Source organism: Photobacterium sp. Ph5 (assembly GCF_022129445.1).
Taxonomy (GTDB): Bacteria; Pseudomonadota; Gammaproteobacteria; order Enterobacterales; family Vibrionaceae; genus Photobacterium.
Map to the genome: position 1 here is coordinate 102,662 of NZ_JADQAQ010000001.1, position 57,671 is coordinate 160,332.

The following is a 57,671-nucleotide window of genomic DNA, read 5'->3' on the forward strand; positions in this document are numbered from 1 at the left end:
GGCATGAAAGTAAAGCTTGGCTCTTGTTTAGTTTGAACAACCGTCTCAGTAACTTCAGACTTAGCGACTTCTTCCTCAGCAATAGGTGTTGTGACTTCAATTTGTTCAGGCTCTTCTGCAGGTACAAGTTGTACTTGAGGCTCAATAACAGGTTTTGAAATCGGTTGTTCAATAATTTCAGGCTCAGCGACAACAGGAGTTTCAACGATAACTGGTTGTGCTTGCTGAATAACAGGCTCTGCCACTACGGGTTGTTGAACTGTTTCTTGAACTGGAGTATACGCTGTCTGCTGTGGTTGCTGAATGATTTCAGGCTGTACTGGCGTTTGCGTTTCTACAACAGGCGCTACAGTCGCTGAGTTAATAGTTGCCGCAACCTGAGGCTGTATAACAGGTTCAACAGGAGCGCTATTCGGTTGAGCAGCCGATTGTTGAGCATTTACAGGTTGTACTGGTTGCTCAGATGTTTGTGCTGATACTTGCTGAGGTTGCTTAACCGTTGCTGCTTGTGATTGAGCCTGTGTTACTTTAGCTGGTGCATCATCACTGTCTGTTGCTGACATTTTAGGAAGATCATCACTGTCATCAACAGTGACATCACCTAATAATGGATCTTGCTGTGGACGTTCACCAAAACTAAAACCAGGCTCTTTACGCTTTGTCGGTTTCGTTTTTTCAACCACGTCCTGTGGCTTACTTACAACACGCGCTTCGCTCACGCTTTCTTCTACGTCATCTTGAATATCAAGTGGCGTTTCATCGATTTTACCTACTGGCTTTTCACCAAACTTGGCCGGTTTTTCTTTTCGACTTGTCCATAGACCATGAAAAAGAAGCGCTGTAATCGCAAGCGCACCAACAATAATAAGAACTAGACGCAATTCCTGCATACGAATACTCTGAAATTAACTCGTTATCCCTAGACGGGGTTAATAATAGTAAAAAATCTACTAGGCAGACAAAATCTCTAGCTAGAATTTCTTGCCGATGACTTACTGTACCAAAACTCAAATGATAATGAGAAGTTGAATATCGCTATTCAGTCAAGATAGTCTTTACAACGTGAGTTTTGTACACTTTTACACCATTTTTCATTATGAATGATGTGGTTTAATGGTTTGTCAAAACTGTGACAACCATATTTTCATTTGATTCCATCCTATGTAGCCCGTTAACATACTATTTGTATAGCCTCTCTATCCCTCATCAAAATAAACTTGAGAGATCCGATTAAGGAAACAGAATGTCGCAACAACATGCCATAAAATCAACAACCAGCGGAGCTGGCTACTTTTTTAAAGGATTACAGTTGGTCACCCAACCAGGAACGCGTCGTTTTGTAATCATCCCACTGCTCATCAATATCTTATTATTAGGTGGCGCATTTGCAACCTTACTTACTCAGTTGAATGGCTGGATTGATGGTTGGTTAAGTTACCTGCCTAGCTGGCTTGAGTGGCTATCTTATGTCTTGTGGCCATTACTTGCCATTGCTGCATTAGTTACCTTTTCTTATTTCTTCAGTACCATTGCTAACTGGATTGCAGCACCATTTAATGGACTATTAGCTGAATATTTAGAAGCTAAACTTACCGGTAAAAATCCACCTGACGATAGTTTTAAAGCGTTAATTAAAGATCTACCTCGAACGATGGGTCGAGAGTGGACTAAATTAAAATACTACTTACCTAAAGCTATCGGCTTATTGATCCTAATGTGGATTCCGGCTATCGGGCAAACACTTGGGCCTATTCTATGGTTCTTATTTAGCGCTTGGATGATGACGATTCAATATGTTGATTATCCATTTGATAACCACAAAGTGCCATTTATTAATATGCGAGATGCACTGAAAGAACATCGTGGCCAAGCGTTAAGTTTTGGTGCTGTCGTCATGTTTTTCACTATGACGCCAATTCTTAACTTACTCGTCATGCCGGTTGCCGTTTGTGGCGCGACAGCAATGTGGGTTGATCATTACCGCGAACAATTTAAACGTTATTAAGATCGATAATAATATTTAACGAAAGAGCGCTTATCTAGCGCTCTTTTCTTTTCCTTTACACTTCCTGTAAACACCATTGTTTACTGTTATTTGAGTAAAACATATTTGTAAATTAGTCACTTGACGCCTTTCATCCCACTATATATCTTTAGTTCAATATAATTCACACATTGATAACAATAAGATATAACCATTAATTACTTTTCAAATCACTTATCCAGTATATTCTTAATTTATATTACTTTTAACGTGTCACGAAGGAACGAAGCATGAGCAAGATTTATGAAGATAACTCACTAACAATTGGTAATACTCCGCTAGTACGCCTTAACCGTGTCAGTAACGGTAAAGTGTTAGCAAAAGTAGAAGCTCGTAACCCTAGCTTTAGTGTTAAATGTCGTATTGGCGCTAACATGATTTGGGATGCTGAGAAAAAAGGCCTTTTAAAAGAAGGTGTTGAACTTGTAGAGCCAACTAGTGGTAATACAGGTGTTGCACTTGCTTTTGTTGCTGCTGCACGTGGTTACAAACTAACATTAACCATGCCTGAGAGCATGAGCCTTGAGCGCCGTAAACTATTAAAAGCGTTAGGTGCAAATCTTGTACTAACTGAAGCACCTAAGGGCATGAAGGGCGCGATTGATAAAGCTGAAGAAATTGTAAATTCAGATCCAAGTAAATACCTACTGCTACAGCAATTTAATAACCCAGCAAATCCAGAGATCCACGAAAAAACCACAGGCCCTGAAATTTGGGATGCAACAGATGGTGAAATCGATGTGTTTATCTCAGGCGTAGGTACTGGCGGTACACTTACAGGTGTTAGCCGCTTTATTAAACAGCAAAAAGGCAAAGCAATTACTACCATTGCAGTTGAGCCACTAGAGTCTCCAGTGATTACCCAAACATTAAACGGTGACACGGTTCAACCAGCTCCACACAAAATCCAAGGTATTGGTGCTGGCTTTATTCCTGGTAACTTAGATTTATCATTGATCGATGAAGTTGAAAAAGTAAGCTCAGATGACGCAATCGAAATGGCGCGTCGCCTAATGGAAGAAGAAGGTATTCTTGCTGGTATTTCTTCAGGTGCAGCGGTTGTTGCAGCAAATAACATTGCAGCACGTCCTGAGTTTGCCGACAAAAATATTGTTGTTGTATTACCAAGTTCAGGTGAACGTTACCTATCAACAGCACTATTTGCAGGCATTTTCACAGAAAAAGAAACACAACAGTGATCACACTTTATAATCTTTAATAGGTATATCACTATGAAAAAAGCCCCTTTGTGGGCTTTTTTGTTGCATTTTGAACTGAGCTTTAATATAAAACTCGCACGCTTTATTTTTAGCTCCGAAATAAAGGAGCGAAAATACACTTTAGTCACTAACAAGTAAGTTTCTGATAAAACTTTGACTTGGATTAAAGCTAAGACATTATGCTATTAGGTAGTTTATACTGCAGCAGCACAAGCAAGATAACTATATTATGCTTGTCATAAATAAAGTAATTATTAAATAAAATACTATATCTATCGGGGTGAATTATGTATCAGAAGCAAGTTGAAATTACAGCACCAAATGGTCTACACACTCGTCCAGCGGCTCAGTTCGTTAAAGAAGCAAAATCATTTGATGCAGACGTAACTGTAACTGCTAATGGCAAAAGCGCTAGCGCAAAAAGCCTATTCAAGCTTCAAACTCTTGGCCTGATCAAAGGTGCACAAATCACTATCGCAGGTGAAGGCGCTCAAGCTCAAGAAGCTGTTGATGCTCTAATTCAACTGAAAGAAGATCACGACGGTTCACCAGTTGCAATGTTCCGCGAGATCTAAGCTACGTTTATATACAAACGGGTTTTCAGTTTTTAGTTAATTTAAGGTAAGGCTATGATTTCAGGTATCTTGGCATCTCCAGGTATTGCTTTTGCTAAAGCACTACTGCTGCAAGAAGAAGAGGTTGTTCTAAACAAAGCACCAATCTCTGCAGACCAAATCGATCACGAAATTCAACGTTTCTTCGACGCACGAAAGAAATCGTCTGAGCAGCTAGAAGTAATCAAAGAAAAAGCACGTGTCACCTTTGGTGAAGAGAAAGAAGCGATCTTTGAAGGTCACATCATGTTGCTTGAAGATGAGGAGCTTGAAGAAGAAATCATAGCCCTTATTAAAGATAAAATGTCTGCTGACTTTGCAATTTACTCTGTTATCGAAGAGCAAGCACAAACACTTGAGTCTTTAGATGATGAGTACTTAAAAGAACGTGCAAGTGATATCCGCGATATCGGTAGCCGTTTTGTGAAGAATGCATTAGGCATTAACGTAATCAATCTAAGTGCTATTAACGAAGAAGTTATCCTTGTTGCTAACGATCTTACACCGTCTGAAACAGCACAGATTAATCTTGATTATGTTCGTGGTTTTATCACTGATATCGGTGGTCGCACATCACACACTTCAATCATGGCACGCTCGCTTGAGATTCCAGCGATTGTAGGTACAAACGATATCACATCAAAAGTTAAGTCTGGCGATATGCTAGTGCTTGATGCAATCAATAATCAGATTGTTATCAATCCAACGGATGATGAGTTAAATAAATTTAAAGCTATCAGCGACGCGCATAAAGCAGAACAAGAAGAACTAGCTAAACTGAAAGATCTTCCTGCAATCACGCTTGATGGTAAGCAAGTAGAAGTTTGCGGTAACATCGGTACAGTGAAAGACTGTGACGGCGTAAACCGTAATGGTGGTGAAGGCGTAGGTCTATACCGTACTGAATTCTTGTTCATGGATCGCGATTCTCTACCGACAGAAGAAGAGCAATACCAAGCGTACAAAGAAGTTGCAGAAGCGATGCACGGTGAACCAGTGATTATCCGTACTATGGATATCGGTGGTGACAAAGATCTACCATACTTAGATCTACCAAAAGAAATGAACCCGTTCTTGGGTTGGCGTGCAATCCGTATCAGCCTTGACCGTCGTGAAATTTTACGTGATCAGTTCCGTGCTATTCTTCGTGCATCTGCACACGGTAAGATCCGTATCATGTTCCCAATGATTATTTCGGTTGAAGAAGTACGTACACTTAAAGATGCAATTGAAGAGTTTAAAGTTGAATTAACAGCTGAAGGTTTAGCTTTTGACGCTAACATCGAGATCGGTGTTATGGTTGAAACACCAGCGGCTGCCGCAATTGCACACCACCTAGCGAAAGAAGTTTCTTTCTTTAGTATTGGTACCAACGACTTAACCCAGTATACTCTAGCAGTTGACCGTGGTAATGAGCTAATCTCTCATCTTTACAACCCACTATCGCCTGCTGTACTTACTGTGATCAAGCAAGTTATTGATGCTTCTCACGTTGAAGGTAAGTGGACAGGTATGTGTGGTGAGCTTGCCGGCGACGAACGTGCTACTCTACTTCTTTTAGGTATGGGTCTTGACGAATTCAGCATGAGTGCGATTTCTATCCCTCGCATCAAGAAAGTTATCCGTAACGCTAACTTTGCTGATGTTAAAGCAATGGCAGAGTATGCATTAACTCTACCGACAGCTGCTGAAATCGAAGAGCACGTAGAAAAATTCATCGCAGAAAAGACCATCTGCTAATATAGCTGCAGATAATATAACAACGCTTAGGAGCATCGATATGGGTCTGTTTGACAAATTGAAGAAACTGGTTTCTGACGACAGCAGTGAAGCTGGTGCAATTGAAATCATCGCACCACTTTCTGGCGAAATCGTTAACATCGAAGATGTGCCAGATGTAGTATTTGCTGAGAAAATTGTTGGTGATGGTATTGCTATCAAACCAGCGGGCAACAAAATGGTTGCACCAGTAAACGGTACTATTGGTAAGATCTTTGAAACTAACCACGCTTTCTCTATTGAGTCTGACGATGGCATCGAACTTTTCGTTCACTTCGGTATTGATACTGTTGAACTTAAAGGCGAAGGTTTTACTCGCATCGCTGAAGAAGGCCAAACTGTTAAAGTTGGCGATACTATCATCGAATTCGATCTTGCACTATTAGAAGAGAAAGCGAAGTCAACTCTGACTCCAGTTGTTATCTCTAACATGGATGAGATCAAAGAGCTAACTAAGCTTTCTGGCGCTGTAAACGTTGGTGAAACACCAGTATTACGCGTTAAAAAATAAGCTAAGTTCTATAGCTGATAAAAAAGCGCTACTTCGGTAGCGCTTTTTGTTTATCTGAACCTATAAAAAAACATGCTACAAACAAGTCCATAGCATGCTTATATAAAATAGCGCTATCGAATTACAGGCTATTTAACATCGTCATTGATGGCGCAAAGAAATACGCACCAGTAACAGGTTTTGAGAAACGTAACATTTGATCTGTTTTACCATCCGTTTCACCAAACATGCTTTCAAGCTGCGCATCAAAGTGATGCTGACGCTGACAGTAAGCAATGAATAATAAACCGTGATCAGCAGTTACAGAGCCGTATGGCAAGCTGTGACGTAAAATCTTTAAGCCTTTACCATTTTCTTTAATATCAACACGACCTACGTGTGATGCTGCTGGAACATCTTCTAGCTCTACAGAGTCTGCTTTCGTGCGACCAATTACTTTCTCTTGAGCTTGAACATTTAAACGATGCCATGCTGGTAGGTTATGAACATAACGCTGTACCATTACGTAACTTCCCCCCGCAAACTCACCTTCAGCAATCACACCCACGTTAGCGCGATCTTCCGCTGTTTGTGGGTTCTCTGTTCCGTCAATGAAATCTGTCATGTCACGGTGATCTAAGTATTGAAAACCGTATGTTTCATCTAATACTTCTACATCTTGTGCCATTTTTTCGAAAAATACTCGGAATGCATAGAAGTTAAGATCATGGCGGTTAGAGTGGATATGTAGTAAGACATCGCCCCCTGTTGCAGGAGCAATAGTCTCACCTTCACCTAACTGACGAAACTCTGTTAATTCAGCAGGGCTTTGCTGACCTAAAGACTCCCAAAATGCTTTACCGAAAGCAACGCTGGCGTGTAGTTTGGCGTCTTGCTGCTCTGCATTCAAATCAGCAAGTAATTGATGAATAGACTGGCATTGAGCAATAACATTTTGCTTATTACCAACAACATTCATTACAACATAAAGGGCAAAGGCGCCACGATCTGGAACGATTGCTGGTTGGGCAATACTCATAGGTGTCTTCTCCTAACAGGATTTCTAATCAATAATGAAAAGTAATTATAACTATATAATTACGTAAATCATTTGATCCTGATGCATCACTTCCAGTTTTTACGCATTTTTACCATATTATCAGTCAATAGATACAACAACGCCCTCTTATTAAAGAAGGCGTTATTAAAGGAGACACAGAGCACCGATCGATATTAATGTATTATGCTGTCATTATTTCAATTTGTAATTTGACACGCTCTTCTAAGTCACTATTTTCACTTTCAAATAATATCGGCATATTAAGCCCAGTAGATAAGGTTTTAGCTAAAATAGTACGCCAACCACCATCATCTAAACGCTCTTGGATCTGAAATGCAATTTTTACTTCATCTGGTGACACATCAAGTAATTGAGCGCGACCAACCACTTCACGACACAAATTATGTTGGCTTTGACTTAGGCCATTAAAGAACACCGTCTCTTCACCTGGCAGTAATGATAGTGAGATATTCACAGTCTGTTTCGAATAACAGTAACTACTCAATTCAAAACTAACATCAAGCAACCAATCAGCCATCGCTAATGGGCTTAGTAACGTGCTTAATAGCAATTGTCCTCGACTAAAATCATTCATTACAGTTCCCCTTCACAGGCTAATCTGCAAATATATCTTTCACTCGCGAGCTCCTTAAAAGGTACAACCCAAGCCATGCCGTTAACAGTAATGTAGTCGCTCGTATCCAGCTAAACTCACCATGACTGATCACTAAATGATATATTTGCATTATAAAATCAAAACTATATACAGCAAGTAACACTCTCTTCCCTTGCCGCCACAGAAAATGTATTAATTTGTTATTTTTATTTCGTTGACCTGATAGCCACATTAAAAAAATTGCGGGGCTACCTATTGCCATACCTATGTATAAAACATCTCTTATTGGATAAATAAGCTCAAGTAATTCACCGCCTTGAGTACGGCTAACCCCAGCCATAATAAACACTAACCAGGCTTTGGCGTTAAACAGTAAAACAAACCACAACATGGTATTAATTTTTAATTGTCCATGCTGATCATAAGCATCTATCGGATATAACAAGCCATTTTCCTCAAACAGGTATCCAATGAAATTTAGATCAGAGCTTAATAAACATCTCTGTGGTTCACAAACGACTCTAATCTATTCATTTATATTTTGAACAATAAGGACAAGGTTTTGTGCAGGACCGCACTTTTCAGTTTTTTATATTGCCGTTACCGTCACATTTTTTGATCTAAAAAAAACAAATACACTGTTTTTTAAACATAGATCACAGACAGTAAAAGGTATAGGTAAATACTTAAAAAACATAAAGTTACACATTAAAAACACGTTTAACAAACCTTTTACCTATTTCTGAAATTTTCCTACATAATCAGTAAGATATACCGTAGCCTTTACTTTCTCTTTTATTGCTATCACCTCAACCTTTTTACTTATACGATATAATCAACGCTTAATTGTTATTTTCAGGGAGCTATACCATGTCAAGTAGAAAACAATCCGCCCCTTCACCAGAAACACAAGCAGAAGCAATACGCATAGCAAAAGCTACACAAAAAGTAGGACAAACCAAAGAGCAGACAAGACTGGTTGCACAAGGGATTCAAAAAGGCATAGAGCAATATAAAAAACAACAAAAAGCTAAAGCTCGTGAGCAAGACAAATTGAAAAAGAAAGTGTCACGTAGTAAAGCCTCTAATGAGGCAGACACTCCCTCAGAAACCATAACTACTGAAACGGTAATATATAAACACAATAAACTCGCTTGGGGCCTTTTAATTGCATCATGGGTAGGTTTTGCCGTGTATTTATTATTGCCACCGATACAATAAAAAGAGGAGAGTCTGAATGCTAACTACTAGATTATTATTGCTTGTACTCTTCCCTCTTGTTGGCTGTAGCGATTCTAATCCAGCAGCCTGGCAACAACGAATTAATCAACCTTGTGGCAAAAAGCCAAATTGTGTTTCTACCCAAGATCAGCGAGACGATTTTACTGTGTCACCGTTTACCTTAACGGCGAAAGGTATGAAAGACTGGCAAGGGATTAAACAAGCAGCTTTATCTCTTCCTGGGACAAAAATAACGGATGAGAGTCATCATTACCTTCATGTTGAAGCCACCAGCAAAATTTTTCGTTTTACCGATGATCTTGAAATAAAACAAGTCGATGATCATCTTAATGTTCGTTCAGCCTCGCGGGTTGGATATTCTGATTTTGGTGTGAATAGAAAAAGAGTAGAAGCATTCCGTAACCAATTAATAAAGCACGAACTGATTAAGCAATAAAAAATAATTTGATAATAATTCTCATTTGCATGTATATTCTAATATCATTCGAAATAGGATTAACTATCATGGATAAGAAAACGTTTAAGCTCTTCACGCTATTAGGACTGAGCGTTATTCTTGGGTTGCATTTTTTTGAAATCAACACAAATGAAAGTCAGTCATTCTCTATCACTTATTTTATGTTTGAATGGCTGCCGCTCTACCTTACTTGGCGGATGTTGTTTGCGATTGGGTACCGCTAATGGAAGCGAAATCCCCTGCGAAAAAACAACAAAAGCCGCCCTTCTATAACGCACTAACGTATTAAAAGGACAGCTTATTCTTTACTGATTCAAAGAGTGATCTTCTATTCGTTGATTTTCTTATCTTTACCCAATGACAGTAACCATATACTTACAGCCGCAACCGCAACAAACCCGGATAAAATAATCACAGGCATCGCTGCATAGCCTAGTATGTGCCAGATCACCGATTCTAATGTGCTCATTTTCTCTCCTTTGGTTTATTGCCAACCTTCAATATTTTTCATATCAGGTAATTTATGTGCAATACCTTTATGGCAATCAACACAGGTTTTATCCCCTGAGGCTAACGCTGTTGAGTGTAATTTAGCACTACGAGGCGCTTGCTCTGAAAAATCCATATAATTGAATTCATGACAATTACGGCACTCTTGCGAGTTATTGTCTTTCATTCGTTTCCATTCTCGTTCAGCTAAGTGGCCACGACGCTCAGCAAATTTTTCAGGCGTATCAATCGTTCCCATCAAGTGAGCCACAATTTCTTTAGAGGCTTGCACCTTACGCACAATCTTATCTGTCCAATTGTGTGGCACATGGCAATCAGAGCAAATTGCACGCACGCCGGAGCGGTTAGAAAAGTGAATAGTTTCTTTGATCTCTTTTACAATTGGCGCATGACAACCAGCACAGAACTCTTCAGTATTGGTTTTTTCCATTACGGTATTAAAACCGCCCCAGAACAATAAACCACCGATAAATCCCATGAAGAGTACTAAACCTACCGCAACCTTGCTGGGTGTTTTTAAGCGCAACCAAAACGTTTTTAATAACTTCATATATCATCCCTTACCTATGGTTATTGCAAAGCACTAACACGTTTGAAGTCATTTTCAACTAATGGCTTAGCATCGGCTTGTGGCACATGACATTGCTGACAGAAATAACGACTCGGTGATACGTCAGACAATACTTGTCCTTCTTGTGGCGAAATATAGTGTGTAACGCTGATCTTAGTTGCGCCCATTTCTTTAGCATTTTTCCAACTGTGACATGCTAAACACTTATTCGCGTTAAGTGACACTTCATAATTACGGATCGTATGTGGGATCAATGGTGGCTGATACACATAATCACTGTCAATGACGCCTTGATCTTTAGGATAATGCTTCATCGGATCCGCTGGACGCGTAGTTTCTAGTTCAGCAGAGCCACGTAATGATTCAAGACCACCGATACCACCCGGATTAAAGATTTCTGTTTTTGCTACTGCTTCTGATACAGGTTTAGCTGGTGTTGTTGATTCTTCACTTTGTACAACTCCCGCCATTAATGCACTCACCGCTAATACAGCCAATAAGATTCTTTTCATGATGTTCTCCGCCAACAGGCTAATTCTGAAATGAGGCGAGTGTGCTATTCACTCGCCATAGGCAGGGTTAAACCTTGCTAATTTTCACAGGGCACTTTTTAAAGTCAGTCTGTTTTGATAACGGATCAGTCGCATCAAGGATCAGCTTATTCACTAAAATTCGTGCATCAAAGAATGGGATAAAGATCAAACCTTCTGGCGGACGATTACGACCACGAGTTTCAATACGACAGCGAACTTCACCACGACGAGAAGCGACATTCACTTCATCACCTCGGCGCAAACCACGCTTTTTCGCATCATCTGGATGTAAGTAACACAGTGCATCAGGCACCGCTTTATACAGTTCAGGTACACGACGTGTCATGGTACCTGTATGCCAATGCTCAAGTACACGCCCCGTACATAGCCACATGTCGTATTCACTATCTGGCACTTCTGGTGGTGCTTCGTAAGGTGCTGAAATAATCCATGCTTTACCATCTGGTTTACCATAGAAATCCCAGTCAGTGCCTTTTTTAGCATAAGGATCAGAGCCTTCTTTAAAACGCCACAAGGTTTCTTTGCCATCAACGACCGGCCATCGCAAACCACGTACTTGGTGGTAAGTATCATACGGTGCTAAATCATGCCCATGACCACGACCAAATTCTGCATATTCTTCAAACAAGCCTTTTTGGACATAGAAACCTTGCGCTTGTGCGTCATCATTAAGCTCTTGCGCTTCACTTAATGGAAATTTATCAGTCTGTCCATTACGGAATAAAATGTCATACATGGTTTTGCCACGATACTGAGGCATTTTATTGATCAGCTCTTCTCCCCACACTTCTTCTACTTTGAAGCGTTTAGAGAACTCCATGATTTGCCATAAATCTGATTTTGCTTCACCTGGTGCTTTAACTTGTTGATACCAAGCTTGTGTACGACGCTCGGCATTGCCGTAAGCCCCTTCTTTTTCTACCCACATTGCGGTTGGTAAAATCAGATCGGCAGCTTGAGCTGTCACTGTTGGGTATGGATCAGAACAAACAATGAAGTTTTCAGGGTTACGGTAACCCGGTAAACGCTCTTCATTAATATTTGGTCCCGCTTGCATATTGTTATTACACATTACCCAATACGCATTTAACTTGCCGTCTTTTAACATGCGATCTTGTAAGACTGCGTGATAACCAGGTTTTGGCGGAATCGTACCTGCTGGCAGTTTCCAAATTTTCTCTGCTATTTCACGGTGTTTAGGATTTGCCACAACCATATCTGCTGGTAAACGGTGTGCAAAAGTCCCCACTTCACGTGCGGTACCACATGCCGATGGCTGACCGGTTAATGAGAATGGGCTATTCCCTGGCGTTGCAATTTTACCTGTCAGTAAGTGCAAGTTATAAACGAGGCTTTGCATCCACACGCCACGGGTATGTTGGTTCATTCCCATAGTCCAAAGTGACATCACTTTTAACTTTGGATCGGCATAATATTTTGCAAGTTCAATCAATTTCTCAGGCTCAACACCTGACATTTCTGACGCTTTCTCTACCGTATAATCAGCAACAGAAGCTTTGTATTCCTCAAAATTCATTGGGAAAATATCACCGGAATTCGGGTTAGCAGCTTGCTGTTGTAGTGGATTATCGTCACGTAGACCATAACCAATGTCGGTTTGTGCACGTTTAAAGTGGGTATGCTTATTCACAAAATCCCAATTCACCGCATCATTTTGGATAATGTAGTTGGCAATAAAGTTGGCAATAGCTAAGTCGGTTTGCGGTTCAAAGATCATGCCGTTATCTGCAAGTTCAAAAGAACGGTGTTGATACGTTGATAGCACATTCACTTTAACATGAGGGTGGCTTAAGCGACGATCTGTCATACGCGTCCATAGTACAGGGTGCATTTCAGCCATGTTCGAGCCCCATAGAACAAAGACATCCGCATGTTCTAAATCATCATAACAACCCATTGGTTCATCGATACCAAAGGTACGCATGAAGCCAACCACCGCCGATGCCATACAGTGACGTGCATTAGGATCGATATTGTTAGAACGGAAACCGGCTTTCATCATTTTTGATGCCGCATAACCTTCCATGACAGTCCATTGGCCGGAGCCGAACATACCTACACCTGACGGACCTTGTTTTTTCAGTGCTGCCTTCCATTTTTCAGCCATGACATCAAACGCGGTATCCCACGATACAGACGTGAATTCACCTTCTTTATCGTACTGACCATTCTTCATTCGAAGCATTGGTGTTTGTAGGCGATCTTTGCCGTACATAATTTTTGAGAGGAAGTAACCTTTTATACAGTTAAGTCCTTTATTTACTGGCGCTTTAGGATCGCCTTGAGTGGCAACAACTCGACCGTTTTGGGTACCCACCAAAACAGAACAGCCTGTACCACAAAAACGACACGGCGCTTTATCCCATTTAATTTTTGTTTCATCAGAACTTACAATTAAGTTAGTTGCTGACGCGGGTAAGGTAATACCTGCAACAGCCGCAGCTGAAGCGGCAGCATTTGCTTTAACAAATGCGCGTCTTGTCATTTTCATGAGTTGCCCTCTGGTTGCGTCTCAAAGTGCTCTATTTGGTGGTACACCAAAAAAGTAATTAACACATTTTCTAAATTATTGATTTTATCTATGGTATCGGTCACGTAGCCTTGGTTCTCTGTCTCAAGTACTACAATGATTTTCCCTTCTTCACTGTCGCCCGGTATTTCAGTATTCGGCATTGCTAAAATCTGTTGCTTTATTTCTTGTAAATGCTCGGGTTTCACATGCACCACGAGGCTTGATATATGCACTTCTTGTAAAGACATACAGACTCTCTTTGATGTGTACTACTGTGTGTCGTGAGCCACACGAGTAATTGTTATTGCAGATGTAGGGCACCCCGATAAACAGGCTCCACATCCAGTACAGTCTTTATCTGTAATGGTTGGCATAGCGACGTTTCCAACCTGCAATTGAAATTTTATCGCTTGGGGATCGCACATATCACCGCAGCTTCTACATTCAATATTTTTAGATGCCATGCAACTTTCATTAATCGCTGCAATGATGTTCCATGGCAATTCTGATTGCGGAAGAAATAACGGTTCAGGACAAGCATCGGCACACTGATAACAAAAAGTGCATTCTCCTTCACCTTGGCTGAAATCCACTTGAGGAAAACCGCCATCACCTTTCACTATGATGTTTGTCTCACAATTTTCGATACAGCGTTCACAACGAGAACAAAGATCAGTAAAAGTATCTGCATGACTCAGCCAAGGTAAGCGTGGAATGTTTGATGGTGTTTTGCGTGTAAATAATGAACGTCTTAAACGATCAACCATCATTACCTCTATCGTTGTACTGTTTATATTACATAGCTGACAAAACATTCAGTAAATAACTCAAACAGCATCTATTAATAAACCATTAATGTTTTTATATATTAATTTTAAATAATGAAATAATTGCTTAAATACCCCCTAAGGGGTAATTGATAGGGTTGTTTGTTCTAGATCAATAAATCGAGCCGATAAAGCTCACATTATTCGTTAGAACATCTATATCAAAAATTGAGCAATTAATAATTTCAGGGTAAGTAACAAGAAGGACTAATGTGAATAGGAAAAAAACGACACATTCTGTAACAGCGACGATAGCGCGCTCTTTAGTACTAATTTTAATTATTTCAATAATAACGACTGTACTTGCATTAATGACATTGGTTTCAAGTCAAAATGATGCTGAAGCTATTAATATTGCAGGCTCTTTACGTATGCAAAGCTATCGATTAGCTTTTGATGTTGAAACCGAATCACCTCTTTTATCTGATCATATTGAACAATTTGAACATTCACTTTATTCAACACCAATGAAAGAACTCTCCTATTGGTTTGTATCAACAGATATTCAACAAGACTACAATCAATTAATCCTACGTTGGGAAGAACTGCATCCGATCCTTAAAACCGACAACAACACTGTATTTATTCAACATGTCGCACCATTTGTCCATCGTATTAATAGCTTTGTTGCTGAACTGCAAAAATCATCTGAGCTTAAACTCCAACGCCTCGCTTTTATTGGTGCTATAGGGCTTAGTCTTATTTTTCTTATCGTCTTCTACACCATTCGTTATACACGCCAACAAATAGTTGCACCTTTAAATGATCTTGTTGATGCCTGTAAGCAAGTCAAGCGTAAAAATTTTCGATTAAACTTATTAAACAATAACAACAATGAACTGGGTATTTTAGCTCATACATTTAGTAAAATGTCATCAGAGCTAGAGCTGCTTTATCAAGGATTAGAACGCAGTGTCAATGAAAAAACCCACCGTTTACGTCATGCAAACGAATCACTTCAGGTGCTTTATAATTGCTCACAACAACTTTCAGTGAGTCGTCTAACCCGTGAGCAATTCATAAATATGCTTGAAACTATGATTACGATTAATGGTTTAATTGGCGTAAAACTGATCATTGTAGAGCCCAATGGCAGCACATCAGAAATTCAAGTCGGTCAACAAGCAGGTAAACATTGGCAATACAATGAACTGTATATTGATGGTGAGTTAATGGGGCAACTTTGGTGGCAGTACACGTTACCTTGCCCTGATAAGGCATTAATTAATAATATCTCTCAGATCCTTGCTCGTGCTATCTATTACAACCGCGCCCAAAAACAAGCGGAATATTTATTATTAATGGAAGAGCGCGCGACCATTGCCCGTGAACTGCATGATTCATTAGCACAATCTCTCTCTTATTTAAAAATTCAATTAGCCTTATTGAAAAGAGAACTCAACCAAAACGCTCAGAATGAAAATACCCATCAGACAGTTCATGATATCGAAGAAGGGTTAGGTAATGCTTATACCCAACTACGCGAATTACTCAGTACATTTCGTTTGACGATTAAAGATGCCAATTTTGGTGAAGCCTTAAATCAAATGTTAGAACCATTAGAAGAGCAAACCGATGCACTCTTAATTATAGATAATCAAATTTCATCCATGGCGTTAGATGCCCATAACCAAGTTCACCTGTTACAAATTATTCGAGAAGCAGTATTAAATGCGATTAAACATGCAGACGCCGATGAAATTACCGTAAACTGTCAACAAACCGATCAGCATATTCATGTCACGATCATCGATGACGGTAAAGGATTCGACCTTAACGAAAGTAAACGTGATCATTACGGTTTAAGTATTATGCAAGAGCGCGCATCACGGCTACAGGGTGAATTAAACATACAATCGGGAATCGATCAAGGTAGCTCTATCTGCCTATTATTCCCATTACAGAAAGGATAAAACTATGACATGCTGGAAAGTCATGATTGTTGATGATCACCCTCTCATGCGTCGAGGGATAGGCCAACTATTAAGCCTTGAATCAGACTTCCAATTAGTAGGTGAAGCCAGTAATGGTAATGATGCTATCGCACTCGCCCATGAAAAATCACCAGATTTGATCTTACTTGATTTAAACATGAAGGGGTTGTCCGGTCTCGATACCCTAATAGCGATGCGTAATGAAGGTATCCTTGCTTGTATTGTCGTGTTAACCGTCTCTGATAGTCGAAGCGATATTAAAACAGTACTCAATGCTGGGGCTGATGGTTATTTGCTCAAAGATACCGAACCGGATGAGTTAATCGAACAGCTAAAATCTGCATTATGTGGCGGGAAAGCCTACAGTGATATCGTAAAAGAGTGTCTTGAATCACCCAGTACCCCGACGAATATCTTGTCACAATTAACAGACCGTGAGACGCAAATATTGCAAGAAGTGGCAAAAGGACAACGTAATCGCCAAATCGCCGAGCAGCTCTTTATCTCAGAGGCAACGGTTAAAGTTCATATGAAAAGTTTACTCAAAAAGCTACAAGTAAAATCTCGTACCGCAGCAACGATTTTATATCTTGAAGCCCAAGATCAATAAATACCATACTAAAAAAACGCATAACACCTGACGTCTTATGCGTTTTAATTCTTTAGGATAATGCCGCTAATAAATAGGGTTCTTTCTCTTTAATCCATTCCAAATCAAAGGGTCCCCAATCATTCAATGTATAGTAACCATCATTATGACGGCGACCATCTTGAATAAAAGCCAGCTCAATACCAATGCTAGGTAGCGCTTTTAATACATCTTGAATAGTTCGACGCGGCCAGCCTGTTTGCTCAACCAACCGAGGGACATTAGGTCTCTCTGTATGTTCTACTAACAATGCTAAATAAAGTCGACGGGCAAAAACCGGATTCAGTTCCATTGAGGCCTCCATAAAATACTCCACATATTATTAAGCAGTGGAAAATATTTATGTTGAGTTTGATCAAGCCAGCTTTATCTTTACTTCGATTAAATAGAAAAAGAAAAAAAGTATTATTGTTTTTATTAACAGTGCCGTTTTCAATCCATTACAATCCTCTCACAAACAACAACACTTGCGGTCATTGTGTAATCTCGTTATAAAAGACTATTCATTAAAATATAATCAAGTCAGATCCTTTATGAGTACTACAGCCTACGGCATCAAAAACTGCGACACTATCAAGAAAATGAAAAAGTGGTTAGAAGCAGAAAATATTGAATACACTTTCCATGATTACCGTGTTGATGGCTTAGATCGCGCTCAACTCGAAACGTTTGAAGCAGCATTGGGCTGGGAAGCCATGCTTAATAAACGTGGAACGACTTACCGTCAACTGACTGATGAGCAAAAAAATAGCTTAAATCGCGACAATGCCTTAGCCCTGATGTTAGAGCAACCTGCAATGATCAAGCGTCCGCTATTAGTGCACAATGATGCGTACTACTTAGGTTTTAAACCTGCTCAATACCAAGAAATTTTCCATCAACAATAACAAGGATACAAGGATGTCTGATAGCCCAGTTATTGCGCTTGCTAAAGATTTAATGAGTCGCCCATCAGTTACCCCTGAAGATGCAGGCTGCCAAGATGTAATGATTGCTCGTCTTGAGCAATTAGGTTTTACTATCGAAACCATGGTATTTGAAGATACCACCAACCTTTGGGCTCGCCGTGGTACTCAAGCACCACTGTTTGTTTTTGCCGGTCACACAGATGTGGTGCCTTCAGGCCCTGTAGAACAATGGCATACGCCACCGTTTGAACCAACGATTATCGATGGCTATCTTCACGGCCGTGGTGCCGCAGATATGAAGGGCTCTCTAGCATGTATGATTGTTGCTATTGAGCGTTTCATCGCAGAAAACCCTGATCACAAAGGCTCTATTGCCCTGCTCATCACCTCGGATGAAGAAGGGCCATTTATCAATGGTACAACCCGCGTAGTTGATACCCTTGAAGCCCGTAACGAAAAAATCGATATGTGTATTGTCGGTGAGCCTTCAAGTACTCACCACGTTGGAGACGTTGTAAAAAACGGACGTCGTGGATCAATTACCGGTGATTTAACCGTAAAAGGTATTCAAGGACACGTTGCCTATCCACATCTAGCGAATAATCCCATTCACAAAGCATTACCAGCCCTCGCTGAGCTTGCTGCCACCACATGGGATAACGGCAATGCATACTTTCCACCAACCAGTTTCCAGATCCCAAATGTTGCCGCAGGCACTGGCGCATCAAATGTGATCCCTGGAGAGTTTGAAGTGCAATTTAACTTCCGCTTTAGTACAGAATTAACGGATGTAGAAATAAAGCGCCGTGTACATTCAGTATTAGATGCCCATGGTTTAGATTACGACTTAAAATGGACATTAAGCGGTCATCCATTCCTTACCGATAAAGGCACGTTAGTAGAAGCGGTTGTTGGCGCGATTGAAGAAGTGAACCACCAGCAACCTGAACTTCTTACTACCGGTGGTACATCGGATGGTCGATTTATCGCTCGTACGGGTGCGCAAGTGGTTGAGTTAGGTCCTGTAAATGCCACCATTCACAAAGTGAATGAGTGTGTAAAAGTTGCTGATCTTGAAAAGCTAACCGACATGTACCAAAAAGTATTAGAAAAAGCACTGTAATCACAAACGCATTCAATACTCAAAGCAGCTAACATATTTTTACTTAAACAGTGAAATATGTGGCTGCTTTTTTATTGTCATTAATGGCTAATATACAAGCTAAGTATTCGATAAAAGTGCTATCCTGAAAATACTCTTTATCACTAAATCAGTGAGGCTAATATGGAATGGCTTTTTAACCCTTGGGTGATCTCCTTTATTATTGTTGCCGTCATAGCTAGCAACATTGCAGCGCTAAAATATACCGCTTATATGAAGATTGGGATGCAGAAAAAGAACAAGCTGTTTGACGACAAACACCCTCTCAGTAAACAAGAAGATCCTGTATATCAATATAAAGAAGACAATAAAGAATAAGACAAAGCAAAAATTACAGACACAAAAAAAGCTGCCAATTAGTTATTACTAGCAGGCAGCTTTTTACATTTTATTTAACGATTAAGCGCGGCTTAAGTAATCAGCTACACCAACCCACTTATAACTCGTTAGCTCTTCTAAGCCCATTGGGCCACGAGCATGCAGTTTCTGAGTAGATACAGCAACTTCTGCACCTAAACCAAATTGTGCGCCGTCAGTAAAACGTGTAGACGCATTTACATATACAGCCGCAGATCCAGCCGCATTAACAAAGCGTTCAGCCGACTGTAGGTTATTGGTTAAGATCGAATCTGAATGGCTCGCATTGTGTTTACGCATATGGAAAATGGCTTCATCCACATCGTTTACCACTTTAATACCCAATGTGTAACTTAACCACTCGGTATCAAAATCACCTTCAGTGATTTTACGTAATGAAGAAGCTTTACCTTTAAGTAGATTATAGGCTGCTTCATCAGCAACCAACTCGACCTTAGCTTTATTCATACGCTCAACTAAACGCGATAAGAAAGCTTCCGCTACTTTCTCATTTACCAATAAGGTATCTAACGCATTACAGGCTGATGGACGCTGTACTTTGGCATTTTCAACCACATCTAAAGAACGAGTAAGATCGGCACTTTCATCAACATAGATATGGCTAATACCAAAACCGCCGATGATCACAGGAATAGTGCTGTTTTCTTTACACATTTTATGTAAACCTGCACCACCACGAGGAATGATCATATCAACGTATTGATCAAGCTTGAGCAGTTGTGAAACAAGTTCGCGATCGGGTTGCTCTATGTACTGTACAGAAGCGGCGGGTAGTCCTGCTTTTTCCAATGCCACTTGAATCACTTTTACCAGTGCCATATTAGAATGGAATGTCTCGCGCCCACCGCGAAGAATGCTAGCGTTACCTGTTTTTAAGCATAAAGCCGCAATATCAATAGTTACATTCGGACGTGCTTCATAAATCACACCAACAACACCTAATGGAACACGACGACGACTTAAACGCATACCATTTTCAAGTACGCGGCTATCAAGCTCTGCACCAACAGGATCGTTTAGGTTAATTACGTTACGAACATCATTCGCGATACCCGCTAAACGTGATTCATTCAGTAATAGACGATCAACTAAGGCATCTGACATACCTGATTCAAGTGCGGCGTCAATATCTTGTTTGTTCGCTGCTAAGATAACGTCTTTATTACTTTCTAATTCATCAGCAATAATCGCTAAAGCATTATTTTTTACTGCAGTCGGCGTTGTTGCTAACTCGAAAGCCGCTTGTTGCGCCGCTTGTCCCATTAATTCAAGATTCACAATAATTCCTCTATTAATCCCTGTCGTGATGCCAATACTTATCTGTATTTATACATACATGTCGTTTTTAAATAACTACCATATCATCACGGTGAATAGCCACGTGACCATGTTCGTAACCCAAAACAAGGTGAATTTCTTGGCTATGCTTTCCTGCAATCTTTGCCATATCTACACTCGAGTAGCGGCAAATACCACGTGCTAATAGGTTATTTTGTTTATCAAAGATACGCACAACTTCACCGCGTTCAAAATCACCTTTTACCATGGTGATCCCTTTTGCGAGTAAACTACTCCCACGTTGTTGCACAGCAATGACAGCACCATCATCAATAACAATGTCACCCGCAGGAGGAGGCCCTGCTAAAATCCAACGCTTACGGCTTTCTAATGGTGATTCCAATGGTAAGAAACGCGTACCAACAGATTTACCTTCCGCTAAATCAATAATCACATCAGGACGACGACCGGCAGCAATAATTACTTCGATACCAGCTCGACGAGCCACATCGGCTGCCTGTAGTTTTGTTGCCATACCACCAGTACCTAAACCACCAACAGTACCACCCGCTAATTTACGTAATGTTTCATCAATAGTATGTACTTCACGGATAAGCTCTGCGTCAGGGTTATTACGTGGATCGGCAGTGAATAAACCTGGCTGATCGGTCATCAATAATAATTTATCTGCACCGCCTAAAATACCAACAAGCGCGGATAAGTTATCGTTATCACCCACTTTAATTTCGGTTGTTGCTACCGCATCATTTTCATTCACAACAGGAACAATGCCGTTATCCAGTAAAGCGACTAACATATCACGCGCATTTAAATAACGTTCACGATCATTTAAATCTGCACGCGTTAGTAACATTTGACCGATATTAATCCCATAAATACCAAATAAGGTTTCCCATTCTTGAATTAAGCGACCTTGCCCAACCGCTGCCAGTAATTGCTTACTCGCCATTGTTTTGGGCAGTTCGGGGTAACCTAAATGCTCACGTCCTGCCGCAATTGCACCAGATGTGACAATAATAATTTTATGTCCTTGACGACGAAGCATCGCACACTGACGGACAAGCTCAACCATGTGGGCGCGATCTAACTTCAGCGTACCGCCAGTTAGAACACTGGTGCCCAGCTTAACAACAATTGTTTGTGATGCAGCAGATGCTGCAAGGTCTTGCTCTCGAGCATTAGTATTTTTGGTATCTGCCATAGGGATCAAACAAAATATAAAGAAATAAAAAGTACTTTGTTTTATCAATACCGCTAACAAAGCACAAGAGAAAAACAGTGACTAAATAAATATAAATACGCAAATATTTAGTTAACAAGCTGAAACGCTTACAAATCAAACAAATTTATCATTAAGCCGCTAAATTCAGTTGTCTCAGACAACAATATGTAAAAAAAAGATACAAAAAAACCCATCACTTCTTCGGATGGGTTTTATAAATTCAGGACGAATTATTTATGACAACTCAGTAAGCGGTATTTGCGTAAGTTCTGAAGATGAAGACAAAGTTAATTGGCATTCATCAACAATAAATGGCGTCAACTTACCATGGAAATCTGATAACGTTTTCATTACCGCATCTTTATGCTTTGCTGGTAACTTTCCGTTATTCCACTCACCATTTAAATCAAAACGACCAAAATCATAGCAGTATTCATAACCATTATCGCTAGCTGTTAAGATTAACCACCAGCCCCAAAACTCACGTTGTTCAGGCTCTTTATCGGCATTAACACAACTGGCTAAACAATCAAAAAAGAACAGACCTTCTTTTGATTTCTTCTCACGTAAGTAAGGACCAAGCGCAGTTAATTTTGTCATTAAACGCCCATGAGGCGGAAAAAGAGTTGTCGAAGTCATTGCAAATCCATCCATAGTCAACTGCAGTTATGAGTATGCTAATACTCAAAATCATATACTTCTAATAACGTTTTTTTAATCATGTTGTTTATGTGCAACAAGATAGTTATCAGTATTTATATATTATGGTTGAACATAGATAAAATGCCAATGACGATGATGATATTTTGTTAACAATATCATAGCGGTATAAAACAAGAAGCGATATCGTTACTATACGCTGTCAAGGTTTTGGCTGTATTTAGTTAATACAGCCAAATAGTTGTCGACTTGATTACCCTAACTGATCATTTAGCCATTCGACCACTGTCGTTAATGAGCGGTGATAGCCATCATGAATCGGCTTTTCTGGTAACGTTATCGCTTTGCCACCATAACTGGATAACGCAATTAACTGATTATCACTTTCTGGGCATACCGGATCATTTTTTAGACTTATCCCCAGCATTGGCATATCAATACGACGGCGACCTAAAATCCCTTGGTGCTTTAACGACCATGCCGGAAGATGAGAAATGATGCTGGTTTCTGATTGACCATTTTTTCCCATTCGAGAAGCTAAAACATCAAGATACATCCGAGGGATCTGCTCAATCAGCTTAGGTTGAGTCAACACACTATGAATTGCGCCACCCAAGCTAATACAAGTCTTTAAACGTGTTGGCTCCATAAAACCTAAACGAATGGCTGCATTACCGCCCATTCGTAATCCTAGCATTGCAACTTTATGGTGATCGACCCAAGGTACATCACGTATCTGCTGCAATAGCGCTTGATGAAGTCGGCTGGTATCTTCTGTTAAATTCCAACGATCACAATGACCGACAGATGGCATATCCAGTGTGACCATCGCATAACCTGCCGGCCCTAAATAATCTTCATATAAGCGCCACAAATCACACTGCAATGTATCTAACCCACCACTGACTATCACTGTCGGTAACAGTTTATCGGTACGCGGTAAATGAATAAAAGCCTCAAAGGTTTTACCTTCATACTTCACATTAATTGTTCGCATATCATGTGGACGTAATTCTATCGCTTCACGATAACTTTGATTAGCTTGCAACTCTGCTTGATCAGCCAATTGATCGCCTTTGATATATGGATACGCGGCAATACTGTAATGCGTGCTGGCTTTTAATAACAACTCAGAAGCTTTAAGTTTCTCACCATCATTTAATAGAAGACGTGCTTGCTTTTGATAGTTTGCGCCCAACTGCGACCATTCGTATGTCCAGTTACCAGGCTTATAGCCAATCACCGTATCAAGTAAATGTTCACTCGTACGTGGAGCTTTCGCACTCGCGATACGAGCAAGTACCGCTTCAAGCTCTATCGGATCGACGCCCTGCCAAATCCATTGTGGACGGCGTAAAACGCGGTACCAACCAGTTTCACTTTCGCCATCAAGTGCATTATTCACTTTTCCACTTCGCACATGGGCAATTTTCACTAAATTCGAGGTTTCTTTTGACGTCGGTCTCGGGGCAAATAGCTTTTCTGATAAATTCTCAGGGGATGGCTCTGACACAGCACTCTCCAACGTAGGCGTGATAATTGTTAAGATGATATACCCAAAAAGGGTTGAATATGTCGATTTAACGCAAAAAAAAGACGCCTTTATGGCGTCTTTAAAAACAATCTTAGTTTACAGTAGCGAGTAGCACGACTCTATACTGTGAGAGATTAAGCGACTTATTTTTTAGCAATTGGATCGACAAAAGTAACCGCCATGTCCCATGGTTGTTCAATCCACGTATCTTGTGGAATATCAACAACATAATCATCAACCAAATGTTGACCAGCAGGCTTTGCACATACTGTTACAAATTTACCACGTGGGTACATTTCACGAATTTTTTCAGCTGTACCGCCAGTGTCGACTAAATCATCAACAATAATAAAGCCTTCACCATCACCTTCTGCTTTCTTGATCACACGCATATCACGCTGGTGATCATGATCGTAGCTTGAGATACATACGGTATCTACATGACGGATACCCAGTTCACGCGCCAAAATAGCAGCAGGAACAAGACCGCCACGGCTAACAGCAATAATACCTGTCCACTGCTCAGCAGGTAGTAACTTTTCAGCTAGCTGACGAGTGTAAGTTTGCATGTTATCCCAAGTGATGATGAATTTATTACTCATAGATAAAGAACCTCTGGATCAACGATGTTAAATCGCCATAAATAAATAAAGCTTTATGAAATCTAAAACTTAAAGAAAAATTATTTTCGCAAGGAACAATGCTGAAATAACCCAAACACTGATATTTACATCACGTCCCTTACCACTCATAGCTTTAACCGCAGCATAAGTGATAAAACCAAGGCCGATACCTTCAGCGATAGAATAAGTTAAAGGCATCAACAAACAAACCACAACAACAGGTGCAGCTTCTGTTAGATCACGCCAATCAATTGCCACTAACCCCGACATCATCAAAATCGCGACGTAGAATAATGCGCCAGCCGTTGCGTAGGCAGGTACCATGCCTGCTAATGGAGCAAAAAATAGAGCAAGTAAGAATAATACACCAACCGTTACCGCAGTAAGACCTGTACGACCTCCGACTGCGACACCGGACACACTCTCGACAAAAGAAGTAGTATTCGATGTACCCAATAAGGCACCAACAGAGGTTGCAGTACTATCGGCAAGTAACGCACGATTTAAGCGTGGCAACTTACCATCTTCACCGATTAAGTTTGCTTTTGTAGCAACACCGACAAGCGTCCCTGCGGTATCAAATAAATCGACAAACAAGAAAGCAAACACAATTGAAATCAGGCCAACTTCCATTGCACCCGCAAAATCTAATTGCATAAAGGTTGGCGCAATGCTTGGTGGCATTGACATAATGCCGCCATAAGTCACTTCACCAAATGCAATACTCAAGCCTGTAACAATTAAGATTGCAATCAATACTGCAGCTTTAAAGCCACGGTGAACAAGTGCTATTGTTAGAAAGAAGCCGAGTGCCGCCATCACAACAGGAAAACTGGTTAGATCGCCTACTTGTACTAACGTTGCAGGATTATCTACGACAATGCCTGAACTCTGTAATGCGATGAAAGCAAGAAATAAACCTATACCCGCAGAGATACCGGTTCGCAGCGCTAACGGTATGGAGTTTATGATCCATTCCCGTACTTTTAATAAACTTAACGCAATAAAACACAAGCCTGATAAGAAAACAGCGGCTAACGCGACTTGCCATGTATACCCCATGCCTAGCACTACGGTATAAGTAAAGAAGGCATTTAAGCCCATGCCAGGTGCTTGTGCTACAGGATAGTTAGCAAAAAATCCCATCACAAAACAACCGATCATCGCAGCTAAACAGGTCGCAACAAATACTGCACCTTTATCCATTCCCGTATTGGCTAGCATAGTGGGGTTTACAAAAATGATGTAAGCCATGGTAAGGAATGTTGTTAAGCCAGCAAGCAACTCCGTTCGCACATTCGTGCCGTGTTCCTTTAGTTTAAATAACTTCTCAAGCATGTTTCTCAGTTCCTTGGAGATTGACACGTTAGTATTAGCAAAAAGAAAACGTTTGCGTTCTCAATTCGAGCGCGATTATAAACATCAGATCTATCAATTTCCAGAAAATATCGAGTAAATGCACAAAACTAAGACTAATAAATTTAATTTTGTTTTTTTGACTTTTAAGAACAGATAATTAGCAATATAAAATCAATGCATTAGCTAAAATATGCCAAATTAATATATTTCATCTATTTTATATTTATGAGATCTACAGCAATAAAACGTTTCTAAGGATCACATCGGCTGTGTGACTAACTTGTTATGACGATTTAAAGGTAAAAAAAACGCCGCTTCAAAACGAAGCGGCGGCGAATGTGGCAAATAATCGATCACGATTATTTAGTATTCTCAAGTTAGGGGGTGAACAAACTGTTCAGTTAACTAGTCAACGACTAGATAACAAAAATCTTAGTAACCGAAGTAATTAGGATAAGTAAAATTACCTGTGTATACAGATCGGTTATTCCAAAAATGTGTAATTGAATCAAAAATTTTCATTTTAAATCACCTTATAAATAAGTAATCCAAATTAACTACATAACTATTATGTATTTAATCCTTGGAGGGTAAAGACCATCGTGGTCGCACTTATCTCGGTTCCATGGAGGCGATATCTCGGGTTCATCCTGAACGTGTACAGTGTTTTCTCATAACCTTTATGAGATTGTTGAAATCATAACCATTTCGTAATTAACTTTCAAGAGTTTTTTTAACTTCGTCACACTTTTTACAAAAAAACATTGTTAAATAACCCTTAGTGTAATTTTTTTTCAGTATTTGAACGGTAAATCATTTTTTAATGTTCATAATAAAACAAATGAATATCAGAAATAATGACAAACTAAATCGTTTAACATATTAACTCCAAGCATAGTTAATACTTATTCATTATCGTATTCGTGGTTTAAGATTTTACTTTTTTCTCTACCTCCACCGAAGTCTGAATGATATGCTAAAAAAAATGCGATAGTGTAAATCGCTACTTATATATGTCATTTGGCGGCTAATAGCCTGACAAGTGCCACTGGACCAATATTATATAAAGGTAGGCTTCCGTGTCTGAAATCAGTCAACTATCTCCTCAAGCTGTATGGCAATTTTTCGATCAAATTTGTTCCATTCCTCACCCTTCAAAATATGAAGAGCAATTAGCACAATTCATTGTTGAATTTGCTAAAAAAGAAGGATTAGACGTTCGCCGTGATGAAACAGGTAACGTTATTATTAAAAAGCCAGCAACAGCAGGCATGGAAAACCGTAAAGGTGTAGTACTTCAAGCACACATCGATATGGTTCCACAGAAAAATGAAGAAACCGTTCACGACTTCACAACAGATCCTATCCAACCTTTCATTGACGGTGAATGGGTAACAGCAAAAGGTACAACGTTAGGTGCTGATAACGGTATGGGTATGGCAAGCTGTCTTGCGGTACTAGCTGCTAAAGATATCGAACATGGCCCATTAGAAGTACTACTTACTATTGATGAAGAAGCGGGCATGACAGGTGCTTTTGGTCTTAAGGAAGGTTGGTTAGAAGGCGACATCCTACTAAACACTGACTCAGAGCAAGAAGGCGAAGTCTACATGGGTTGTGCTGGCGGTGTAGATGGCGCAATCACACTTGATATTAAACGTGAAGCAGTACCAGCTACTCACCAAGCAATTAAACTGGTACTAAAGGGCTTAAAAGGCGGTCACTCTGGTTGTGATATTCATACAGGTCGTGGTAACGCAAACAAATTAATGACTCGCTTTTTAGTCGGTCATGCAGACGAGCTAGGCTTACGTATTAACAACTTCACAGGCGGTAGCCTACGTAACGCAATTCCTCGTGAAGCGTCTGCGATTGTTACTCTGCCAGCGGAAAATGTTGATCAATTAAATACATTGTTCGCCCATTACCAAACACTACTAAATGCTGAGCTTGGTCATGTTGAAACAGATATCAACCTATTTACTGAATCAGCTGAATTACCAACAGATGTGATGGTAATGGCAGATCAAACACGTCTAATCAATGTATTAAACGTCTGCCCTAACGGTGTTATCCGTATGAGCGATGACATTGAGGGCGTTGTTGAAACATCTCTAAATATGGGTGTTATCACGACAGAAAACGATAAAGTTATCGTACTTTGCTTAGTCCGTTCTTTAACTGACTCTGGTCGTAGCTATGTAGAAAGCATGTTGCAATCATTAGCAACATTAGCAGGCGCACAATGTGAGTTTTCAGGTACATACCCAGGTTGGAAGCCAAACGCCGATTCTGAAATCATGCACGTATTCCGTGACATGTACCAAGAGATGTACGGTAACAAACCCAACATCATGGTGATCCACGCAGGTCTTGAGTGCGGCTTATTTAAAGAACCGTACCCTAAGATGGACATGTTATCATTTGGTCCTACCATCAAGTTCCCACACTCACCTGATGAGAAAGTGAAAATTGATACGGTTCAAATGTTCTGGGATCAAATGATTGCAGTACTTAAAAATATTCCTGTTAAAAAATAAACTGACGGAATAACAAAAATGGGCTTAACGTAATTTCACGTTAAGCCCGTTTTTATATGCACTGCAATGAAATCGTTAACAGAATAGGTTCTGTGTTTATTTAATCAAAACCAAAAGAAAGCTGTTGCGCTTTTAAACCGACCTCTAACCCAACACTTAAGCCTATTAAACGTATCTCACGATCATTTTGTCGGGTCATCGCTTCTTTTAATAGATCCACAAACTGCGTTTTATCTAATTTAGGGTAAATATGCTCAACCGTGGTTTGTTGAAAATCTGCAAATTTTAACTTCACCCCTTGCTTTGCAATATCAAGCTCAGGACGAACTTTACGTAATCGCTGCTCTAGCTCAGGATATAACTGCTCTACCACTTGCCAACATTGCTCAAAGCTGGAAATATTTTGACTAAAGGTACGTTCAACACCGACTGATTTTCGTTGTCGTTCAACAATCACTTCTCTCTCATCAATACCATGTGCTCGAGACCATAATGATTGTCCAAATTTACCAAATTGCTGTAGCAATAAATGGCGATCATAATTTTGTACATCACGACCTACATACAGGCCTTTCTCATGAAGTTTTTGGATAGTTACCTTTCCTACCCCAGGTATTTTTTCTAGTTTTAGTTCCGCAACAAAGCTATCTACATCTTCAGGTGTTACCACATATTGGCCATTAGGCTTATTCAGATCTGAAGCAACTTTGGCAATAAACTTCACCGGAGCCACACCCGCAGAAGCGGTGAGCTGTAATTCACTTTCAATTGCACGACGAATATCTTGAGCAATCAGCGTGGCTGAACCATAAAAGATTTCGCAATCTGAGACATCTAAATACGCTTCATCTAATGATAACGGTTCAATTTTATCGGTATAGCGTTCAAAGATAGCGCGTATTTGCTGGGAAACCTGACGATATACCTGCATTCGTCCCGGTACTAAGGTTAAATGTGGACATAATTTTAAAGCATGAGCAGTTGGCATGGCTGAATGAATACCATATTTACGCGCAAGGTAATTACAAGTACTCACCACCCCACGGGCAGAGCGACCACTGATCGCTATAGGGACATCGCGCAAAGCTGGATCGTCTCTCATCTCGACGGCAGCATAGAAGCAATCCATATCGACGTGGATGATCTTTCGCTGTACAGCTTTTTGCTCTGCTACTTCTGCCACATTCACGCCCACACTCACTGTTTATACATACAGCTATTATAACGATGAATTACGATAGTTGGAAAATTAAAAATTTTCATCTAATAAGAAACACAAATTAAGTTTGATATTTCACCAACAAGATCACAAAAATGCAACCAAACTAAATATTTGATAATCAACCCATTACATCTAATGTTATATATATCAATATACAACCAAATGTATTATGCGTATTGCTAAAAGGAGTTGACTTTGCAACATCAGGTACTTGTTGTCGAAGATAGCCGCGCATTTCGTCACTATCTTGATGACCAACTGAAACAGGCTGGCTTCAAGGCTATTTTTGCCGAAAACTTATCACAAGCTAAAAAGTTATTAGCTGAACCACAACGTTATCTTTGTGCAGTACTCGATTATTGCCTTCCGGATGGTCAAGATGGTGAAATCATCGATTTAGTATTAAGCCACAAAATCAAATCGATTGTTTTAACCGCCCAATTTAATGACACAATCCGTGAAAAAGTCTTAGCAAAAGGAGTATTAGATTATTTGCTCAAAGATAGTGCCGCTTCTGTTGCCTATCTTGTACCACTATTACTTCGCTTAGAATCCAATTTAGAACATAAAGCACTCGTTGTTGATGACTCTGATATGGTACGAAATCATGTGAGTCATTTATTAGAAAAACAGAATCTCACTGTATATGAAGCCTCTGACGGTAATGAAGCGCTACAAATCATTGACGATAACCCAGATATAAGCTTAGTTATTACCGATAACGATATGCCAGAGAAAGACGGCATTACCATGACCCGTGAAATTAGACGTGAGCACAGTCGAAATAAAATGGCAGTATTGGGTTTATCTGGCAGTAATGACAGCACGATGACGGCACAGTTTCTAAAAGCCGGTGCCAACGATTTTCTCTATAAACCCTTTAACCAAGAAGAGTTTAACTGCCGTATTCATCATATTCTAAATATGAAAGATACCTCAGATAAACTGTATCGTATGGCCAACCAAGATGCATTAACAGGGCTTTGGAATCGTCGTTACTTCTTCACTCATAGCTGTTGTCAAACTGAAGATGAGCAACTAAATATCGCGATGATTGATATCGACTTTTTTAAAAAAGTAAACGATACGTATGGTCATGATGGTGGCGATGCTGTGCTCATTAGCATCAGTAAAATCATTGATGCTCACTTTCCAGAATCGATTGTTGCCCGATTTGGCGGAGAGGAGTTCTGTATTCAGCATTGTGGTCACTTCCACAGCTTTTTATCAACCTTAGAACTTGTTCGACAACGTATTGAATCAATTACTATTCCCTACCTTGATCAGCAGATAAAAATCACTATTAGTATTGGTGCTGCAACAAATTTAAAAACACTGGATAGCCTAATTAAACAAGCTGACGATAATCTTTACACCGCCAAGAAAAACGGTAGAAATCAATTAATTAGTAATTAAACAGTACAAAAAAGCCTGAGATAACTCAGGCTTTTCTTTCTTCATTAATCAAAATACCGTTAGATAATTTGATTCTTTTTCCATTCAGCTTGACGAGCGGCACGGGCTTCACGCTTTTTACGTGCATCACACGGCTCAGGGCAATCACATTCTTTTGCAATACCAATACCGTCTAAACCACCACAACTGCCACTCACGGTTTTACGTTGGAAGATGTAGCCAACTGCCATTGCGACAATCACTAATAAGAAAACAGAAAATGTGACTAAGTAAATAACCATGACTACCTCATTTATTTTTTAACAACGTATTGCTCAAACGTATCTGACTTATATTCAACGAAGCCATCTTGGGTTTTTACAATCAACATTACAGGTAACTTTTCTTTATTGGCTAATGCAATTGACTCTTCCTCTCCCATAACAGAAAAAGTGGTCGCATATGCATCTGCCGTCATGCAAGACGGCGCAATAACCGTAACCGACACAACATGGTTAGCAATTGGTTTACCGGTTTGAGGATTAATTAAATGAGAATAACGCACCCCATTTTCTTCAAAGTAATTACGATAATCGCCCGATGTTGCTATTGCCATATCGCCAGCTTGAATAATATCTTGTACCGCACGCTCACTTGCAACAGGTTTTTCAATCGCAATACGCCATGGTACATCAGAACGGTTCTTACCTTGTAGGCGAACTTCCCCCCCAACATCGACCATGAAATCTTTAACATGCAGATCATCTTTTAAATAATCCGCAACGACATCAACGCCATAGCCTTTTGCGATAGATGAAAGATCCACATACAGATCAGGCAGATCTTTCACTAACTTATTATCATCAATAACGCTGAGATGTTGATAACCGATCTCGGCTTTTCGAGTCGTAATCTCTTTATCTGTAGGGGTAGATTCTGGGCGCGCTTCAGGACCAAAACTCCACAAGTTTACTAATGGGCCAACCGTAACATCATAAGCCCCATTGCTTAGCTTAGAAATTCGTAGCGCTTCACTGATCACTTTTGCTGTGGCCGCAGAAACCTCAAAAGGTTGTGTAGATTGTTGTTGGTTAAATAGGCTTAATTCAGAGTCAGGGCGATAAGTCGACATTTGATCATTCACAAGCTCTAAACGCTTATCAATTTCTTTTTGGATAACTTCAGCGCTTGGTAATCCTTCTTGCTTAATGAGTTTAACTGAATAGTAAGTCCCCATTGTTTGCCCATTAATATCAATCTGTTGACGACTATCACCACAGCCCGTCAGCAGCATTAACGTTGATAACACCAACGTACTACACAGCAGGAAACGCTTCACTTCATACTCCATCGTTCATGTTGTTTTTTAGTCTGATCACTTAGTCACCATTGATAAATAACCACAATAAAAAACAGGTTTATTAAAGATTAATAAGAAAAAAGGCTGACCATTAACTGGTCAGCCAATTTAATTGTGATAGAAGAGCTATTGATTAGCCACCGAAATCATCAAGTAGGATGTTTTCATCTTCTACACCAAGATCTTTAAGCATGCTGATAACAGCGGCGTTCATCATTGGTGGACCACACATGTAGTATTCACAGTCTTCAGGTGCTTCGTGATCACGTAAGTAGTTTTCATAAAGCACGTTATGAATGAAGCCAGTGTAACCATCCCAGTTATCTTCTGGTTGTGGATCAGACAGTGCACAGTGCCATACGAAGTTATCGTTTTCAGCAGCAAGCATATCGAAATCTTCAACGTAGAACATTTCACGCTTAGAACGCGCACCGTACCAGTAAGACATCTTACGCTTAGAGTGCAGACGCTTAAGTTGGTCAAAGATGTGAGAACGCATTGGCGCCATACCAGCACCACCGCCCACAAAAACCATCTCATTGTCTGTATCTTTTGCGAAGAACTCGCCAAATGGACCTGAAATCGTACACTTGTCACCTTCTTTAAGTGACCAAATGAATGATGACATCTGACCTGGAGCAACATCTGGATTATTAGGCGGCGGCGTAGCAATACGCACGTTTAGCATAATAATACCGAACTCTTCAGGGTAGTTCGCCATTGAGTAAGCACGGATGATATCTTCATCAACCTTAGACTCGTAACGGAATAGGTTAAACTTATCCCAGTCTTCACGGTACTCTTCTGGAACATCAAAGTCAGAGTACTTAATGTGGTGAGCAGGTGCTTCAATCTGGATGTAACCACCAGCACGGAAAGGTACTGATTCGCCATCAGGGATCTGAAGCTTAAGCTCTTTGATGAAGGTCGCTTTGTTATCGTTAGAGATAACAGAACATTCCCACTTCTTCACACCAAAAATTTCTTCAGGTAATTCGATGTCCATATCAGACTTAACGTTAACCTGACACGCAAGACGCTCGCCTTCACGTGCTTCACCTTTGGTGATGTGATCTAATTCTGTTGGCAGAATATCACCGCCGCCAGATTTAACTTTTACACGACACTGACCACAAGAGCCACCGCCACCACATGCTGATGATACGAAGATACCGTTACCCGCTAGAGCACTTAGTAGCTTGCCACCTGCACCTGTGGTGATCGCTTTCTCTGGATCGCCGTTTACTGAAATAGTGATGTCACCTGTTGGTACTAGCTTAGATTTAGCAAATAGAATTACTAAAACTAGAGCCAGGATAATCAAGGTGAACATGACTACGCCAAGAAGAATAATATCCATTGATATTCCTTACTTATCCTGATTACAGCTGTACGCCAGAGAAAGACATGAAGCCTAACGCCATCAAACCTACTGTGATAAAGGTAATACCTAAACCACGAAGACCTGCCGGTACATCTGAATATTTCATCTTTTCACGGATACCCGCAAGTGCAACGATCGCTAACATCCAACCTGTACCAGAGCCGAAGCCGTATACGATTGATTCAACAAAGTTGTAGTCACGCTGTACCATGAACGATACACCACCGAAGATTGCACAGTTCACTGTGATCAACGGAAGGAAAATACCTAGTGCGTTATATAGCGGCGGGAAGAAGCGATCTAGAATCATTTCTAGGATCTGTACTAACGCTGCGATAACACCGATGAAAGTAATAAAGTTCAGGAAGCTAAGGTCAACACCTTGAACTAATGCACCATCTTTCAATAAGTAAGTGTAAACAAGGTTGTTTACAGGTACTGCAATCGTAAGTACTACGATTACTGCAACACCAAGACCAAACGAGGTCTTAACTTTCTTAGATACCGCAAGGAATGTACACATACCTAAGAAGAAAGATAATGCCATGTTCTCGATAAAAATCGAACGAACTAATAGGCTAAGATAATGTTCCATGTTCCCCTTACTCCTTCGCTTCTACTTGTTCTGGACGGAAAGTACGAATCACCCAGATCATGAAACCAATTAGGAAGAAAGCAGACGGAGCTAACAGCATTAGACCGTTAGGCTGGTACCAACCACCATCAGACGTTAGTGGTAATACTTGCATACCGAATAGCTTGCCAGAACCTAGTAGTTCACGGAAGAAAGCAACTGTAATCAGAACAAAACCATAGCCTAAACCGTTACCAATACCATCTAAGAAAGATGGAAGTGGTGCTGATTTCATTGCGTATGCTTCTGCACGACCCATTACGATACAGTTAGTAATGATAAGACCAACGAATACAGATAGCTGCTTAGAGATATCGTATAGGTACGCTTTTAATACCTGATCTACCACGATTACTAGTGATGCGATAATTGCCATCTGAGCAATGATACGCACGCTGTTCGGGATTTGATTACGTACAAGTGAAACAAATAAGTTAGAGAATGCAGTTACTACTGTTACTGCGATTGTCATAACAAATGCTGTTTCTAGCTTAGTTGTTACCGCTAGCGCCGAACATACACCAAGGATCTGAAGGGCGATTGGGTTATTACTAATAAAAGGTCCAAATAGGATCTTTTTCATTTCTTTAGCATCAGCCATTATTCAGATCTCCTGCACGTAGCTTAGCAAGGTAAGGACCGAAGCCTTGAGCACCAAACCAGAAGTCGAAGGTGTGCTGTACACCATTACTTGTTAATGTTGCACCAGAAAGACCATCAACACCGTGTTCGCTACCCGCTGGCGCGCCACCTTTAACAATCTTAATTGCAGGCTTGAAGTTCATGTCGTACAACTTCTTACCAACAAATTGGTCACGCCAAGTTGGGTTTTCAACTTCACCACCCAGTCCCGGAGTTTCAGCTTGATCGTAGTAAGTGATACCGTCAACAGTGTTACCGTCCATACCAACAGCAACAAATGCGTACATCATTGACCATAGACCGTTACCGTGGATAGGTAAGATCACTTTGGTTGTTTGACCTGCAGCATCTTTTACAAGATATACAGTCGCAACGTTAGCACGACGAATGATCTTCGCTAAATCTTCGTTCGCTGGAAGCTTAGTAGATTCAGTCGGATCTTTCGCAGCCGCACGCTGGTCGTATTGTGCCGCAGTTTGACCATCAACTTCAGAAACATAAGTACCGGTTTTAATGTTAACAAGCTTAGGCTCGATGAACTTACCGTATGTTTCTTTAACGTTTGTTGTTGGTGTTAGCAAACCTGCAACAGAAAGAATATTACGCTGTACATCAAGTACCGCATTTTCTTCTTGCTTAGGGCGTAATGAAACAGCTGCTACTGATACGATGATTGAACACACTAGGCTCAATACAACAACAAAAAGCAGCGTTCTTTTCATGCTATCTTTATTACTTGCCATGGCGAGCCAGTCTCCGTTTGATATTGCCTTGAACAACTAGGTTGTCAAATAGAGGTGCAAATAAGTTAGCGAATAGGATCGCTAGCATCATGCCTTCTGGGTACGCTGGGTTAACAACACGAACCATCACAGCCATTGCACCGATCAATGCGCCATACCACCATTTTGCTTTGTTGGTAAACGCTGCAGAAACAGGATCAGTTGCCATGAACATCATACCGAATGCAAAACCACCTAATACTAGGTGCCACTGCCAAGGCATGCTGAACATTGGGTTCGTATCAGAACCAATGATATTAAATAGCGTTGCTGCTGCAATCATACCGATCATCGTACCGGCAATAATACGCCATGAAGCAATACCCATAACAACGATGAATGCACCGCCGATCAGGATAGCTAATGTTGATACTTCACCAATAGAACCTGGGATGTGACCGATGAACGCGTCCATCCAAGTAATTGTTTGACCAGTGATAGTGTTAACAACACCTGCTTCACCACCTTGAGCCCACTGACTTAGCGGAGTCGCACCAGAGAAACCATCCGCCGCAGTCCAAACTAGATCACCAGAGATCTGAGCTGGGTATGCGAAGAATAGGAACGCACGACCTGCAAGTGCAGGGTTAAGGAAGTTACGACCGGTACCACCAAAGATTTCTTTTGCGACAACAACACCAAAGGTAATACCTAGTGCTGCTTGCCAAAGCGGTAATGTAGGTGGAACGATCAATGCGAAAAGAATAGAAGTAACAAAGAAACCTTCGTTAACTTCATGCTTACGCACCATACAGAACAACACTTCCCAGAAACCGCCTACAGCAAAGACTACTGCGTAGATAGGTAGGAAATAGGTTGCACCAAGCAGCATCTTACTGCCCCAACCTGCGTCAACGGATAATGTTCCGCCTAGCATTTGAGTAAACCAGTAATGCCAATCTGCAGCAATAATTGCTGTTAGCTTGTCTGCTGTGTATAAGTGGTTAAGACCAGCAATAGCTTGGTCACCCACGTTGTACATACCCCAGAACATTGCTGGAAAGACCGCAAGCCAAACCATGATCATCAGGCGCTTAAGGTCGATGCTGTCACGAACGTGCGCAGAAGTACGCGTTACTTGACCTGGTGTGTACATGATAGTTGCAAACGCTTCATATAGCGCAAACCAACGTTCATGCTTACCACCTGGTTCAAAGTGATGTTCAATATCTTCGAGGAAATTCTTGAGACCCATGAATTACCCTTCCTTCTCAATTTTGTCCAAGCACTCACGTAGCAATGGACCAAACTCATACTTACCAGGGCAAACAAATGTACATAGTGCTAGATCTTCTTCATCTAGTTCTAATGCACCAAGTTGTTGCGCGCTGTCTGAATCACCAGCACATAGATCACGAAGCAGTAATGTCGGCTCGATATCTAGTGGCATTACTTTTTCGTAATTACCAATAGGCACCATTGAACGCTCAGAACCATTCGTTGTTGTTGTCATATTGAACAACTGACCAGGGAAGAACTGGCTTAAGAATGTGCGAGTTACAGAAAATTTATTTTTACCAGGTACAATCCAGCCCATGAATTCTTTCTCATAGCCTTCACGTAACGCCGACACTTGTAGGTGGTAGCGACCTAGGTATGCATGTGGACCTTCTGCTTTAAAGCCATTAAGCACTGAACCAGATAGCACACGTAATTGACCAGGCATCATTTCGGAATCAGTCAATTGCTCAATAGAAGCACCAATGCGAGTACGCACTAAACGCGGCTTATTAACAACAGGACCGGCAATAGAAACAACGCGATCTGTATATAGCTCACCTGTTAGGAATAACTTACCGAACGCAATAACGTCTTGGTAATTAATACCCCAAGCAATGTGATTTGCATCAGCGCCATAAAGCATGTGAATGTGCGTACCAACAAGACCCGCAGGGTGCGGACCGTTAAATACGTGCTCTTCAACATTCGCTTCAGATGAACGCGGAAGACTAGCACCAGATTTACAAACGTAAACTTTACCGCTGGTTAGACTAGAAAGAACCGTCAAACCTGCAATGAAAGCATCACTTTGTTCATTGATGATAACTTCTGGATTAGCAGCCAATGGATTGGTATCCATAGCCGTCACAAAAATAGCTTGAGACTCAGAACCAACAGCTGGAACTTTGCTAAATGGACGAGTACGAAGCGCAGTCCATAGACCAGATTCAACTAATTGATCAACCACTACAGCACGATCAAGTTGAGCAAGTTGAGCTGACTCATACTTATTAAATGTGATTTGCTCATCGCCTTCGATATCAATCACTACAGATTGAAGAACGCGTTTCGCACCACGGTTAATTTCCGCTACCTTGCCACTAGCTGGAGCAGTGAATTTAACGCCAGGGTTCTTTTTATCTTCAAAAAGAATCTGACCTTTTTTCACTACATCCCCTACGCGAGCATGCATTGTAGGACGCATACCAACATATTCTTCGCCAAGCAAGGCGACTTTAGAGATGGCATTACCATCATGTATCGCCTGGGTAGGAGTCCCTGAAATTGGGATATCCAAACCCTTTTTTATTGTAATCATACGCACTTGCACTACATTAAAGGGAAAAAAGAATTTTCTATTGCGCAATTAAGACACGACTTTTCATAGTTCGAAATCGGTCTACAGGTGAATTTCACCCGCAAAGTACCAATACCGCAACATCTAGTTAACCACTTCACCACAATCATTCTAGGTGAGTAGTTTTTCAAGGCGGCGATTCTACCATTAATCGTGTCGTTTTTTCTATGCTATTCCGCTCGATTCCGACTGAAAACCAAGCAACAATTGAAGCGCAATAGTTTAATAACTCAATAAATTTGACAAGGCGCACATTTATTAAAAATAACGTCATTCAAGCTTGCATTTATTTGAAGGCGTTTTTTTAACAAAACTGTCATCATCAACCGTATTGAGATAATCAAAATAATACATACAGTTAACAAATGAGTATTATCTATGTCATCAGTTACAAATATGCTCAAACATTGACCTTGCCAGTAATTTTAAACAAATTTCGGAGCTGTTTATGTATGCACACTCCGCTTTATGTTAACGATTAATAATAAAAAAGGCCGTTATAAAAACGACCTTTTATTCAATATTTTTCACTGATTATCCAATTTGTGAGCCACCACGACAAGATGGTGATGCCGGTGCTGCTATTAATTCAGACCACTCAGCTTCAGTGTAAGTATGAATAGCTAAAGCATGAATATTATTTGCTAATTCATCAGCAAGTATGCTGTTAATTGCGCGGTGTCTAGCAATTAAACGCTGATCATTAAATTGATCGCTCACAACAACCACTTTAAAATGGCTCTCAGAGCCAGGAGGAACATTATGCATGTAACTTTCATTAAGCACTTCTAAATGCTTAGGCGAAAATGCATCATTAAGCTTATGCTCTATACGTTGTTGAATCATTTTTACCTCCGCTGACAATATCGCGTCTTATTGCCAAGCCTTCTCGACTTTATTGTTATTTTAATGCCGTATTTCCTTTGCACTCGCGTAGTGTTCTGCGAAAATAGCCGACTATTTTGTAAACATACCTGAAAGTTATCCGCAATGAAACCAGAGCTAACCTTACATCAACGCACCTTGACGCTAACACGCTTTCCAGTAAGGAAAAATGAAACTCTGCAAGCATGGGACGCCGCAGATGAGTACCTGATCAATTATTGTCAAGAGATGGAACTCGATCCTGAACGCCCAATTCTGATCATGAACGATAGCTTTGGCGCGCTAGGTTGTTGGTTTGCTAATCAAACACCTGTCACTAGCGTGACGGACTCCTTTATTGCAAAACAAGCATGCCAAGAGAATTTAGAGCGCAACCAATTACCACCAATCTCTATTCTTGATTGCCTTACGGAATTGCCTAAGAACCCTCAGTTAGTTTTGCTAAAACAACCTAAAAACAACCGCTTATTAAGCTGGCAATTGCAGCAACTTTGCCATTTACTTCCAGCTGATTGCATAGTGATCGCCGCTGGTAAAGTAAAAGAAATTCACACTTCAACATTAAAGTTATTTGAAAAATTTTTAGGTGAAACAAAAACATCGTTGGCGGTTAAAAAAGCACGTTTGATCTTTTGTAAAGCCAATCCAAGCTTAGCCAAGCCCCTCCCCCGCCCAACACAATGGGATGTGCCCGAGCATAAATTAACAATTACTAACCATGCCAATGTGTTTTCTAGCGACAGTTTAGATATTGGCGGTCGTTTACTGTTAGATTTCATTCCACAAGATACAAAGTATAACGATATTATCGATCTTGGTTGTGGTAATGGTGTCATTGGTATAAAGGCCGCGCAATTAAACCCACAAGCTAACGTTGTTTGTGTCGATGAAAGCTTCATGGCGACAGCATCATGCCGTGAAAATGCTGATTTAAATTTAGTAACGCCTAAGCAATTACAGGTAGTCACAGCTAACTGTTTAGATAATTTCCCACTTGATAGTGCCGATTTAGTCTTATGTAATCCTCCTTTCCACCAACAAAATACCGTTACCGATCACATTGCTTGGCAAATGTTCTGCGATGCACAACGCGTATTACGTCAAGGTGGCGAACTGATTGTAATTGGTAATCGACAATTGGGTTACCATGAGAAATTAAAGCGTGTTTTTGGTAATGTAAAACTTATCGGCCAGAATAATAAATTTGTGGTTTTACAATCATCAAAATAATCTAACGTGCTCATGACGTTAATTTATTGCTTGTGATATTTAATACGACATTGATTTTTCGTTTATATTTAAACAACGAATACAAGGAAATGGAGAGCATGAAAAAATATATTGTAATTGCTACAGCGTTATTACTAAGCGCATGTGCAAGTACCCCTGTACAGCCACCATTAGCTCTAACTCTTGCACCTGTGATTGCATCACAAACGACTAACGACCTAAGCGTACAGGTGTCGAGCAAAGACTCTCGTAGTCATCAATATATTGCTGTGATCGATAGTGGTGCTCAAAATGTTGAAGAATTCCAACCCGCTGAAAATATTGCAGCAACATTCCAGAGTGCTTTAACGAAACAGTTCGCCAGTGAAGGGATCAAAGTAAGCCCTTCTGCACCATCGAATATTGCTATCAATATTGAAAAAGCGTTAGTTAACGTAAAGCAAGGTCTTGTTAAATACGATATGAATAGTGAATTACAAATTGCACTTCTGGTGACAACATCAAAAGGCACATTTAGTAAGAAATATTCAGCCCGTTCTACTAAGCAAGAACCGCTAAAAGCAAAGCCTGAAGACATCGCGCAAAGCTTAGAAAAAATGATGAATTCAGTTCTAAATGAAATCGCCAATGACGGCGAATTAAATCAATATCTAACGGAGAATCTTTAATGCCTCGTTTTTTACTCGCACTATGCTTACTTATCGCATTACCCGTGAGTGCTGCCACTAAGGTGTTAGTTACAACTAACCTTGGTGATTTCACCATCCAACTAAACGATGAAAAAGCACCTGTTACAAGTAAAAACTTCTTACGCTATGTGGAAGAAGGAAACTACAACGGTACTATTTTTCACCGTGTGATCCCTGGCTTTATGGCCCAAGGCGGCGGTTTTGATAAAGAGATGAATAAACGCCCAACTCATGCTCCTATTAAAAATGAAGCAAGTAATGGCTTAAAAAATGATACAGCAACTGTTGCGATGGCACGCACACAAAATCCAAACTCAGCAACGAACCAATTTTTTATTAACTATAAAGACAATTCATTTTTAAATGCTGCAGGTAATAACCCAGGTTATGCTGTATTTGGTAAAGTGATTAAAGGTTTTTCCGTTATACAAGATATGGCGAAAATCCCAACAGGTTCAGATAGAACAACGGGTATGCAAGATGTACCTCAGCAGCCTATCATTATTGAATCAATGAAAGTTATTAAATAAATTGATTACGTCATCTGTGCGCAATCAAGCACAGGTGACGTAAATGATCACTCCTATCTATCAATCTTCTCTTTCTTATCGTCAAAATAAACGAATTCAACAGGTTGTTTTTGAGCAAGCCCCTTCTTTTACTATGTCAGCTATTGCAACTATTCGTGGTGGTATTCCTTTTACCATATGAAAAACGATGCCCATGAATGCCTTGCTCTATGGTAGAAAATGAATATAGCAGATGAAGATCCAGTCATCATTGCAAAGCTGCTTTTGGACTACAGCTTCAATACATTATTCAAATCGAAGACTATCAGTTATTTAGCGATTTTTATCTCCAACAAAAGATTGTCAATTATGCTCATTGCTTACTCAATCTCGCTCCTTGCCCTGAACTAACATCAATTCATCGTCCTTAATTATTTATCCTCAGATTTATACCCGTTTTCACTGTTTATGAATTTACAGCACAACTTGTTGTCGAATTGACAATGAAGCAATGCGTACAGAGCGGATTGCTGCTAAGATCTGATTTATAAAGAAAAATAACAGTTTTATACTTTACCTAGTCTCCATCCTAGGTACTTGTGTTACGAGGAAAATATGGACAAAGCCATACATCAAAATAATACCACCGGTTGGCGTGTGTATTTAAACCCCAAAGCACTGATCATGTTTGCACTTGGGTTCTCCTCGGGCTTACCTATTCTATTGGTCTTTGGTACGCTTTCTTTTTGGCTTCGTGAGGCTGATGTAAGCCGTACAAGTATTGGCTTTTTCAGCTGGGTTGCACTTGCTTATGGTTTTAAATGGGCATGGTCACCACTTGTTGATCGCTTCCCTTTACCCATTTTTTCCAGATTATTTGGTCGGCGTCGTGGCTGGATGTTGTTTTCACAACTGATCATTATTTTGTCACTGTGTGGTATGGCAACTAGCAATCCCCAAACAGATCTCGTTCAGTTTGCTTTATTTGCTATCGTTGTTGCCTTTGCTTCTGCTACACAAGACATTGTTATTGATGCTTTTCGTATCGAGCTTGCCACCGTACGTTTACAAGCAGCATTGTCTGCAACCTATATGGCAGGCTATCGATTAGCAATGATCATGGCAGGGGCTGGCGCGCTGGCTTTTGCGGCGTGGTTTGGCTCTGATAGTGGTTATGATCCCGCAGGCTGGAAAGCAGCCTATTTCATCATGTCGGGTATGATGTTAATTGGTGTGTTTACCACTCTCTTTGTTAAAGAGCCTAATATCGACAGTTCATCAATTCAAAAGATCGAACATGATTATCAACAAAAATTACAACAAAAAGGGATCGGTAAAAAACAAGCAAGGCTCGCCGCGTGGTTTTATACCGCTGTTGTTATGCCTTTCCAAGACTTCTTTCAGCGCTATGGTAAAAACGCGCTACTGATCTTGTTACTCATTAGTTGTTATCGTATTTCTGATGTTGTGATGGGGGTAATGTCCAATGCCTTTTATGTTGATATGGGCTTTACCAAAAGTGAAGTTGCGTCTATTTCAAAAATTTTTGGCGTGATCATGACTTTAGTCGGTGCTGGCTTAGGCGGTATTCTTGTCAGTAAATTTGGCACCTTACGTATTCTTGCCTTGGGCGCTTTATTATCTGCAATTACCAATCTACTATTTATGATATTTACCTATGTCGGTAATAACCTCGAGATGCTAACTTTAGTTATTTCAGCAGATAACTTAGGCGCAGGTATTGCAACAGCAGCCTTCATCACTTTCATGTCTAGCCTAACCAATGTAGCTTTCTCTGCAACCCAGTACGCATTATTTAGCTCTATCATGCTACTATTCCCTAAGTTTATTGCGGGATTTTCTGGCGTTTATGTCGATCATTTCGGCTATAATATCTTTTTCCTGACTACTGCATTAATAGGTATTCCGGTACTATTTTTAATCCGACTTGTTGCTAAAAATAATGCCTTATCCCTGACAACTGCACCCGATAAGTTAGAAGAACAATAACCTCACCTGTAATAAATAAGGTTTCTGTTGAAAACGGAAACCTTAACTCACCTTTTTTATTTAAACTGCGTATTTTTGCCATTAAAAAAATCACTAAAGAGTATTAAACTCAAAAAAAGTTCAGTTAAATCGTAATAAATATTCACACACCTCACATTTTTAATGCAAATGTAACCGTTTACATCAGATCGAGATCACAAAAAGCAAAGGTTTGCGCAAACGTTACATTCCCAAACGCGACATAACACACTAGAATCAGCGCCAGAAAAACGGGGCGGCCAAAATCCCTACATTTAGACCATAATGAGTGAGATAAAAACATGCGCAAATCACTAGTAGCTTTAAGCGTTTTAACAGCAGCATCAGCATTCCCAGCACATGCAGAGTACCTGTATGGTTTTGGTGATATGAGCGTTAACTACTTAGATTGGTCTAACGGTACAGAAGAGCGTGCAAACGGCTTTAAAAAAGATTTCTGGTACCTAGAGCTTGAAGGTGGTGCGGGGTTTAGCTGGGGTGAATTATACGGTTTCGCAGATTTGGAAAACTTAGAAAAAGGTTCTGAAAAAGTAAGTACATCTGTTAAAGGTTCAGTTGCTTACAAAACGGGTATTGCAGAGCTTCGTCTATACGGCCAAGTTTACAACACCAACAGTAAAGACTTCACAGCACAAAATAACGTGCTAGGCCTATCATATGCATTCAACGGTGATGGCTGGTTCTTCAACCCATTTATCGGCTTCCACCACACAATGACAACTCCTGGAGAAAATTCTTTTGGTGGTATGAACGGTGGTATGTTCGGTTGGTCTGCAGGCTATAACTTTGATGCATTCGGCGAGAAGTTCATGATCAGCAACTGGCACGAATCTGAATTTGGCCGCAATGACAAATACATGATCGTTTCAGGTGAAGGCGATGATGTAAGCGCAAACGGTGCATTAGCACTATGGTGGAACGCAACGGATCACGTAACAACAGGTGTTCAGTACCGTTATGCTTACAACAAGCTCGGTAACAAGGGCAACCAAAACGCGATGATTTATACAGTTAAATATAACTTCTAATCAATAAGTTATTGAGTAATTAATGAGAGAAGGCGCTATAACAGCGCCTTTTTTGATCCTGCACTATTTGAACAATGTTACTATCAACATAAATATAGTTAACAATGGATTGCTGTGTGAAAATCACAATATTGGGTGCAGGTGCAATCGGCTCACTATGGGCTGTCGCTTTGCAACCGCAACATGATGTTCAAGTTTGGACCCGTTCATCAATAACCCGCTATCCACTCACCTTTCAATCTTTGAATGGTGAAGTAGGATCTTACTGTTTCAATGCTAATCACGCAGATCATTTACAACAAAGTGATGTACTCCTTGTGACAGTAAAATCGTTTCAAGTCATCACCGCCTTACAACCCCTTGTTAACGATCTTTCAGCGCGATGCAAGATAGTGATCATGCACAACGGGATTGGTAGCCATGATACCGTTAAGCAACTCTTTCCTAAACATACGATTTGTTATGCCACCACATCCCATGCAGCGTTAAAAACAGCAGAAAGTACGCTACGCCATACTGGGCTTGGACAAACTTTTATTGGCGCAATATCCTCCGCCATATCTGATGGTAGCTCTACCGCTGACATACTCAATCAAGCGTTATCACCGTGCTATTGGCAAGATGACATCATGGAACCATTATGGAAGAAACTCGCCATTAATTGTGCGATTAACCCATTAACTGCCATTCATCAATGTACGAACGGTGAGCTTGCTAATGAAGACTATCAAGATCAATTAATCCAAATTTGTAATGAAGTCACACTCGTTATGCGAGCAGAAGGCTACAGTGTAAAAAATGGTGAGCTTTATCAACAAGCACTGACGGTAATAAATGCGACCGCTGATAATTATTCCTCGATGAATAGAGATATTTTTTATCAGCGCCAAACAGAAATCGACTATATTACGGGCTATCTTATTCACCGAGCGAAAAAATTCGATATTGCTGTGCCTGTAAATACCCAGTTATGGCAAACCATTACATCTATGGAGTCCTCATATCATGCTAGAACCAATAACGACTGCTCCTCGCGTTGCTGTTTGCCTTGCTCCTGGTAGCGAAGAAATGGAAGCAATTAACACTATTGCGATTTTAAAGCGGGCTGGATTTGAAGTAACAATTGCAAGTACCGCAGAAGATGGCGCACTAATTTTAGAAGGATCTCGCGGCATCAAGCTGGTAGCAGACGTGCCTTTGATCAATGTTGCCGATGAGCCATTTGATTGCGTGGTGTTACCCGGCGGTTTAAAAGGCGCGGAACATTTTCGTGATAGCCCACTAGTGGTTGAATTTGTAAAGCAGCATCACTATGACGGTAAACTGATCGCCGCGATTTGTGCAACACCTGCAGTTATGTTTATTCCACATCAATTGTTCACACATTCAATCATGACGTGTCATCCTGCTTTTCAACATCAGATACCAACACATCAATTACGCGTTAAGCGTGTGGTGTATGATAAAAATACACGTCTATTAACTAGTCAAGGCCCCGGAACTGCACAAGAGTTTGCGCTAGAGATAGTGACGCAATTAGAAAATAAAGCCAAAGCGGCTGAAGTTGCAGAGCCTATGGTTGTATGGCCGAATATGCATTACGACGTATTACCACGCACTTAATCTATTGAGATTAAGTGATGTAAACTCACCAGATAACAAAAAGCCTCGCAATTGCGAGGCTTCTTTTATTTAGACACAGCGATGGCGATTATAAAGGACGGTAAACTTTTACGTTCTCGAAACCATTCTCTTTTAGGTACAGCGCTTGTAAGCGGCTCATTACGCCACGATCACAGTACAGAAGGTACGTCTTATCCTGCGGTAAGTCACCAAACTGTGTTGCCAGCTTGTAGAAAGGTAAGTGCTTAACTTCGATCCCTTCAAGCTCTAGTGGGCTTTCATCTTCTTCGTCAGGGCTACGAATATCAAGTACAATTGCGTCACCCGCTACCTGCTCAACTAACTCAACTTCAGGAGCTTGTTCTTGGCTTTGCTTTTCGATGTCACGAATATCCATCACACGCGCCTCATCAACAACACGATCAAGAATAGAGAAATCAAATTTATCTTCTTCAATTTCAAGCTTCGCTTTCACCGCTTTCACTGTTGGGCTCTTAGAAATCACGCCACAGAACTCTGGCATCGTTTTCGCAAAGTCTTCAGTGCCAATTTCACGTGCAACATTAATGATATCTTCTTTATCCCAGTTAATCAGTGGACGAAGAATTAGACTATCTGTTACGCCGTCAATGTGACGAAGGTTAGTTAATGTTTGGCTTGAAACCTGACCTAGCGCTTCACCCGTTACTAATGCTTCGATACCGAATTTATCAGCAACTTTACCCGCAGCACGCATAAACATACGCTTAAGGATAACGCCCATCTGACCATCGTCGACTTTCTCTAAAATCTCACCAACAACAGGCTCAAAATCAATAGCGATAAATTTAACTTTTGCTGAAGAGCCAAACTTGTTCCAAATATAATGCGCAACCTGCTTAACACCGATCTCGTGTGCAGGCCCACCTAAATTAAAGAAACAGTAATGGACTTTACTACCACGTTTAATATGCAAGTAGCTTGAAACACCAGAATCAAAACCACCAGAAATTAAACTTAGTACGTCTTCTTGTGTTCCTAAAGGAAAACCACCTAGACCTTTATGGCGGAATAACACAAGGTTTAATAAGTTGTGTTCAATTTCAATATTAACCGTTACATCTGGCTTTTTCAGTCTTACTTTTGCAGATTCAATCGCTTGATTAAGACCACCACCCACATAACGCTCAGCTTCAATAGAGGTAAAGTCATGCTTGCCAACACGCTTTGCACGAACGCAGAATGTTTTACCTTCCAGCTCTGGGCCAACAAGCGCTAATGTTTGTTCATAAACATTATGAAGATCAGTAAATTCCGTTTGCTGTACTTCAAGGGTATGATGAATACCAGGTGTTTGCGTCAATGTTGCTAAGATCATATCGCGCTTTGATTCATCAGGCTCATTAACTTCCAATGAAAAACGACGGTTATAAACGCTAACAGACTCTGACTGGCGCTTTAAGATGATGCGTAAATTAGACTCAAGAATTTTGATAAAACGCTTACGCACTGAATCACTTTTAACAAAAATCTCTGGATGTGGCTTAACAATAAATTTCATAACACGCTTCGCTTCACAGGGCTAACAGTACAGAACAGAATCAATTCATTAACGGATGATTTTTAACAGATCATATCGTGAAAATTGACAGAGAGTACCAAACGGAATTAAAGGCGCGAATTATACAGCAAGCTACCGACCACTGAAACAAAGATATGAAAACTCACGACGTTATCTTCGATTAGACTTACCGCATGCGATTGGCTTTCAATTATATTTACCTTAGTCATGATCATCTCTGCCAGCAACTCTCATCGGCGAAATTCAGCGTAAATATCTAAAACACTTATCAGCAAGAGCAACATCTCTCCCAATAAAAATGGCAGCGCTATCGCTGCCATTATGTGAATAACCTTAAGCGCTACAATCTATTGAGCACTAAAGTTACTGCTGATCTCATCACTGAAATGTGGCTTACCTTGCATTATAGATATTTCCACTCGACGGTTTTTAGCTTGTCCTTCTCGAGTTTTGTTATCAGCAATAGGCTGAGTATCTGCCAATCCAACCACCCGCATTTTAGTATGATCAAACCCTTCAACTTTTTCCATTTCTTGCGCGACTGATACTGCCCGTTGTGCTGATAAATCCCAGTTAGATCGGTATAACTCTGAATCCAATTTATCACTCGCGGTATGTCCCGTTACTCGAATAATGCCAGGCACATCTTTAACTAACATCGCAACTTGACGTACTAACGGCTTAAATTTGGGTTGTAAAAACGCAGAGCCTTCAGGAAATGCGCCTTTTTCACGAATACGAATAACCAACTGTTGTCCAAGGTTTTCAATTTCTATAATTTTGTCACTGATCTCACGCTCTAATGCTTTAGTCAGTACTTCTTTTAGTTTCTCTTGCATTTGATCGGCTTCAGATTCATCATTTTCATTATTTTGTGTCGCCGTTTTTTTACTTTGTCCGCCCGTCAACTTACCAGCATCTCGTTGTGTGCCACCAGCTCGATCAAAATCTCCTTCATGAAAATCTAATGATCGTTGTGTCATATCAATTGTTTGTTGCATGATCACTTCTATCGGCGTTGGCTCAGGACGACCCGGTCTAAACTCTTGCGCAATAACACTTGTACCTTTGGGTATGTCGTTGACCTCAAGCATATTTTGCACTCCGAAAGCATATTTCATCGAACCTGCAATTTGCTTAAATTTCAGTACATCCATTTCAGAAAAAGAAAGCAATAAAACAAAGAAACACATTAATAGTGTGGCAAGATCAGCAAAGGTTGCCATCCATGGAGGCGCACCTTTTTTACATTTACAAGATTGCTCTTCCATTCAACTGTCTCTTACTCGTCAAGGATCACGCTGCGTTTTTTCTCATGAAGGTAGTTTTTCAAATAGCCATCAATAACCCGAGGGTTCTGACCATCTTGAATAGCTAGCACACCATCTAAGATTAAACGCTTATTTAAACGCTCTTGCTCTTTACGCAGGTTCAATTTATCTGCAATAGGTATTGCAACCATATTCGCTAACATCGAACCGTATAACGTCGTTAATAAGGCAACCGCCATTGCGGGACCTATGGATTTGGGATCATCCATATTAGATAGCATGGCAACTAAGCCAATCAGCGTACCAATCATCCCCATTGCTGGCGCAACATCACCAAAAGAAGAAAATATCCCCACCCCTTGCTCATGACGTTCATTGGTTAATGAGATATCTTTTTGTAAAGTACCGCGCACAACATCAGCATCATGGCCATCCACCAACATATCAATGCCTTTGCGCATAAAAGGGTTAGTAATTTCCATCTCTTCTAAGGCTAAAAATCCACCTTTACGTGCGGCATCAGCCATTTCGACAATTTTTGCAATTAACTCTTCGGGATTGTCCGTTTTAAACATAAAAGCTTTAATAGCGATTTTTGCAGCGCCAAAAAATTGCCCAATGTTGTATTTCATTAACACCACAAAGGTACTGCCACCTAATACAATCAAAATCGATGATGTATCGTAAAACATCACCAAATCGCCGCCGAGCAGCATAGCCATAACAATGAATGCGAATGCACCAAGCAATCCTATAAGCGTCGCCAAATCCAAAGCATGATCCTCTTTTGCTAGGTAAATATAATGGCTTGCGTTTATTGACAATCAATTAACACATCTGAATCTATCACTGAGATAATACGCTCTAAAGACAGCCAAAACTTTAAAGCCACCGCCATATTCACTATTTCGCCAAGACTCTTCTTAGCATTAAATGATGAATGTCATCAGCAAAGTAACTCTTTATCGACCAATTCATCTTTTCATTTAGCTTTTTCTTAACCAATTAATTAAGACTATTTATGAAAATTACTGTCTGCGACACAGATTACTGTGACATAATTTGACCCCAGTAATTCTCTACGTTATTTTTCCTGCACTTAGATAAGAGTGAAAATGATATGGCAGCAAAAAAACCAGAAAATATGGCATTCGAAGCCGCCCTTGATGAGCTAGATGCCATTGTCAATGAACTAGAATCTGGCGATATCCCACTGGAAGATGCGCTAAAAAAATTCGAACGAGGTATTTCTCTTGCTCGTAGTAGTCAACAAAAACTGACACAGGCAGAGCAACGTGTAGAAATTTTGCTTCAGGCTGATGATGAAGCTCCACTGACTGATTTTGAACCAAGCCATGACCAATAGTTCTTCTTTATCGCTATCCCTTAAGTGCTATCAACAACGTAGTAATGACGTATTGGCAAACTGGTTATCAACTCAACCATTTGCAGATAAAGCCCTACTTAAAGCCATGCAGTACGGAACACTGCTGGGTGGCAAACGTGCGCGCCCGTTTCTGACCTATGTAACAGGTGAGATGTTGGGTGTGACGCAAGGCGATCTTGATACCCCTGCTGCAGCAGTAGAATGTATTCATGCTTACTCATTAATCCATGACGATTTACCGGCAATGGATGATGACGCTTTGCGCCGTGGCCAACCTACCTGCCACATTGCTTTTGATGAAGCCGTTGCCATTCTTGCAGGTGACGCGCTACAAACACTGGCTTTTGATATTTTAGCGAATGGGCAATTGAGCCAAGATGGCAACACCCAACGTATTACTATGGTAAGTGAGCTTGCAAAAGCATCAGGAGCTGCCGGAATGTGCCTAGGTCAAGCCTTAGATCTTGAGGCTGAAGGCAAACATGTTGGATTAGAACAACTAGAATTAATCCACAGACACAAAACAGGGGCATTGATCCGCTGTGCCGTTCGCTTGGGAGCATTAGCTGCTGGTGATAAAGGCGTAGCAATTTTGCCGCAACTTGATAAATATGCTGAAGCTATTGGTCTTGCATTCCAAGTACAAGATGACATTTTAGATGTGATCAGCGATACAGAAACCTTAGGGAAACCGCAAGGTTCTGATCTTGCCTTGGATAAAAGTACCTATCCTGCATTGCTTGGCTTAGATGGTGCACAAGAAAAAGCACAACTACTTTATCAAGAAGCACTACAAGCATTAGCGGCTATACCCTACAATACATCCCAATTAGAAGTTTTTGCCCGATATATTATCGAACGCAAGAGCTAAATCTGTATAAGCGCCGACACTGTTATGACTTTGGATATCTCAAAATACCCTCATCTGGCCCTTGCAAACACGCCAGATGAATTACGATTATTGCCAGCTGAAAGCCTTCCACAAGTATGCGATGAACTTCGTACTTATTTGTTGAAGTCTGTGAGTCAGACCAGCGGCCACTTTGCCTCCGGACTCGGTACTGTCGAGCTTACCGTTGCGCTTCACTACGTCTACAATACGCCTTTTGATAAAGTTATTTGGGATGTTGGTCATCAAGCCTACCCACATAAAATTTTAACAGGACGTCGTGATGATATGGCAACTATTCGCCAAAAAGGCGGTTTACACCCATTTCCATGGCGTGGCGAAAGTGAATACGACACACTTTCTGTAGGTCACTCATCAACTTCCATTAGCGCTGGTCTAGGCATGGCAATTGCGGCTGAAAAAGAAGGTCTCAATCGTAAAGTCGTTAGCATTATTGGCGATGGTGCTATCACTGCCGGTATGGCATTCGAAGCCATGAACCACGCAGGTGATGTCCACAGCGACATGCTAGTGATCCTAAATGATAATGAAATGTCGATTTCTGAAAACGTTGGCGCATTAAATAATCATTTAGCCCATTTGCTTTCAGGCAACTTCTACACGTCGATCCGTGAAGGTGGTAAAAAAGTACTATCTGGTGCGCCACCTATCAAAGAAATGGTAAAACGCGCAGAAGAGCACATTAAAGGCATGGTTGTACCAAGCACAATGTTTGAAGAGTTAGGGTTTAATTACATTGGTCCTATTGATGGTCACGATGTACATGAGCTTGTTAAAACACTGAAAAACATGCGTAACCTAAAAGGCCCACAATTTCTTCATATTATGACGAAAAAAGGCAAAGGTTATGCGCCGGCTGAAGCGGATCCAATTAATTACCATGCCGTTCCTAAATTTGATTTAAGCCAAAAGCCATTACCCAAAGCGAAGGATGCAAGTCCAACGTTTTCTAAGATTTTCGGTGATTGGCTATGCGATATGGCAGCTGTTGATGACAAATTGATGGCTATCACACCCGCTATGCGTGAAGGCTCAGGCATGGTGCGCTTTTCTAAAGAGTTCCCAGATCAATACTTCGATGTTGCCATTGCAGAACAACATGCTGTGACACTAGCAACGGGTATGGCAATTGGTGGTTATCATCCTATTGTCGCTATCTACTCAACTTTCCTTCAGCGTGGATATGATCAATTAATTCATGATGTGGCTATCATGGATTTACCTGTGATGTTTGCCATTGATCGTGCAGGCTTAGTAGGTGCTGATGGTCAAACTCACCAAGGGGCATTTGATATTAGCTTTATGCGCTGTATTCCTAATATGGTGATTATGGCACCGAGTGACGAAAATGAATGTCGTCAAATGCTCTATACTGGTCACCAATATCAAGGACCAAGTGCAGTCCGTTACCCTCGTGGTTGCGGTATGGAAGTTGATGTCGATCCTACAATGACAGAGCTTGAAATCGGTAAAGGTATCATTCGCCGTCAAGGTGAAAAAGTCGCGATTTTAAACTTTGGCAGTATGCTTGGCTATGCATTAGAAGCGGCAGAAAACTTAAATGCAACTGTTGCTGACATGCGCTTTGTGAAACCGCTTGATGAAGCCTTAGTACTTGAATTAGCAAAAAATCATGATGTTCTTGTTACTGTAGAAGAAAATACGATTGCTGGCGGTGCAGGTAGCGGCGTTATTGAATTTTTAATGAAAGAGAAGACACTGAAGCCCGTACTGAATATTGGTTTACCTGATCGATTCATTGAACAAGGTACACAAGCCGAACTGCATGAAATGTTAGAAATTGATGGTGCAGGTATCGAAAAACAAATTCGTGCTTATTTAGATAAGTAATTTCACCGTTTAATTAAGCACTATGAAAAAGGTTTTCGCTGTTATTAGGCAGGAAAACCTTTTTCTTTTTTAGCCTCACATTCATTGTTTATCTCAGCCCTTTCTCTACTTTCTTTAAAATCACGCCCTCATAGCCATTCACTTCAACATACTGTGTCGGCTCACCGAGTGAACCATCGTAATTTACTTTTTGATACAAGCCAGATAATGGTACGCGTATTGAATCAGCTTGATAAAATTCAGCGTAATTACGGTATTTAGAACCGCGATATAGCACTAACCCTTGCGTATATTGCCGCGCGATAACCCCATCTTTTGGGACATCATCAAACCATCCTGTTCGATATAACCAAAACCAATTGGCGGAATCTAATGAAATACCCCCAATCTTTGTATCATCTGTTGCTGCTTTCCCTGTTTTAGATAGCCATTTAACCGCTTCAAAACCGTTAGGTATAGTGGTTGGTTTACCAATATCGACCGACAGTAATTTTTGTGGCTGATATGCCCAGTTTTTAGGCTCTCCAGTACGATACCAAATTGTTTTATTTAGCTGGTCAGGATCTGCATAAGTATTGCTACTGCCATAGATAAAGGTTTGATTCCAACTATGGTAATAAGTTTTATTGGGGATATTAAACAAATAATACAGCGCTAACCCGGTATAAATATCGTCTTCCCATGCCTGCTTACTTAATGGACTTTGCTGACTTTTACCACCTCGAGTTGTGGTCATTATTAGGCTTTTATCACCGAGTGCTGCTAACGCATAGCTATCCCAATACGACTGTAAGCGCTCTAAACCAATCGCAGGGCTTAAATAATGCTCTCGCAACCAAACATCAACCACACCTCTTAATTGTTTAGGCCAGTCAGGATATTCCCACAAGTTAAGCTCAGAGATATTGGCAGATAACCACCGACTGCCAGTAGTCGTTTTTACTAATTCAAAAAAATCAGACATTTTCGCCGCATAATAACCTGCAGCTTTTGAGGTTCCGGCACGAATAGGCGCTTCTAATATTTGCCCGCCAAATTGAACATTAAATTGGTTGATACTGAACAGTTTTGCCATATCATCATTGTAAGCACCTGTTAAACCTTGACGCTTCCAATCATATTTATACCAGTTCGCATGATTTTGATTAAAAGAGTCATCATTAAAATTAGTCCGATACCAGCAACTGCCTGCCCACATTTTACCCGTAGGGATCACTCTCGCTTGATGTTTAAACCTCGCACTTGCCGATTGATTGACTCTTGCTAAAAACTCATCATCATCAACATAGCCATCATTATTAGGATCGTTTTTAGGATCCCAACCGGGGAACAACATCGTCGCAGCAGATTGCTTACCGGATATCTTCACAATTGATAACCAAGGCTCAATATTAACGTTTTTAACCTCTATCGTATCCTGCCAGTTTAAAGCCACTACCCAACTACGATAGCCTGCCTTTAATGCCTTATTTCCAGTATTCAACTCACGCCCTTGGAACTTAGCGTTTGTCGGTAACCAGCGCTGATTAATATGGCCAAACCATTTTCCTTCCCGCTGGATCCAATGCACATCTGCTTTTTCTAAACCACCAATATCACCATCATCATTTACAACTGTAACCCATAACTCTGGATGCTGATTGCTATCAATGACGATATTTTCAAACGGGTAAGCAGCATGAAAAATAATTTGTTCATTATCATTAACTGTTAAAGGAAAGCGCGCAGTAGAAAAGTTATTATTACGAATAAGCAAACTTAACATCGGTTCGCCATTTAACAGGTAATCTAACCCTTGGCTTTGATCGGGAACGGTAAGCTGAGTATCGTTTTTATAATGCATATAACCCTTTTCAGGATCATATCCATTTAAGTAAGAATGACGATGAAGCCAGCCTTGCTGTTCATCTGGTCGGCAATCAAGTTTATGTACATAGATATAGCCCATCGCAATGGTCTTTTGGTTTAACGCAACATCTTGTAAGCTACCAAATACAACATCAGCATGATCCGCTTCCCAGCGCCTAACCTCTTTAATCGTATTTAATTCCGAGATTGCGGTCGGCTGTTGCCAGTTGCCCGTTAACACCCAAGCCGTTTCCGTTGATGGATAAACTTGTCCATCAGCCACAAAACTTACCAATAAAGCACTAGCACAAATAACGTTAAGATAACCGCCCATTAAATAAACCTTTATTTGTCTATTACTGTTATTTGAGCCTAGTTAATCTCTTCTTTCTTATAGGTATAAATAGCCAATTTATCATTTATGCGACAATGTTATATATGTAAAGTTGAGGAGATAAAAACAAAAAAGCTGCACGAATGCAGCTCTAAATTAACGTAATAATTAAATCGACTTAAAAACCAAGCCAGTAACCAACGCCCCATAGCGCAATCATTGCCATAAAACCGGCAAGAATATCGTCAACCATAATGCCAAAGCCACCTTTAACATGTTTATCTAGCCAACTAATTGGCCATGGTTTTAACATGTCGAAGAAACGGAATAAAATAAAGCCCGTTAATACCCACTGCCAAGTGGCTTCTGGTGCGATAGCCATTGTGATCCAAAAACCAACAAACTCATCCCACACAATACTGCCATGATCATGTACCTTCATATCGTTAGAGGTAATGGTACAAATTTTTATACCAATCAACGCAGCAATAAATACGACAACTAAGTACCAGCTAAATGGTAACTGTGCTAACAGTAGATAGAGTGGGACAGCGGCTAATGTTCCCATCGTACCTGGTACATACTTCGCTAAACCACTGCCAAACCCTGTTGCCAATAAATGCCAAGGGTTACTCATTTTCAATAAATCTTTAGGATTTGTAGACACGCTGATACCTTACTTATTTGAACTTACAAAATGATCCCATCCTGACACTTGCCAATCAATAGGTTCACCTTGTTGTAATAAAACAATACCACTAGATTGAGTTAACTGACCGATATAAGAAACCTGAATACCTTTTGCCATCATTAAGGATTCAATTTCAATACATTGATGCTTCGGTACCGTAAAACACAATTGATATTCTTCACCACTGCTTAATGCCAATTGCTGGGCTTGCTCTTGTGTCGAACAAAAGGCGATTAACTCAGAAGATAAAGGAAGCTGCTCAATATAAATTTCAGCTCCGACACCTGAACGTTTAACTATATGACCGAGATCAGCAATTAAACCATCGGAAATATCTAACGCTGCAGATGCGATGCCACGCAATGCAATCCCAGCTTCTACCTGCGGTGTCATCATAAAATGACGTTCTTTTAATGCATGAGAAAGAGCAAGATCATCACATGGTGTATCTGCTAATAATAACGCCAAACCTGCCGCACTATCACCTAATTGACCGGTAACATATATTGCATCACCTACATTTGCACCACTACGTGTCAACGCCTGTCCAGTAGGAACAAATCCTTGTACTGTTAGGGTTATACTGAGAGGACCTTTGGTTGTATCCCCACCAATAAGCTGAACATTATACTGTTCAGCTAATTGGAAGAAACCATCACAAAACTGATTAAGCCAATGATCATCAAACGTCGGTAATGTTAACGCTAATGAAACCCAAGCAGGCGTTGCGCCCATTGCTGCTAAATCACTTAAATTTGAGGCTAATGCTTTATGTGCGACTAACTTAGGATCAGCATCTTCCAGAAAATGCGTGCCTGCAACTAACGAATCGGTACTGATCGCTAACTGACATCCGTCAGGAACACGCACTAAGGCACAATCATCACCAATAGCAAGATCAACATCTTCTCGCTTAACATTTTGATGTTCAAAATACAGACCAATTAAATCAAATTCACCTTGTGCCATAATCGTCCAACTCATCCATTATCAGCCACTATTATAATGCGCTTATCTTCACGA

At 40.5% G+C, this 57,671-nt stretch carries 58 protein-coding genes and 1 pseudogene; 26 read left to right on the forward strand and 33 right to left on the reverse strand.

Features of this window, described 5'->3' with window-relative positions:
- A pseudogene (locus I3259_RS00535) lies at positions 1-890 on the reverse strand (cell division protein ZipA); the annotation flags it as partial.
- A gap of 353 nt (positions 891-1,243) precedes the next feature.
- Here I3259_RS00535 and cysZ point away from each other — a divergent pair.
- The 5 genes from cysZ (at position 1,244) to crr (ending at position 6,168) form a co-directional block, all read left to right on the forward strand.
- Positions 1,244-2,005 (forward strand): sulfate transporter CysZ, encoded by a 762-nt coding sequence (gene cysZ / locus I3259_RS00540; protein ID WP_238027831.1) that lies wholly within the window; start codon positions 1,244-1,246, stop codon positions 2,003-2,005.
- A 269-nt stretch (positions 2,006-2,274) separates the two neighbouring features.
- Positions 2,275-3,243 carry a cysteine synthase A gene (cysK, locus tag I3259_RS00545; protein WP_238027832.1) on the forward strand — a complete coding sequence of 323 codons (969 nt, stop codon included), beginning with the start codon at positions 2,275-2,277 and terminating at the stop codon, positions 3,241-3,243.
- A 308-nt stretch (positions 3,244-3,551) separates the two neighbouring features.
- Positions 3,552-3,839: an HPr family phosphocarrier protein gene (locus tag I3259_RS00550; protein ID WP_005370199.1), complete on the forward strand. Its 288-nt coding sequence runs from the start codon at positions 3,552-3,554 to the stop codon at positions 3,837-3,839.
- Positions 3,840-3,893: 54 nt separating this feature from the next.
- Complete coding sequence (gene ptsI / locus I3259_RS00555; protein WP_238027833.1) at positions 3,894-5,618, forward strand: phosphoenolpyruvate-protein phosphotransferase PtsI; 1,725 nt, start codon at positions 3,894-3,896, stop codon at positions 5,616-5,618.
- A gap of 40 nt (positions 5,619-5,658) precedes the next feature.
- Positions 5,659-6,168: a PTS glucose transporter subunit IIA gene (gene crr, locus I3259_RS00560; RefSeq protein ID WP_005370195.1), complete on the forward strand. Its 510-nt coding sequence runs from the start codon at positions 5,659-5,661 to the stop codon at positions 6,166-6,168.
- A 121-nt stretch (positions 6,169-6,289) separates the two neighbouring features.
- Here the strand turns inward: crr and I3259_RS00565 are convergent, their stop codons facing one another.
- The 3 genes from I3259_RS00565 to I3259_RS00575 all read right to left on the reverse strand — a co-directional run bounded on the left by I3259_RS00565 (position 6,290) and on the right by I3259_RS00575 (position 8,268).
- Positions 6,290-7,186: a Dyp-type peroxidase gene (locus I3259_RS00565; protein WP_238027834.1), complete on the reverse strand. Its 897-nt coding sequence runs from the start codon at positions 7,184-7,186 to the stop codon at positions 6,290-6,292.
- Between the two features lie 202 nt (positions 7,187-7,388).
- A complete protein-coding gene (locus tag I3259_RS00570) occupies positions 7,389-7,802 on the reverse strand; it encodes a hypothetical protein (protein ID WP_238027835.1) in 414 nt (137 codons plus the stop codon).
- 19 nt (positions 7,803-7,821) lie between these two features.
- On the reverse strand, positions 7,822-8,268 hold the full coding sequence (locus I3259_RS00575) for a DUF2919 domain-containing protein (RefSeq protein ID WP_238027836.1): 447 nt from the start codon (positions 8,266-8,268) through the stop codon (positions 7,822-7,824).
- Between the two features lie 425 nt (positions 8,269-8,693).
- Between I3259_RS00575 and I3259_RS00580 the strand changes: the two genes are divergently transcribed.
- The 3 genes from I3259_RS00580 to I3259_RS00590 all read left to right on the forward strand — a co-directional run bounded on the left by I3259_RS00580 (position 8,694) and on the right by I3259_RS00590 (position 9,746).
- Positions 8,694-9,044 carry a DUF2956 domain-containing protein gene (locus I3259_RS00580; RefSeq protein ID WP_238027837.1) on the forward strand — a complete coding sequence of 117 codons (351 nt, stop codon included), beginning with the start codon at positions 8,694-8,696 and terminating at the stop codon, positions 9,042-9,044.
- 16 nt (positions 9,045-9,060) lie between these two features.
- A complete protein-coding gene (locus I3259_RS00585; RefSeq protein WP_238027838.1) occupies positions 9,061-9,501 on the forward strand; it encodes a DUF1499 domain-containing protein in 441 nt (146 codons plus the stop codon).
- A 68-nt stretch (positions 9,502-9,569) separates the two neighbouring features.
- The gene (locus I3259_RS00590; RefSeq protein ID WP_238027839.1) at positions 9,570-9,746 is read left to right on the forward strand and encodes a hypothetical protein; all 177 of its coding nucleotides are present in this window, start codon (positions 9,570-9,572) and stop codon (positions 9,744-9,746) included.
- A 104-nt stretch (positions 9,747-9,850) separates the two neighbouring features.
- Here the strand turns inward: I3259_RS00590 and I3259_RS00595 are convergent, their stop codons facing one another.
- The 6 genes from I3259_RS00595 to napF form a co-directional block, all read right to left on the reverse strand.
- On the reverse strand, positions 9,851-9,991 hold the full coding sequence (locus tag I3259_RS00595; protein WP_005370181.1) for a TIGR02808 family protein: 141 nt from the start codon (positions 9,989-9,991) through the stop codon (positions 9,851-9,853).
- A gap of 15 nt (positions 9,992-10,006) precedes the next feature.
- Complete coding sequence (locus tag I3259_RS00600; RefSeq protein ID WP_005370179.1) at positions 10,007-10,582, reverse strand: NapC/NirT family cytochrome c; 576 nt, start codon at positions 10,580-10,582, stop codon at positions 10,007-10,009.
- Between the two features lie 20 nt (positions 10,583-10,602).
- Positions 10,603-11,115 (reverse strand): nitrate reductase cytochrome c-type subunit, encoded by a 513-nt coding sequence (locus I3259_RS00605; protein ID WP_238027840.1) that lies wholly within the window; start codon positions 11,113-11,115, stop codon positions 10,603-10,605.
- Between the two features lie 67 nt (positions 11,116-11,182).
- The gene (gene napA, locus I3259_RS00610) at positions 11,183-13,669 is read right to left on the reverse strand and encodes a periplasmic nitrate reductase subunit alpha (protein WP_238027841.1); all 2,487 of its coding nucleotides are present in this window, start codon (positions 13,667-13,669) and stop codon (positions 11,183-11,185) included.
- The gene (locus I3259_RS00615; protein ID WP_238027842.1) at positions 13,666-13,938 is read right to left on the reverse strand and encodes a chaperone NapD; all 273 of its coding nucleotides are present in this window, start codon (positions 13,936-13,938) and stop codon (positions 13,666-13,668) included. Before I3259_RS00615 ends, napA begins: the two co-directional genes overlap by 4 nt.
- A gap of 21 nt (positions 13,939-13,959) precedes the next feature.
- On the reverse strand, positions 13,960-14,457 hold the full coding sequence (gene napF, locus I3259_RS00620; RefSeq protein ID WP_238027881.1) for a ferredoxin-type protein NapF: 498 nt from the start codon (positions 14,455-14,457) through the stop codon (positions 13,960-13,962).
- A gap of 272 nt (positions 14,458-14,729) precedes the next feature.
- On the opposite strand from napF, the gene narQ reads away from it, so the two are divergent.
- Both narQ and I3259_RS00630 read left to right on the forward strand, forming a co-directional pair.
- On the forward strand, positions 14,730-16,430 hold the full coding sequence (narQ, locus tag I3259_RS00625) for a nitrate/nitrite two-component system sensor histidine kinase NarQ (protein ID WP_238027843.1): 1,701 nt from the start codon (positions 14,730-14,732) through the stop codon (positions 16,428-16,430).
- Positions 16,431-16,434: 4 nt separating this feature from the next.
- Positions 16,435-17,061: a response regulator gene (locus I3259_RS00630; protein WP_238027844.1), complete on the forward strand. Its 627-nt coding sequence runs from the start codon at positions 16,435-16,437 to the stop codon at positions 17,059-17,061.
- Positions 17,062-17,113: 52 nt separating this feature from the next.
- Here I3259_RS00630 and I3259_RS00635 read toward each other — a convergent pair whose 3' ends face one another.
- Entirely contained in the window at positions 17,114-17,392 is a 279-nt protein-coding gene (locus I3259_RS00635; RefSeq protein ID WP_238027845.1) for a helix-turn-helix domain-containing protein, read from the reverse strand.
- 241 nt (positions 17,393-17,633) lie between these two features.
- Here I3259_RS00635 and I3259_RS00640 point away from each other — a divergent pair, with 241 nt between their 5' ends.
- From I3259_RS00640 to I3259_RS00650, 3 genes are all read left to right on the forward strand, one after another.
- Positions 17,634-17,987: an ArsC family reductase gene (locus I3259_RS00640; RefSeq protein ID WP_238027846.1), complete on the forward strand. Its 354-nt coding sequence runs from the start codon at positions 17,634-17,636 to the stop codon at positions 17,985-17,987.
- Positions 17,988-18,000: 13 nt separating this feature from the next.
- Positions 18,001-19,131 carry a succinyl-diaminopimelate desuccinylase gene (gene dapE / locus I3259_RS00645; RefSeq protein WP_238027847.1) on the forward strand — a complete coding sequence of 377 codons (1,131 nt, stop codon included), beginning with the start codon at positions 18,001-18,003 and terminating at the stop codon, positions 19,129-19,131.
- A 162-nt stretch (positions 19,132-19,293) separates the two neighbouring features.
- Positions 19,294-19,488 (forward strand): DUF2897 family protein, encoded by a 195-nt coding sequence (locus tag I3259_RS00650; protein ID WP_238027848.1) that lies wholly within the window; start codon positions 19,294-19,296, stop codon positions 19,486-19,488.
- Between the two features lie 81 nt (positions 19,489-19,569).
- Here I3259_RS00650 and I3259_RS00655 read toward each other — a convergent pair whose 3' ends face one another.
- The 6 genes from I3259_RS00655 to I3259_RS00680 form a co-directional block, all read right to left on the reverse strand.
- Positions 19,570-20,811, reverse strand: a complete 1,242-nt coding sequence (locus I3259_RS00655; RefSeq protein WP_238027882.1) for a glutamate-5-semialdehyde dehydrogenase — start codon at positions 20,809-20,811, stop codon at positions 19,570-19,572.
- Between the two features lie 82 nt (positions 20,812-20,893).
- The gene (gene proB, locus I3259_RS00660; protein WP_105060753.1) at positions 20,894-22,048 is read right to left on the reverse strand and encodes a glutamate 5-kinase; all 1,155 of its coding nucleotides are present in this window, start codon (positions 22,046-22,048) and stop codon (positions 20,894-20,896) included.
- A 255-nt stretch (positions 22,049-22,303) separates the two neighbouring features.
- On the reverse strand, positions 22,304-22,708 hold the full coding sequence (gene crl, locus I3259_RS00665; protein WP_238027849.1) for a sigma factor-binding protein Crl: 405 nt from the start codon (positions 22,706-22,708) through the stop codon (positions 22,304-22,306).
- 274 nt (positions 22,709-22,982) lie between these two features.
- Positions 22,983-24,242, reverse strand: coding sequence for an esterase FrsA (gene frsA, locus I3259_RS00670; protein WP_238027850.1), 1,260 nt, complete (start codon positions 24,240-24,242; stop codon positions 22,983-22,985).
- 164 nt (positions 24,243-24,406) lie between these two features.
- Complete coding sequence (gene gpt / locus I3259_RS00675; protein WP_238027851.1) at positions 24,407-24,865, reverse strand: xanthine phosphoribosyltransferase; 459 nt, start codon at positions 24,863-24,865, stop codon at positions 24,407-24,409.
- A 69-nt stretch (positions 24,866-24,934) separates the two neighbouring features.
- Positions 24,935-26,224 carry an NCS2 family permease gene (locus tag I3259_RS00680; protein WP_238027852.1) on the reverse strand — a complete coding sequence of 430 codons (1,290 nt, stop codon included), beginning with the start codon at positions 26,222-26,224 and terminating at the stop codon, positions 24,935-24,937.
- 1,100 nt (positions 26,225-27,324) lie between these two features.
- On the opposite strand from I3259_RS00680, the gene I3259_RS00685 reads away from it, so the two are divergent.
- Complete coding sequence (locus I3259_RS00685; RefSeq protein WP_238027853.1) at positions 27,325-28,785, forward strand: aminoacyl-histidine dipeptidase; 1,461 nt, start codon at positions 27,325-27,327, stop codon at positions 28,783-28,785.
- A 100-nt stretch (positions 28,786-28,885) separates the two neighbouring features.
- Here the strand turns inward: I3259_RS00685 and dinB are convergent, their stop codons facing one another.
- Positions 28,886-29,974 (reverse strand): DNA polymerase IV, encoded by a 1,089-nt coding sequence (dinB, locus tag I3259_RS00690; RefSeq protein WP_346015658.1) that lies wholly within the window; start codon positions 29,972-29,974, stop codon positions 28,886-28,888.
- A gap of 228 nt (positions 29,975-30,202) precedes the next feature.
- Here dinB and I3259_RS00695 point away from each other — a divergent pair, with 228 nt between their 5' ends.
- On the forward strand, positions 30,203-31,423 hold the full coding sequence (locus I3259_RS00695) for a response regulator (RefSeq protein WP_238027854.1): 1,221 nt from the start codon (positions 30,203-30,205) through the stop codon (positions 31,421-31,423).
- A gap of 59 nt (positions 31,424-31,482) precedes the next feature.
- On the opposite strand, the gene nqrM is transcribed toward I3259_RS00695, so the two are convergent.
- From nqrM to bolA, 9 genes are all read right to left on the reverse strand, one after another.
- Positions 31,483-31,704 carry a (Na+)-NQR maturation NqrM gene (gene nqrM / locus I3259_RS00700; protein WP_045082798.1) on the reverse strand — a complete coding sequence of 74 codons (222 nt, stop codon included), beginning with the start codon at positions 31,702-31,704 and terminating at the stop codon, positions 31,483-31,485.
- 11 nt (positions 31,705-31,715) lie between these two features.
- Positions 31,716-32,753, reverse strand: a complete 1,038-nt coding sequence (locus tag I3259_RS00705) for an FAD:protein FMN transferase (RefSeq protein ID WP_238027855.1) — start codon at positions 32,751-32,753, stop codon at positions 31,716-31,718.
- Between the two features lie 142 nt (positions 32,754-32,895).
- The gene (gene nqrF, locus I3259_RS00710; protein ID WP_105060761.1) at positions 32,896-34,122 is read right to left on the reverse strand and encodes an NADH:ubiquinone reductase (Na(+)-transporting) subunit F; all 1,227 of its coding nucleotides are present in this window, start codon (positions 34,120-34,122) and stop codon (positions 32,896-32,898) included.
- A 22-nt stretch (positions 34,123-34,144) separates the two neighbouring features.
- Positions 34,145-34,741 (reverse strand): NADH:ubiquinone reductase (Na(+)-transporting) subunit E, encoded by a 597-nt coding sequence (nqrE, locus tag I3259_RS00715; protein ID WP_005370126.1) that lies wholly within the window; start codon positions 34,739-34,741, stop codon positions 34,145-34,147.
- Positions 34,742-34,748: 7 nt separating this feature from the next.
- Positions 34,749-35,381 (reverse strand): NADH:ubiquinone reductase (Na(+)-transporting) subunit D, encoded by a 633-nt coding sequence (locus I3259_RS00720; RefSeq protein ID WP_105060762.1) that lies wholly within the window; start codon positions 35,379-35,381, stop codon positions 34,749-34,751.
- Positions 35,374-36,165 (reverse strand): Na(+)-translocating NADH-quinone reductase subunit C, encoded by a 792-nt coding sequence (locus I3259_RS00725; protein WP_238027856.1) that lies wholly within the window; start codon positions 36,163-36,165, stop codon positions 35,374-35,376. The genes I3259_RS00720 and I3259_RS00725 overlap by 8 nt, the downstream gene beginning before the upstream one ends.
- A complete protein-coding gene (locus I3259_RS00730) occupies positions 36,155-37,399 on the reverse strand; it encodes an NADH:ubiquinone reductase (Na(+)-transporting) subunit B (RefSeq protein ID WP_045082802.1) in 1,245 nt (414 codons plus the stop codon). Before I3259_RS00730 ends, I3259_RS00725 begins: the two co-directional genes overlap by 11 nt.
- 3 nt (positions 37,400-37,402) lie before the next feature.
- Positions 37,403-38,743 carry a Na(+)-translocating NADH-quinone reductase subunit A gene (locus I3259_RS00735; protein WP_238027857.1) on the reverse strand — a complete coding sequence of 447 codons (1,341 nt, stop codon included), beginning with the start codon at positions 38,741-38,743 and terminating at the stop codon, positions 37,403-37,405.
- A 573-nt stretch (positions 38,744-39,316) separates the two neighbouring features.
- Positions 39,317-39,628 (reverse strand): transcriptional regulator BolA, encoded by a 312-nt coding sequence (gene bolA, locus I3259_RS00740; RefSeq protein ID WP_238027858.1) that lies wholly within the window; start codon positions 39,626-39,628, stop codon positions 39,317-39,319.
- 144 nt (positions 39,629-39,772) lie between these two features.
- Between bolA and I3259_RS00745 the strand changes: the two genes are divergently transcribed.
- The 8 genes from I3259_RS00745 to I3259_RS00780 all read left to right on the forward strand — a co-directional run bounded on the left by I3259_RS00745 (position 39,773) and on the right by I3259_RS00780 (position 46,795).
- Entirely contained in the window at positions 39,773-40,897 is a 1,125-nt protein-coding gene (locus tag I3259_RS00745) for a methyltransferase (RefSeq protein ID WP_238027859.1), read from the forward strand.
- 98 nt (positions 40,898-40,995) lie between these two features.
- Entirely contained in the window at positions 40,996-41,565 is a 570-nt protein-coding gene (locus I3259_RS00750; RefSeq protein WP_238027860.1) for a YajG family lipoprotein, read from the forward strand.
- Positions 41,565-42,116, forward strand: a complete 552-nt coding sequence (locus I3259_RS00755; RefSeq protein ID WP_238027861.1) for a peptidylprolyl isomerase — start codon at positions 41,565-41,567, stop codon at positions 42,114-42,116. Before I3259_RS00750 ends, I3259_RS00755 begins: the two co-directional genes overlap by 1 nt.
- 43 nt (positions 42,117-42,159) lie before the next feature.
- Complete coding sequence (locus I3259_RS00760) at positions 42,160-42,297, forward strand: hypothetical protein (RefSeq protein WP_238027862.1); 138 nt, start codon at positions 42,160-42,162, stop codon at positions 42,295-42,297.
- Positions 42,298-42,710: 413 nt separating this feature from the next.
- The gene (locus I3259_RS00765) at positions 42,711-44,105 is read left to right on the forward strand and encodes an MFS transporter (protein ID WP_238027863.1); all 1,395 of its coding nucleotides are present in this window, start codon (positions 42,711-42,713) and stop codon (positions 44,103-44,105) included.
- A 320-nt stretch (positions 44,106-44,425) separates the two neighbouring features.
- Positions 44,426-45,172, forward strand: a complete 747-nt coding sequence (locus I3259_RS00770; protein WP_238027864.1) for an outer membrane protein OmpK — start codon at positions 44,426-44,428, stop codon at positions 45,170-45,172.
- Between the two features lie 116 nt (positions 45,173-45,288).
- Entirely contained in the window at positions 45,289-46,233 is a 945-nt protein-coding gene (panE, locus tag I3259_RS00775) for a 2-dehydropantoate 2-reductase (RefSeq protein ID WP_238027865.1), read from the forward strand.
- Positions 46,178-46,795, forward strand: a complete 618-nt coding sequence (locus tag I3259_RS00780; RefSeq protein WP_238027866.1) for a DJ-1 family glyoxalase III — start codon at positions 46,178-46,180, stop codon at positions 46,793-46,795. The genes panE and I3259_RS00780 overlap by 56 nt, the downstream gene beginning before the upstream one ends.
- Before the next feature lie 88 nt (positions 46,796-46,883).
- Here I3259_RS00780 and thiI read toward each other — a convergent pair whose 3' ends face one another.
- The 3 genes from thiI to pomA all read right to left on the reverse strand — a co-directional run bounded on the left by thiI (position 46,884) and on the right by pomA (position 50,400).
- Entirely contained in the window at positions 46,884-48,335 is a 1,452-nt protein-coding gene (gene thiI / locus I3259_RS00785) for a tRNA uracil 4-sulfurtransferase ThiI (protein ID WP_238027867.1), read from the reverse strand.
- A gap of 368 nt (positions 48,336-48,703) precedes the next feature.
- On the reverse strand, positions 48,704-49,627 hold the full coding sequence (locus I3259_RS00790) for a flagellar motor protein MotB (RefSeq protein WP_238027868.1): 924 nt from the start codon (positions 49,625-49,627) through the stop codon (positions 48,704-48,706).
- An 11-nt stretch (positions 49,628-49,638) separates the two neighbouring features.
- Positions 49,639-50,400 carry a flagellar motor protein PomA gene (gene pomA, locus I3259_RS00795; protein WP_238027869.1) on the reverse strand — a complete coding sequence of 254 codons (762 nt, stop codon included), beginning with the start codon at positions 50,398-50,400 and terminating at the stop codon, positions 49,639-49,641.
- 347 nt (positions 50,401-50,747) lie between these two features.
- Between pomA and xseB the strand changes: the two genes are divergently transcribed.
- Genes xseB through dxs form a run of 3 tightly spaced genes read left to right on the forward strand, consistent with a single transcriptional unit; the run spans position 50,748 to position 53,775 of the window.
- Positions 50,748-50,993 carry an exodeoxyribonuclease VII small subunit gene (gene xseB / locus I3259_RS00800; protein WP_005370105.1) on the forward strand — a complete coding sequence of 82 codons (246 nt, stop codon included), beginning with the start codon at positions 50,748-50,750 and terminating at the stop codon, positions 50,991-50,993.
- Positions 50,983-51,885 (forward strand): (2E,6E)-farnesyl diphosphate synthase, encoded by a 903-nt coding sequence (ispA, locus tag I3259_RS00805; RefSeq protein WP_238027870.1) that lies wholly within the window; start codon positions 50,983-50,985, stop codon positions 51,883-51,885. The genes xseB and ispA overlap by 11 nt, the downstream gene beginning before the upstream one ends.
- A 24-nt stretch (positions 51,886-51,909) precedes the next feature.
- The gene (gene dxs / locus I3259_RS00810; protein WP_238027871.1) at positions 51,910-53,775 is read left to right on the forward strand and encodes a 1-deoxy-D-xylulose-5-phosphate synthase; all 1,866 of its coding nucleotides are present in this window, start codon (positions 51,910-51,912) and stop codon (positions 53,773-53,775) included.
- 88 nt (positions 53,776-53,863) lie between these two features.
- Here dxs and I3259_RS00815 read toward each other — a convergent pair whose 3' ends face one another.
- From I3259_RS00815 to thiL, 3 genes are all read right to left on the reverse strand, one after another.
- Positions 53,864-55,957: a hypothetical protein gene (locus tag I3259_RS00815; protein ID WP_238027872.1), complete on the reverse strand. Its 2,094-nt coding sequence runs from the start codon at positions 55,955-55,957 to the stop codon at positions 53,864-53,866.
- Positions 55,958-56,135: 178 nt separating this feature from the next.
- A complete protein-coding gene (gene pgpA, locus I3259_RS00820; RefSeq protein ID WP_346015654.1) occupies positions 56,136-56,624 on the reverse strand; it encodes a phosphatidylglycerophosphatase A in 489 nt (162 codons plus the stop codon).
- 9 nt (positions 56,625-56,633) lie between these two features.
- Entirely contained in the window at positions 56,634-57,617 is a 984-nt protein-coding gene (gene thiL / locus I3259_RS00825) for a thiamine-phosphate kinase (protein WP_238027885.1), read from the reverse strand.
- Between the last annotated feature and the right edge of the window lie 54 nt (positions 57,618-57,671).

What these genes read in the sequence shown, in the direction of transcription:
- cysZ (WP_238027831.1), top strand. Translation starts at nt 1,244, where the DNA reads ATGTCGCAACAACATGCCATAAAATCAACAACCAGCGGAGCTGGCTAC.
- cysK (WP_238027832.1), top strand. Translation starts at nt 2,275, where the DNA reads ATGAGCAAGATTTATGAAGATAACTCACTAACAATTGGTAATACTCCG.
- I3259_RS00550 (WP_005370199.1), top strand. Translation starts at nt 3,552, where the DNA reads ATGTATCAGAAGCAAGTTGAAATTACAGCACCAAATGGTCTACACACT.
- ptsI (WP_238027833.1), top strand. Translation starts at nt 3,894, where the DNA reads ATGATTTCAGGTATCTTGGCATCTCCAGGTATTGCTTTTGCTAAAGCA.
- crr (WP_005370195.1), top strand. Translation starts at nt 5,659, where the DNA reads ATGGGTCTGTTTGACAAATTGAAGAAACTGGTTTCTGACGACAGCAGT.
- I3259_RS00565 (WP_238027834.1), bottom strand. Translation starts at nt 7,186, where the DNA reads ATGAGTATTGCCCAACCAGCAATCGTTCCAGATCGTGGCGCCTTTGCC.
- I3259_RS00570 (WP_238027835.1), bottom strand. Translation starts at nt 7,802, where the DNA reads ATGAATGATTTTAGTCGAGGACAATTGCTATTAAGCACGTTACTAAGC.
- I3259_RS00580 (WP_238027837.1), top strand. Translation starts at nt 8,694, where the DNA reads ATGTCAAGTAGAAAACAATCCGCCCCTTCACCAGAAACACAAGCAGAA.
- I3259_RS00585 (WP_238027838.1), top strand. Translation starts at nt 9,061, where the DNA reads ATGCTAACTACTAGATTATTATTGCTTGTACTCTTCCCTCTTGTTGGC.
- I3259_RS00590 (WP_238027839.1), top strand. Translation starts at nt 9,570, where the DNA reads ATGGATAAGAAAACGTTTAAGCTCTTCACGCTATTAGGACTGAGCGTT.
- I3259_RS00595 (WP_005370181.1), bottom strand. Translation starts at nt 9,991, where the DNA reads ATGAGCACATTAGAATCGGTGATCTGGCACATACTAGGCTATGCAGCG.
- I3259_RS00600 (WP_005370179.1), bottom strand. Translation starts at nt 10,582, where the DNA reads ATGAAGTTATTAAAAACGTTTTGGTTGCGCTTAAAAACACCCAGCAAG.
- I3259_RS00605 (WP_238027840.1), bottom strand. Translation starts at nt 11,115, where the DNA reads ATGAAAAGAATCTTATTGGCTGTATTAGCGGTGAGTGCATTAATGGCG.
- napA (WP_238027841.1), bottom strand. Translation starts at nt 13,669, where the DNA reads ATGAAAATGACAAGACGCGCATTTGTTAAAGCAAATGCTGCCGCTTCA.
- I3259_RS00615 (WP_238027842.1), bottom strand. Translation starts at nt 13,938, where the DNA reads ATGTCTTTACAAGAAGTGCATATATCAAGCCTCGTGGTGCATGTGAAA.
- napF (WP_238027881.1), bottom strand. Translation starts at nt 14,457, where the DNA reads ATGGTTGATCGTTTAAGACGTTCATTATTTACACGCAAAACACCATCA.
- I3259_RS00630 (WP_238027844.1), top strand. Translation starts at nt 16,435, where the DNA reads ATGACATGCTGGAAAGTCATGATTGTTGATGATCACCCTCTCATGCGT.
- I3259_RS00635 (WP_238027845.1), bottom strand. Translation starts at nt 17,392, where the DNA reads ATGGAACTGAATCCGGTTTTTGCCCGTCGACTTTATTTAGCATTGTTA.
- I3259_RS00640 (WP_238027846.1), top strand. Translation starts at nt 17,634, where the DNA reads ATGAGTACTACAGCCTACGGCATCAAAAACTGCGACACTATCAAGAAA.
- dapE (WP_238027847.1), top strand. Translation starts at nt 18,001, where the DNA reads ATGTCTGATAGCCCAGTTATTGCGCTTGCTAAAGATTTAATGAGTCGC.
- I3259_RS00650 (WP_238027848.1), top strand. Translation starts at nt 19,294, where the DNA reads ATGGAATGGCTTTTTAACCCTTGGGTGATCTCCTTTATTATTGTTGCC.
- I3259_RS00655 (WP_238027882.1), bottom strand. Translation starts at nt 20,811, where the DNA reads ATGGGACAAGCGGCGCAACAAGCGGCTTTCGAGTTAGCAACAACGCCG.
- proB (WP_105060753.1), bottom strand. Translation starts at nt 22,048, where the DNA reads ATGGCAGATACCAAAAATACTAATGCTCGAGAGCAAGACCTTGCAGCA.
- crl (WP_238027849.1), bottom strand. Translation starts at nt 22,708, where the DNA reads ATGACTTCGACAACTCTTTTTCCGCCTCATGGGCGTTTAATGACAAAA.
- gpt (WP_238027851.1), bottom strand. Translation starts at nt 24,865, where the DNA reads ATGAGTAATAAATTCATCATCACTTGGGATAACATGCAAACTTACACT.
- I3259_RS00680 (WP_238027852.1), bottom strand. Translation starts at nt 26,224, where the DNA reads ATGCTTGAGAAGTTATTTAAACTAAAGGAACACGGCACGAATGTGCGA.
- nqrM (WP_045082798.1), bottom strand. Translation starts at nt 31,704, where the DNA reads ATGGTTATTTACTTAGTCACATTTTCTGTTTTCTTATTAGTGATTGTC.
- I3259_RS00705 (WP_238027855.1), bottom strand. Translation starts at nt 32,753, where the DNA reads ATGGAGTATGAAGTGAAGCGTTTCCTGCTGTGTAGTACGTTGGTGTTA.
- nqrF (WP_105060761.1), bottom strand. Translation starts at nt 34,122, where the DNA reads ATGGATATTATTCTTCTTGGCGTAGTCATGTTCACCTTGATTATCCTG.
- nqrE (WP_005370126.1), bottom strand. Translation starts at nt 34,741, where the DNA reads ATGGAACATTATCTTAGCCTATTAGTTCGTTCGATTTTTATCGAGAAC.
- I3259_RS00720 (WP_105060762.1), bottom strand. Translation starts at nt 35,381, where the DNA reads ATGGCTGATGCTAAAGAAATGAAAAAGATCCTATTTGGACCTTTTATT.
- I3259_RS00725 (WP_238027856.1), bottom strand. Translation starts at nt 36,165, where the DNA reads ATGGCAAGTAATAAAGATAGCATGAAAAGAACGCTGCTTTTTGTTGTT.
- I3259_RS00730 (WP_045082802.1), bottom strand. Translation starts at nt 37,399, where the DNA reads ATGGGTCTCAAGAATTTCCTCGAAGATATTGAACATCACTTTGAACCA.
- I3259_RS00735 (WP_238027857.1), bottom strand. Translation starts at nt 38,743, where the DNA reads ATGATTACAATAAAAAAGGGTTTGGATATCCCAATTTCAGGGACTCCT.
- bolA (WP_238027858.1), bottom strand. Translation starts at nt 39,628, where the DNA reads ATGATTCAACAACGTATAGAGCATAAGCTTAATGATGCATTTTCGCCT.
- I3259_RS00745 (WP_238027859.1), top strand. Translation starts at nt 39,773, where the DNA reads ATGAAACCAGAGCTAACCTTACATCAACGCACCTTGACGCTAACACGC.
- I3259_RS00750 (WP_238027860.1), top strand. Translation starts at nt 40,996, where the DNA reads ATGAAAAAATATATTGTAATTGCTACAGCGTTATTACTAAGCGCATGT.
- I3259_RS00755 (WP_238027861.1), top strand. Translation starts at nt 41,565, where the DNA reads ATGCCTCGTTTTTTACTCGCACTATGCTTACTTATCGCATTACCCGTG.
- I3259_RS00760 (WP_238027862.1), top strand. Translation starts at nt 42,160, where the DNA reads ATGATCACTCCTATCTATCAATCTTCTCTTTCTTATCGTCAAAATAAA.
- I3259_RS00765 (WP_238027863.1), top strand. Translation starts at nt 42,711, where the DNA reads ATGGACAAAGCCATACATCAAAATAATACCACCGGTTGGCGTGTGTAT.
- I3259_RS00770 (WP_238027864.1), top strand. Translation starts at nt 44,426, where the DNA reads ATGCGCAAATCACTAGTAGCTTTAAGCGTTTTAACAGCAGCATCAGCA.
- I3259_RS00780 (WP_238027866.1), top strand. Translation starts at nt 46,178, where the DNA reads ATGCTAGAACCAATAACGACTGCTCCTCGCGTTGCTGTTTGCCTTGCT.
- thiI (WP_238027867.1), bottom strand. Translation starts at nt 48,335, where the DNA reads ATGAAATTTATTGTTAAGCCACATCCAGAGATTTTTGTTAAAAGTGAT.
- I3259_RS00790 (WP_238027868.1), bottom strand. Translation starts at nt 49,627, where the DNA reads ATGGAAGAGCAATCTTGTAAATGTAAAAAAGGTGCGCCTCCATGGATG.
- xseB (WP_005370105.1), top strand. Translation starts at nt 50,748, where the DNA reads ATGGCAGCAAAAAAACCAGAAAATATGGCATTCGAAGCCGCCCTTGAT.
- ispA (WP_238027870.1), top strand. Translation starts at nt 50,983, where the DNA reads ATGACCAATAGTTCTTCTTTATCGCTATCCCTTAAGTGCTATCAACAA.
- dxs (WP_238027871.1), top strand. Translation starts at nt 51,910, where the DNA reads ATGACTTTGGATATCTCAAAATACCCTCATCTGGCCCTTGCAAACACG.
- I3259_RS00815 (WP_238027872.1), bottom strand. Translation starts at nt 55,957, where the DNA reads ATGGGCGGTTATCTTAACGTTATTTGTGCTAGTGCTTTATTGGTAAGT.
- thiL (WP_238027885.1), bottom strand. Translation starts at nt 57,617, where the DNA reads ATGGCACAAGGTGAATTTGATTTAATTGGTCTGTATTTTGAACATCAA.